Here is a 56214-nt window from a genome sequence, read left to right on the forward strand (position 1 = left end):
GCCGCGGAACACCAGCGGCAAAGTGTTGATCACGATGCGCTGGTAGAGCTTCGGGCGCACCGGCACGCCGCCGATGCGGTCGATGGCCTTGCCGAACATCAGCATGTGCCGGGTCTCGTCACCGAGCTCGGTCAGCTTGTAGTGGGTGGAGCGGGCGGTGGGATTCTGATGCATCATGTCGCGCAGCAGCGCCTGGTTGAGGATGTTCTCGAACCAGATCCCCGCGGAGAGCAGGTTGACCAACTCCTGGCGGGACATGTCGATCTGCTGCTCGCGGCTCATCGACTCCCACAGGTCGGTGCCGTAGAGGGTGCACATCCGCGGCGGCAGGAAGAACTTGTCGTCTTCCAGCGGCGCGTCCCAGTCGATGTCGACGATCGGGGCGTAGGACTTCTTGACCGAACCCTTGAGCAGGCGCTCGGCGACCTGCTCGCGCGGAGTGGCTGCCGACTTGACGACGGTGGTCATCGCTGCCGTTCCTTTCCTTGTCGCGACCGGTGAGGCCATTAAGGAACACGACACCGCAAGATGTCAATACCCACGGTACCGGATACCTTCGCGTACGGCTGGCTACCCTGCGGGGATGCGTGTTCTGCGGGTCATCGGCATCGGCGTAGGCGACCCCGCCCACCTCACCGTGCAGGCGGTGACCGCCCTCAACGAGACACAGGTGTTCTTCGTCGTCGACAAGGGCGAGACCAAACGCGAACTCGCCGACCTGCGCCGCCGCATCTGCGCCCGCTACATCGAGCGGCCCGGCTACCGGTTCGTCGAACTGGCCGAGCCGGCGCGTGCCGACGGCGGCGACTACCGGCGGGCCGTCGCCGACTGGCACGCCGCGCGCGCCGCGATCTGGGCGGAGGCGATCGCCACCGAACTCGGCCCGCACGACGTCGGCGCCTTCCTGGCCTGGGGCGACCCCGCGCTCTACGACAGCACCCTGCGCATCCTCGACGCCGTCGCCACCCGCGTCGAGCTGCGCTACGAGGTGATCCCGGGCATCACCGCGGTGCAGGCGCTGACCGCCGCGCACGGCATCCCGCTCAACGAGGTCGGCGAGCCGGTGCTGATCACCACCGGCAGGCAACTGCGCACCCACGGGCTGACCGGCACCGCGGTGGTCATGCTCGACGGCGACTGTTCGTTCACCCACTGCCCGCCGCAGACCCGCATCTGGTGGGGCGCCTACCTGGGCAGTGCGGACCAGCTGCTGATCGCCGGCACGGTCGGGGAGGTCGGCGAACAGATCCGCGCGGTGCGTGCGCAGGCCCGGGCCCGGCACGGCTGGCTCATGGACACCTATCTCTTGCGGCCCGCGGCGGCGCACGACGTGGCATGATCGGCGGCCATGGGACCGTTCCTGCTGCGAGCCGCACTCACCGGCCTGGCGCTGTGGGTGGTGACCCTGCTGGTCGGCGGCATCGACTTCGTCGGCGGGCAGACCACCGCGCAGAAGGCCGGCATCGTCTTCGTCGTCGCGGTGATCTTCGGTCTGGTCAACGCCTTCATCAAACCGATCGTGCAGATCCTGTCGATCCCGCTCTACGTGCTGACGCTGGGACTGTTCCACGTCGTGGTCAACGCCTTCATGCTCTGGCTGACCGCCTGGATCACCGAGCACACCACCCATTGGGGACTGCGCATCGAGCACTTCTGGTGGACCGCGATCTGGGCGGCGATCGTGCTGTCGGTGGTCAGTTGGCTGCTGTCGCTGGTGGTGCGTGACGTCGGTCGTGTCACCCGCTGACCGCAGGTCGACGGTGGTCGCCGCCGCGTTGATCGCGGCCCTGGCGGCCGGTTTCGCCGCCCTGACCCTGGCGGTGGCCCGCACCCCGGCCGGTCCGGACGTGGACCGCCAGGTGATGGACTGGTTCGTCGCCCAACGCCGCGACTGGCTGACCCCGCTGCTGGTGGCGGCCACCCACGCCAGCGGCAGGCAGGCCGTCGCGGTCGCCGCGCTGGCCGCCGCAGCGCTGCTGTGGTGGCGGCGACGCCGGCTGCTTCCCGCCGTCGTGGTCGCCGGTACCTGCGCGGCGGCCGGGCTCATCGGCGTCGCGGTCAAACACCTGGCCGGTGTCGACCGGCCCCCACCCGCGGTGCACGTAGTGGCCAAGACCGGGCCGGCGTTCCCGTCCGGGCACGTCACCTACAGCCTGGCGCTACTCGGCATCCTCGCGGTGGTCCTCGGCGCCGGCCGCAGCACCCGGGTGCGGGCGGCGCTGGCGGCCGCGGTCGCGGCGATCACCGGGCTGATCGGGGTGGCACGGCTCTATCTCGGGGTGCACTGGTTCACCGACGTGGTCGGCGGGGTGCTGCTGGCGCTGGCCGTGATCGGAACGGGCGCGCTGGTGCTGCGGGCCGGGCAGACTGGAAGCCATGCCCGAACTGCCCGAGGTTGAGGCGCTCGCGGAGTTCCTGCGCCGCCACGCCGTCGGCCGGACCGTCGGCCGCGTCGACCTGGCCGCCTTCTCGGTGCTCAAGACCGTCGACCCGCCGATCGGGACGCTGACCGGTCGAGCGGTGACCGACGCCCGGCGCTGGGGCAAGTACCTCGGGGTGGTCGCAGGCGATCTGGTGCTGATCGTCCACCTGGCCCGGGCGGGCTGGCTGCGCTGGTCGGAGCGGTTGCCCGCGGCGCCGCCGCGACCCGGCCGCGGCCCGCTCGCGCTGCGGGTGCACCTCGGCGCCCCGGGGGAGGGCCCGGCTTCGACCTCACCGAGGCCGGCACCCAGAAACGGCTGGCGGTGTGGCTGGTCGCCGATCCCGCCGCCGTGCCGGGCATCGCCGCGCTGGGCCCCGACGCCCGCACGCTCGGCGAGACCGGCCTGGCCGAGATCCTGGCCGCCCACAACGGTCGGATCAAGACGGTGCTCACCGACCAGAAGGCCATCGCCGGAATCGGCAACGCCTACAGCGACGAGATCCTGCACACCGCGCGACTGTCCCCGTTCGCGACGGCCGCCACCCTGTCCGGCGCGCAGGTCGGCGCCCTGCACGCCGCGATGCGAGAGGTGCTCACCGACGCCACCTCCCGCTCGGTGGGCCTGCAGGCGGCCACCCTCAAGGGCGAGAAACGCTCCGGGATGCGGGTGCACGGGCGGACCGGGCTGCCCTGCCCGGTCTGCGGGGACACCGTGCGGGAGGTGTCGTTCAGTGAGCGGTCCTTCCAGTACTGCCCGACCTGCCAGACCGGCGGCAAGGTACTGGCCGACCGGCGGATGTCGCGGCTGCTGAAGTAGCCGGCCGGGCGGTTCCTTGACAGCTGTCGAGTCGGGCTATCCTGTCCGCGTGACTCGCCAGAAGATCCTCATCACCGGGGCCAGTTCGGGGCTCGGCGCCGGCATGGCCCGCGCCTTCGCCGCCAAGGGCCGCGACCTGGCGCTCTGCGCCCGCCGCCTCGACCGGCTCGAGGAGCTCAAGGCCGAACTGACCGGCCGGCACCCCGGGATCACGGTTGCGATCGGCGAACTCGACGTCAACGACCACGAGCAGGTGCCCGTGGTGTTCGCGGAGCTCGCCGCCGAGCTGGGCGGGCTGGACCGGGTGGTGGTCAACGCCGGCATCGGCAAGGGCTGGCCGCTGGGCGAGGGCAAACTGTGGGCCAACAAGGCCACCATCGAGACGAACCTGGTCTCCGCGCTGGTGCAGATCGAGACCGCGCTGGAGATGTTCAAGAAGTCCGGCAGCGGGCACCTGGTGCTGATCTCCTCGGTGCTGGGCAACAAAGGGGTGCCGGGGCTCAAGGCCGCCTACGCGGCCAGCAAGGCCGGCCTGACCTCGCTGGGGGAGTCGCTGCGCGCGGAGTACACCAGTGGCCCGATCAAGGTCACCGTCATCGAACCGGGCTACATCGAATCGGAGATGACCGCCAAGTCGAACTCGACGCTGCTGATGGTCGACAACGAGACCGGCGTCAAGGCGATGGTCAACGCGATGGAACGGGAGGCGGGCCGGGCGGTGGTCCCGGCCTGGCCGTGGCTGCCGCTGGTGACGCTAATGCGCCGGTTGCCGCCGCGGTTCACCAAGCGGTTCGCCTGAGCCGAGCGGCCTCTGCTCAACCGGCCCGGCCCCGCTCGGCGCGGTAGCGGCGCACCAGCGCGTCGGTGGAGCTGTCCGACTGGGCGGCCGGCGCCGCATCGGCGGTGAGCACCGGCTCCAGTTCCTTGGCCTGTTTCTTGCCGAGCTCCACACCCCACTGGTCGAACGAGTCGATGCCCCAGACCACGCCCTCGGTGAACACCTGGTGCTCGTAGAGGGCGATCAGTTGGCCCAGCACCGACGGGGTCAATCGGGTGGCCAGGATCGAGGTGCTGGGCCGGTTGCCGGGCATCACCTTGTGCGGCACCACCGCCGCCGGGGTGTCCTCGGCGGCGATCTCCTCGGCGGTCTTGCCGAACGCCAACACCTTGGTCTGAGCGAAGAAGTTGCTCATCAGCAGGTCATGCATGCTGCCGTCGCCGTCGGCGGTCGGCAGGTCGTCCACCGGCCGGGCGAACCCGATGAAATCTGCGGGCACCAGCCGGGTGCCCTGGTGCAGCAACTGGAAGAAGGCGTGCTGACCGTTGGTTCCCGGCTCGCCCCAGAAGATCTCGCCGGTGTCGGTGGTGACCGGGCTGCCGTCACGGCGCACCGACTTACCGTTCGACTCCATCGTCAGCTGCTGCAGATAGGCCGGGAAACGGGCCAGGTCGTCGGCGTAGGGCAACACCGCGCGGGACTGGGCACCGAAGAAGTTCGAGTACCACACCCCGATCAGCCCGAGCAGCGCCGGCGCGTTGGCCTCCAGCGGTGCGGTGCGGAAATGCTCGTCGACGAGATGGAACCCGGCGAGGAACTCCGCGAAGCGCTCCCGGCCGATCGTCGCCATCAACGACAGCCCGATCGCCGAGTCGACGGAGTAGCGGCCGCCCACCCAGTCCCAGAACCCGAACATGTTTTCCGGGTCGATCCCGAACCGCGTGACCCGGTCCCGGTTGGTGGAGACCGCGACGAAATGCTTCGCGACCGCATCCTCACCGAGGGCGTCGGTCAGCCAGCGCCGGGCCGCCGCCGCGTTGGTGAGGGTCTCCAGCGTGGAGAACGTCTTCGATGCGACCACGAACAGGGTGCTGGCCGGGTCGAGGTCGGCGAGGGTGGCCACCAGGTCGGTCGGGTCGATGTTGGAGACGAACCGCGCGCTGATCCCGGCGTCGGCGTAGTGCCGCAGCGCGCGATAGGCCATGGCCGGCCCCAGGTCCGACCCGCCGATGCCGATGTTGACCACGCAGCGGATCGGCGCGCCGGTGGCCCCGGTCCAGCTGCCGTCGCGCAGCCGGTCGGTGAACTCGCCCATCGCATCGAGCACGGCGTGCACGTCGGCGGTGACGTCGCGGCCGTCGACGGTCAACGTCGCGCCGCGGGGCAGCCGCAGCGCGGTGTGCAGCACCGCGCGGTCCTCGGAGGTGTTGATGTGCTCCCCGGCGAACATCGCGTCGCGGCGCTCCTCGAGCCCGGCGGCGCGGGCCAACTCGCACAGCAGGCGCACCGTCTCGGCGGTGATCCGGTGCTTGCTGTAGTCGATGTAGAGGTCGCCGACGCCGAGCGTGAACGTCCGGCCCCGGTCACCGTCGTCAGCGAACAGCTCGCGCAGGTGGGTGTCCCCGATGCGACGGTGGTGGTCGGTCAGCGCTTTCCAGGCCGCGCTGGCCGTGATGTCCGGAAGCTCAGCGGCGCTCATACTCCGAGGGTAACCGCCGGGTGCGGCGGGCTCAGCCCGCCGCGAGCACCCGCGGGTAGAGCACGTTGTTCTCCTTGTGCACGTGCATGTGCAGGTCGGTTTCGATCTCCTCGAGACCGGTCAGCATCGCCATGTAGGAGCCGCAGGCGTCGGCGGGCACCGTGTAGTCGGCGGTGAGGCGACGCAACTCGGCGAGCAGGCCACCGGCGTTGTCGTGCTCGACCATGTTCTCCTTGAGCAGGCTGCGCAGTTCCTCCGAGAGCGGGCCGTCCTCACCGGCGCGGGCGGTGATCTTCGGGAACAGGTCGGTCTCCTCCTCGCGCAGGTGCGGCTCGATGCCGCCGCGCAGCTTGCCGAAGACCTCGCGAACCTGGATCAGCTCGCTGTGGTTGGGGCCGTGCACCCGCGCCACCTTGTCCACCAGCGCGCCCACCCGGGGAAACTCCTCCCACAGGAACTGGTGGTGGGTGCCGACGATGTGCTCGACGAGGGCCGCGTCGTCGAGATCGGCCCAGGCCTCCTGCCGGCCGGGCGCCTCACTGGCCAGCGCCGCCAACACCTCGTCGACCGGGATCTGGGCTTCCTCGCAGGCCTCGCGCACCGGGCGCTGGCCGTGGCAGCAGTAGTCGATGCCGAAGCGGTCCAGGATCCGGGTGCGGGACGGGTCGGCGGTGACGATGTCGCCGAGGATCGTGTCGGGCGTGTAGGTGGTCATCGCGATCTCCTTCGAGGTCGGTGCGGTGTGGCCGAGCCTGCACGCCCGGTGATCGTGCCAACACCGGCGCCGTCGGCGGATATTCCACCGGCCGGCAAACCTACGCGGGAAACCTGTGCGGGAGGTCAGTGACCGAGGCGGCCGCGGCCCAGGCGCAGCAACAGCATCGCCAGGTCCTTGCCGTCGGGACCGAGTTCGCTGTAGCGCTCGATCACCTTCATCTCCCGGCTGTGCACCAGCCGGGTGCCGCCGGAGGCCATCCGGGCCTTGCCGATGGCCTGCGACACCTCGGTGCGCCGCTTGACCGCGGCGAGGATCTCGGCGTCGAGCCGGTCGATCTCGTGCCGCAGTTCGTCGATGGTGGGCGCCTCGGTGGCGGTCTCTGCGCTCATGGGGGTCGACTCCGTACTCTGAGTGTTCTCGGCGGGTTCTGGTCTCATCTGCACTCCGGCCTCACACAACAGGCGAACCCCGGATCTGCGTCGCGGACCACGGGGCTCAGAAGACAGCTACCCCACCGGTTCCGCGGTGGCGGACCGGTAGAAAAATCGAAGCTGCACGTCGAGCACGAATCGAGTGTGCCACCCGGGCTGTGCCAGCGCAAAACCTGTCCACCGGCGGCGGTAGGTTGGTCTGGACATGAGTGTGCACGCCGACCCAGGACTCCACCCGGCCTCCGGGCCCGCCGCCCTGCTGGAGGCGCTCAACCCGCAGCAACGGCGGGCGGTGCTGCACGAGGGCACCCCGCTGCTGATCGTCGCCGGTGCCGGGTCGGGCAAGACGGCGGTGCTGACCCGACGGATCGCCTACCTGCTGGCCGCCCGCGACGTCGGGGTCGGGCAGGTCCTGGCGATCACGTTCACCAACAAGGCCGCCGCCGAGATGCGCGAGCGGGTGGTGGACCTGATCGGGCCGCGGGCCCTGTCGATGTGGGTGTCGACCTTCCACTCCACCTGCGTGCGCATCCTGCGCAGCCAGGCCGCGCTCCTGCCGGGGCTGAACTCCAACTTCTCCATCTACGACGCCGACGACTCCCGGCGGCTGCTGCTGATGGTCGCCCGGGACATCGGCCTGGACGTCAAGCGGTACACCCCGCGGCTGCTGGCCAACGCCATCTCGAACCTGAAGAACGAGCTGATCGACCCGGACCGGGCGCTGAGCGATCTCACCGAGGACTCCGACGACCTGGCCCGCACCGTGGCCGGGGTCTACGCCGAGTACCAGCGGCGGCTGCGGGCGGCCAACGCGCTGGACTTCGACGACCTGATCGGCGAGACCGTCGGGCTGCTGCAGGCCTTCCCGCAGGTCGCCCAGCACTACCGGCGCCGGTTCCGCCACATCCTGGTCGACGAGTACCAGGACACCAACCACGCCCAGTACGTGCTGGTGCGCGAACTCACCGGGCACGGCGAACAGCAGGACATCCCGCCGGCCGAGCTGTGCGTGGTCGGCGACGCCGACCAGTCGATCTACGCCTTCCGCGGTGCCACGATCCGCAACATCGAGGACTTCGAACGCGACTACCCCGACGCCACCACGATCCTGCTGGAGCAGAACTACCGCTCCACCCAGACCATCCTGTCGGCGGCCAACGCGGTGATCGCCCGCAACGCGGGGCGTCGGGAGAAGCGGCTGTGGACCGACGCCGGCGAGGGCGAACCGATCGTCGGCTACGTCGCCGACAACGAGCACGACGAAGCCCGATTCGTGGCCGCCGAGATCGACGCGCTGGCCGACGGCGGGGACATCACCTACAACGACGTCGCGGTGTTCTACCGCACCAACAACGCCTCCCGCGCGTTGGAGGAGGTGTTCATCCGCACCGGCATCCCCTACAAGGTGGTCGGGGGGGTGCGGTTCTACGAGCGCAAGGAGATCCGCGACCTCGTCGCGTACCTGCGGGTGCTGGACAACCCGGCCGACACCGTCAGCCTGCGGCGCATCCTCAACACCCCGCGCCGCGGCATCGGGGAGCGCGCCGAGGCGTGCGTGGCGGTGCACGCGGAGAACACCGGTGTCGGCTTCGGTGAGGCGTTGCGGGCCGCCGCCGACGGCGCGGTGCCGCTGCTCAACACCCGTGCGGTGAAAGCGATCAGCGGCTTCGTCGAGTTGCTCGACGGGCTGCGATCCGGCCTCGATGAGGGGTTGGGTGAACTGGTGGAAGCGGTGCTGGAACGCACCGGCTACCGCGCGGAACTGGAGTCCTCCCACGATCCGCAGGACCTGGCCCGGCTGGACAACCTCAACGAACTGGTCAGTGTCGCACACGAATTCAGCACAGACCGGGAGAACCGGTCGGCGCTGGCCGACGAGGAGGGCGCCGCCGATGCCGAGGCCGGCGCCGAGGGCGACGTCCCGGAGACCGGGGAGCTCGCCGAGTTCCTGGAACGGGTCTCACTGGTCAGCGACACCGACGACATCCCGGAACACGACTCCGGAATGGTCACGCTGATGACGCTGCACACCGCCAAAGGCCTTGAGTTCCCGGTGGTATTCGTCACCGGCTGGGAGGACGGCATGTTCCCGCACATGCGGGCTCTGGGTGACGTCGCCGAACTCGCCGAGGAGCGACGGCTGGCCTACGTCGGGATCACCCGGGCCCGGCAGCGGCTGTATGTCAGCCGGGCCAAGATCCGCTCGTCCTGGGGCCAGCCGATGCTCAACCCCGAATCCCGGTTCCTGCAGGAGATCCCGGCCGACCTCATCGACTGGCGCCGCCTGGACACCGCACCGGCGTTCAGCGCGCCGGTCAGCGGCTTCGGCCACGAGCGCAGGGCGGCGCCGGCGCGGCCCGCCAACCGGCGCCCGCCGCTGGCATTGCAACCCGGCGACCGGGTCACCCACGACAAGTACGGGCTGGGCCGTGTCGAGGAGGTCTCCGGGGTGGGCGAGTCGGCGATGTCGCTGATCGACTTCGGCAGTGCCGGGCGGGTCAAGCTGATGCACAACCACGCCCCGATCACCAAGCTGTAGCCGCCGGCGCTCAGCGCCGCGAGAGGCTCGGGTGCAGCCAGGACCGGGTGGAGGGCATCAACGCCAGCACGGTGATCGTGGCGGGCACCACCAGCAGCGCCACGTCGCGGGAGCGCATCGGGTCGGCGAGCACCGCGAACACGCTCGCGGCGATCGCGACCACGTTGGCCCCCACGATGATCCACAGCCCGGTCGCATGCCGGCGCAGCAGCAGGATCCCGCCGACGAGCAGGCAGCAGGCCAGCGCGGAGGCGGCCAGCAGCACCAGCGCGCCGATCGGCAGGGGGCCGGCCGACTCGTTCATCGACACCGGCAGCAATATCCAGAGCAGTTGGAAGGCCAGCAGCAGAAGGCTGCTGAACAGAAGGAACGCACCCGTGAGGATGCTCAGCCAGCCGGCCAGCAGCGCGGTTCGGCTGCTGGCCGAGGGTGGGTCAGGGTCCATCTTGTTGACGCTAGCAGGAGGTGGGGGAGGGGCGTAGTCGCCGGATCGGTCCGCCGGGCGGCCGGGGCCGGGTCAGCCGGCGAAGTTGCCGATGTTGATGCCGCGCTGGGCCAGCCACGGCAGCGGGTCCACCCGGCTGGTGCCGTTGAGCAGCACCTCGAAGTGGCAGTGCGGCCCGGTGGAGAAACCCCGGTTGCCCATGGTGGCGATCTGGTCGCCGGCCATCACCCGCTCGCCGACGCTGACCGTCCAGGTGTTGACGTGGCCGTAGAGGGTGACGGTGCCGTCGCTGTGGCGCACCTTGACCAGGGCGCCGTACCCGGCGGCCGGCCCGGCCTCGATGACCACACCGTCGGAGGCAGCCAGAATCGGCGTGCCGATCGAGTTGGCGATGTCGATGCCGGCGTGCAGCGAACCCCACCGGTAGCCGAAGCTGGAGGTGAAGATCCCGGTGGTCGGCGCCACGAACAGTGGCCGCTGCAGCCGGGCTTCGCGTTCGGCGCGCTCCTGGGCGTAGGCGACACCCTTGGCGAACTCCTCGTCGTGCGCGGCGAAGCTGGCGGCCGGCTTGACGGTGATGACCTGCATGCCGCGCGGCGCGGGCGCGTCGGCGGTGCGGGCCAGCGGGGCCTGCTCGGCGACCAGCATCGGCTGCTGCGAGGTGGACTCGTCGGTCTGGCCGGTGGTGCTGTGCGCGGCGGCGGCCACCGCACCGATGGCCATGGCGCCGATGAGGACCCGGCCGCGCACCGCCCCGGCGGCGGCCTTGCGGTGCTGGGCCCGGCGGTGGTTCGCGGCGACGTCACCGACGGTCAGCTCCAGCGGGGACGGGTCTTCGGCGCTGTGCAGGTCGTCGAGTTCGGGGGCCTCGAGCACCTCGGTGGCGTCCGGGTCCTCGGCCGTGGCATCGCAGGCGGGAACGTCGGGTCGGGCTTCCGCCAGGACGGCGTCTTCGGGAACGGCGGCGTCCGCGGAGCGGAACTCACGTTCGGCGAGCGCCTCCAGGCCCTCAAGGAACTCGTCGATCGGGATGATGTCGGTCACATCGTTGCCGACGGGAGCGGAAAACCGGTCGCGCAACCGCCGCGAAGCCTCTGAAAAAGCAGACTGCTCGCTGCGATGCTGCGTCACCCGGAAACTTCCCTCTGGTCTGTAACCATACCGTTATCTCAAGCCCAGGAGAGAGTAGCGACGCGGATGTGACGCTGGCAAGCCCGGGCCGACACCCGCCGCCGAATGTGGCGGGTATCACGTTTGATTCCCGGGTGATGTTCACCACACGGTCGAGGTGAGATGCACCACAGCGCCGGGAGCCGACGCGGGAACCCGCCGGCCGGGTCGCTACAGTTCCCTGCGGGCGAGTTCCCTCGGGCCTGACCCTCTGGAGCCGTCGACGTCAGCCAGCCAGTACAAGAGTGAGGCCATGGATCTATTCGAGTACCAGGCGAAGGAACTGTTCGCCAAGCACAACGTGCCCACCACCCCGGGGCGGGTGACCGACTCGGCCGAGGACGCCAAGGCGATCGCCGAGGAGATCGGCCGCCCGGTGATGGTCAAGGCGCAGGTCAAGACCGGCGGCCGGGGTAAGGCCGGCGGCGTCAAATACGCCGCCACCCCCGAGGACGCCCTGACCCACGCGCAGAACATCCTCGGACTGGACATCAAGGGCCACGTCGTCAAGAAGCTCCTGGTCGCCGAGGCCAGCGACATCGCCGAGGAGTACTACATCTCCTTCCTGCTGGACCGGGCCAACCGGACCTACCTGGCGATGTGCTCGGTCGAGGGCGGCGTGGAGATCGAAGAGGTCGCCGCCACCAAGCCCGACCGGCTGGCCAAGGTGCCCGTCGACGCGGTCAAGGGTGTGGACCTGGCGTTCGCCCGCTCGATCGCCGAGCAGGGCCACCTGCCCGCCGAGGTGCTCGACGCGGCCGCGGTCACGATCCAGAAGCTGTGGGAGGTCTTCGTCGCCGAGGACGCCACCCTGGTGGAGGTCAACCCGCTGGTGCGCACCCCCGACGACCAGATCCTGGCGCTGGACGGCAAGGTCACCCTGGACGCCAACGCCGACTTCCGGCAGCCCGGCCACGCCGAGTTCGAGGACCGTGACGCCACCGACCCGCTGGAGCTCAAGGCCAAGGAGCACGACCTCAACTACGTCAAGCTCGACGGCGAGGTCGGCATCATCGGCAACGGCGCCGGGCTGGTCATGTCGACCCTCGACGTCACCGCCTACGCCGGGGAGAAGCACGGCGGGGTGAAGCCGGCCAACTTCCTCGACATCGGCGGGGGCGCCTCCGCGGAGGTGATGGCCGCCGGGCTCGACGTCATCCTCGGTGACCAGCAGGTCAAGAGCGTGTTCGTCAACGTGTTCGGCGGGATCACCGCCTGCGACGCGGTGGCGACCGGCATCGTCAAGGCGCTGGAGATCCTCGGCGACGCCGCCAGCAAGCCGCTGGTCGTCCGTCTCGACGGCAACAATGTCGACGAGGGCCGCCGGATCCTCACCGAGGCCAACCATCCGCTGGTGTCCCTGGTGGGCACGATGGACGAAGCCGCCGCCAAGGCCGCCGAACTGGCCTTCTCCGGAAAGGACGCGTAGTCGATGTCGATCTTCGTCAACAAGGACAGCAAGGTCATCGTTCAGGGCATCACCGGTAGCGAGGCCACCAAGCACACCGCCCGGATGCTGGCGGCGGGCACCCAGATCGTCGGCGGGGTCAACGCCCGCAAGGCCGGCACCACCGTGGCGCACAAGGACCGTGACGGCAAGGACATCGAACTGCCGGTGTTCGGCAGCGTCGCCGAGGCCATGGAGAAGACCGGCGCCGACGTCTCGATCGCGTTCGTGCCGCCGAAGTTCTCCAAGGACGCGATGATCGAGGCCATCGACGCCGAGATCCCGCTGCTGGTGGTCATCACCGAGGGCATCCCGGTGCAGGACACCGCTTACGCGTGGGCCTACAACACCGACAAGGGCAACAAGACCCGCATCGTCGGCCCCAACTGCCCGGGCATCATCACCCCCGGAGAGTGCCTGGTCGGCATCACCCCGGCCGACATCACCGGCTCCGGGCCGGTCGGGCTGGTCTCCAAGTCGGGCACCCTGACCTACCAGATGATGTACGAGCTGCGCGATTTCGGGTTCTCCACCGCGGTGGGTATCGGCGGTGACCCGGTCATCGGCACCACCCACATCGACGCGATCGAGGCCTTCGAGAAGGACCCCGCCACCAAGGTGATCGTGATGATCGGTGAGATCGGCGGGGACGCCGAGGAGCGCGCCGCCGACTACATCAAGGCCAACGTCTCCAAGCCGGTGGTCGGCTACGTCGCCGGCTTCACCGCACCGGAGGGCAAGACCATGGGTCACGCCGGGGCGATCGTGTCCGGCTCGTCGGGCACGGCGGCCGCCAAGCAGGAGGCGCTGGAGGCCGCCGGGGTGAAGGTCGGCAAGACCCCCTCGGAGACCGCCGAGTTGGCGCGGCAGATCCTGCAGAGCCTGTAACGCGTCGCGTCCGGTCATGAGCATCGACCCGCGCACGCCGCTCGTCGTCGGGGTGGGCCAGGCCGCCGAACGCATCGATGACCCGGGCTACCGGGCGATGTCACCGGTCGAGTTGGCCGCGGCCGCCGCCCGGGCGGCGACGGTCGACTGCGGTGGCGACCCCGCGGCGATCACGGCGGCGATCGACACCGTCGTCGCCACCCGGCAGTTCGAGAACTCGATCCCGCAGGCCCCGGCGCCGTTGGGGAAGTCGAACAACTTCCCCCGGTCGGTCACCCGCCGGCTGGGTGCCGACCCGGCGCGGGCGGTGCTGGACAAGGTCGGCGGGCAGGGACCTCAGCAACTGGTCAGTGAGTTCGCGGCGGGCATCGCCGCCGGCGCGGCCGACGTGGTGCTGCTCTGCGGATCCGACGCCACCTCCACCACCCGCCACTTCCGTGACGCCGAGGACAAGCCCGACTTCACCGAGAACGTCGACGGCCAGCTCGAGGACCGCGGGTTCGGCTTGGAGGAGTTCGTCGACCGCTACACGGTCAGCCACGGCCTGACCGGCGCGCCGGTGCAGTACGGGCTGCTGGAGAACGCCCGCCGGGCCCGGCTGGGGCTCAGCCCGGCCGCCTACCTGCAGTCGATGGGCGAGTTGTTCGCGCCGTTCACCGCGGTCGCCGCGGCCAACCCGCTGTCCGCGGCGCCGGTGCGGCGCAGCGTCGACGAGCTGACCACGATCAGCACCGACAACCGGATGATCTGCGACCCCTACCCACGCCTGCTGGTGGCCCGCGACCAGGTGAACCAGGGGGCGGCCACGCTGCTGATGTCGGTGGCGGCCGCCCGCCGGCTCGGCGTCCCCGAGGACCGGTGGGTGTTCCTGCACGGCCACGCCGACCTGCGCGAGCAGCAACTGCTGGCCCGACCCGACCTCAGCCGCAGCCCCGCGGCGATCACCGCGGTCACCGAGGCTCTCGCGATGGCCGGCATCGGGCTCGACGAGGTGGGCGGGCTCGACCTGTACAGCTGCTTCCCGGTCCCGGTCTTCAACATCACCGACGCCTTCGGCCTGGCCGCCGACGACCCGCGCGGGCTCACCCTGACCGGTGGGCTGCCGTTCTTCGGCGGGGCGGGCAACAACTACTCGATGCACGCGATCGCCGAGGCGGTCGCCGCGGCCCGCACCGACCCGGGACGGTTCCTGCTCGTCGGCGCCAACGGCGGCATGATGAGCAAGTACTCGGTGGGGGTCTACGCCACGACACCGACACCGTGGCGGCCCGGGCGCAGCGCCGAGTTGCAGCGCGCCGCCGACGCGGAGCCGACCGTTGCGGTCACCGAGACCGCCGCCGGACCGGCGACGATCGAGACCTACAGCGTCCGCTACGACTGGCCGACCCGCACCGGAATCGTCATCGGCCGACTGCCCGACGACAGCCGGTTCCTGGCCACCAGCGAAGACGACGACGCGGTGGCGCTGCTCTCCGACGGTGATCCGCTGGGCGCGCCGATCACCGTCCGCGCCCTGGACTACGGCAACCGGTTCAGCCTGGCCGGAGCGGGCTAGCCGGCGGCCAGCTTGCCGGCCAGCCGCTCCACGTAGCCGGCCACCTCCGCCGCGCTGCGATCCGGCAGTCCGAACAGCACCTCGGTGACCCCCAGGTCCTTCCAGCGGGCCAACTTCTCGGCGTCGGGCTTGAAGTCCAGCGCCACGATCTGCGGCGCCCCCTCGCGACCGCCGGCCGCCCAGGTGTCCTGCAGCAGCTTCACCGGGGCGTCGATGTCGAAGTCGCGCGGGGTGGTGATCCAGCCGTCGGCGCTGCGGGTGATCCACTTGAAGTTCTTCTCGGTCCCGGCCGCACCGACCAGCACCGGCACGTGCTGTTGCACCGGCTTCGGCCACGCCCAACTCGGGCCGAAGTTGACGAACTCGCCGGCGTATTCGGCTTCCTCCTGGGTCCACAGCGCCCGCATCGCCTCGAGGTACTCGCGCAACATGGTGCGCCGCCGGCCGGGCGGGACCCCGTGATCGGCGAGTTCGTCGGTGTTCCAGCCGAACCCGACGCCGACGCTGACCCGGCCGCCGGAGAGATGGTCGAGGGTGGCGATGGTTTTGGCCAGCGAGATCGGATCGTGCTCCACCGGCAGCGCCACCGCCGTCGACAGCCGGATCGTGGAGGTGACGGCCGACGCGGTGGCCAGGCTCACCCACGGGTCGAGGGTGCGCATGTAGCGGTCGTCGGGCAGCGACTCGTCCCCGGTGGTCGGGTGGGCGGCCTGCCGCTTGACCGGGATGTGAGTGTGCTCCGGCACGTAGAAGGTGGCGAAACCGTGGTCCTCGGCGAGTTTGGCCGCTGCCGCCGGGGTGATGCCGCGGTCACTGGTGAACAACACAAGCCCGTAATCCATGGCTCGAATTAGAACGTGTTCCTGTCGGCGTGGCAAGTGTGCACCGCGGCACCGGGATCGGCGGGACACCCCGGTTGCTGTGCCGCGGATGCCCCGGCGTGCGCTAGCGTGGGACACCGGATCGCGTCGCGGTGCTGCGGCGCCGTCACGGTACGTCAACCACAGGAGAGACCATGACTTACCCGCCCGGCAACCCCGGCTACCCGCCCGCGCAGCCTCCTGGCGCCTACGGAAGCCCGGCCCCGGCTTCCCCGTCCGCCGGCTTCGGTACCCCCGCCGCCGGTGAGACCAAGCTCCCGCTGATCCTCGGTGCCGCCGTCGCCGCGCTCGGCCTGCTGGCCTACCTGGCCAGCTTCGGTCCGCTGTTCAACATCGAGGGCCCGTACTCGGGCATCAGCATCACCTCCGGGGCCGGCCTGGAGATCCTGGTCGTGCTGGCAGCCGGGCTGCTGGCCGGTGTCGCGCTGCTGCCCAAGGCCAAGAACTACGCTGCGGTCGTGGCCGTGCTGTCGGTGGCCGGGTTGCTGATGATCGTCTCCGACGTCGTCAACAAGGCCGACGGCACCACCGTCGGCTGGGGCATGTGGCTGGTGCTCGTCCTGACGCTGCTGCAGGCGGCGGCCGCGGTGGCGGCGCTGCTGCTCGACGCCGGCGTGATCAGCGCCCCGGCGCCGCGCCCCAACTACGGGCAGTACGCGCCGTACGGCCAGTACGGGCCCGCGGTCGGCGGCTACTACGGTCAGCCGGGACAGCCCGGTCAGCCCGGTCAGCCGGGACAGCCCGGTCAGCCCGGCCCGTTCGGTCAGTCGCCGCAGCAGCAGGGCGGCCTTGCCGACCAGCACACCGTGGTGCACTCCTCCTACCCGTCGCAGTCCGGCGGCTACGGCGCGAGCGCGCAGCCGGGCCAGCACGCGTCGACCCCGCCGACCGGCTTCCCGAGCTACGGCTCCTCGTCCGGCAGCGGCGGCACCGGGAACGGCCCGGACAGCGGTGGTTCCGAGAGCCCCTCGTCGGGCTCCGGGCCGACCCCGTCCTGACCGGTAGCGTGCGCACCGCCGTGAGCTCCCCGCGCGCACGGTGAGGCCGGTGCCGCAGCGACCACCGGTCGGTGCCCGCCAGGCCCGTGACCTGGTGCGGGTGGCGTTCGGCCCGGCGCTGGTGGCGCTGGTCGTCATCGCCGCGATCACACTGCTTCAGCTGCTGATCGCCAACAGTGACATGACCGGCGCGCTGGGAGCGATCGCCAGCATGTGGCTCGGCGTGCACCTGGTGCCGATCACCATCGGCGGCAGCCAACTCGGTGTGCTTCCGCTGCTGCCGACGGCGCTGATGATCTGGGGGGTGGCGCGCACCACCGCACAGGCCACCTCCCCGCAGGCGTCGTGGCTGGTCACCCGCTGGATCGCGGCGTCGGCGGTGGGTGGCCCGCTGCTCATCGCCGCAATTGCGCTGGCGGTGATTCACGACGCCGCGTCGGTGATCACCGAACTGCAGACCCCCAACGCGCTGCGGGCCTTCGCCAGCGTGCTGGTGGTGCACACGATCGGCGCCGCGATCGGGATGGGCTCGCAGGTCGGCCGCCGAGTGCTCGACGCCGCCCGCCTGCCGGCCTGGGTGTCCGGCTCGGTGCGCGGCGCCACCGCCGGTGTGCTGACCCTGCTCGGGCTCTCCGGCGTCGTCACCACCATCTCGCTGGTCGTGCACTGGTCGACGATGCACGAGCTCTACGCCATCACCGATTCGCTGTTCGGTCAGCTCAGCCTCACCGCCCTCGCGGTGCTCTACGTCCCCAACGTGATCGTCGGGACCGCGGCGGTGGCGGTCGGCTCGAGCGCCCATGTGGGCTTCGCGACGTTCAGTTCCTTCACCGTGTTCGGCGGCGACATCCCGGCGCTGCCGATCCTGGCGGCCGCGCCCAGCCCGCCGCTCGGCCCCGTCTGGGTGGCGCTGCTGATCATCGGTGCCACCGCCGGGGTCGCGCTCGGGCAGCAGTGCGCCCGCCGAATCCTGCCGCCCGGTGCGGCGCTGGCGCAGCTGCTGGTCGCGGTGGTGCTGTCCGCCGCGACGATGATGCTGCTGGGCTACGCGGCGGGCGGTCAGCTGGGCAACTTCGGCGCCGTCGGCGTCGACGAGACCGCGATGGCGTTGGCGGTGCTGTTCTGGTTCGGCGTGGTCGGGCTGGCCACCGTCGTGGTGGCCGGCGGGATCCGGCTGCGGCCCAGGCCGCGACCGCAACCGGCCGCACCGGCACCCGAACCCGAACCCGACCCCGAGCACGCCGAACCCGCCGCCGGGTGGGACGCCGCACCCGAGCTGCCGGACGAGCCCGAGCAGCCCGCCCCGGTTGACCCGGAACCGGCCGACCCGCAGCCGGCCGACCCGCAACCAGCCGGCCCGCCGGTCGCCGCCGGCCCGCGGGAGGATTTCGGCGACCCCGAGGACGAGATGTTCACCGACGACATGTACCCCGACGGCACCCCCGCCGACCGGGGCGTCCCGCCGGATCCGGACCGCGACGGCCGACTAGGCTGAACCCGTGCAGCAGCCGATCCGTGTGCCTCCCAGCGCGCCGGCCCGGCTGGTGGTGCTGGCGTCGGGAACCGGATCGCTGCTGGAGGCGCTGCTGGCCGCCGCGGTCGACGACTACCCCGCCCGGGTGGTCGCGGTCGGCGTGGACCGCGACTGCCGGGCCGTGCAGGTCGCCGAAGCCGCCGGAATACCGACGTTCACAGTCCGGCTCGCCGACCACCCAGACCGGGCCGCCTGGGACGCGGCGATCACCGCGGCCACCGCCGCCCACCACCCCGACCTGGTGGTCTCGGCAGGATTCATGAAAATCCTTGGCCCGCACTTCCTCTCCGAATTCCTCGGCCGCACCGTCAACACCCACCCGGCGCTGCTGCCCGCCTTCGCGGGCGCTCACGCCGTCGCCGATGCGCTGACCCACGGGGTGAAGGTCACCGGCTGCACCGTGCACCTGGTCGACGCGGGCACCGACACCGGGCCGATCCTGGCCCAGCAACCCGTTACGGTGTTCGACGACGACGACGAGGACAGCCTGCACGAACGCATCAAGGTGGTGGAGCGGCGACTGCTGACCGAGGTGCTGGCCGCGCTGGCGACCGGCGGCGTGACCTGGACCGGACGAAAGGCGACGATGGGATGAGCGGGGAGACGGTGGAGAACGCGGCCTCGTCACGGACACCGATCCGGCGTGCACTGATCAGCGTCTACGACAAGACCGGGCTGGTGGACCTGGCCCAGGGCCTGCACGACGCGGGCGTGGAGATCGTCTCCACCGGTTCCACAGCGAAAACCATTGCCGAGAAAGGCATTCCCGTCACCCCGGTGGAGCGGATGACCGGCTTCCCCGAGGTGCTCGACGGCCGGGTCAAGACCCTGCATCCCCGGGTGCACGCCGGGCTGCTGGCCGACCTGCGCAAGCCCGACCACGTCGCCGCCCTCGCCGACCTGGGGATCGCCGCCTTCGAACTGGTCGTGGTCAACCTGTACCCGTTCGGCGAGACCGTCGACTCCGGAGCCGAGGTCGACGAGTGCGTCGAGCAGATCGACATCGGCGGCCCGTCGATGGTGCGGGCCGCCGCGAAGAACCACCCCAGCGTGGCGGTCGTGGTCTCCCCCCTCGGCTACGACGGGGTACTGAGCGCGGTCAACGCCGGCGGCTTCACCCTCACCGAACGGAAGCGGTTGGCGGCTCTGGCCTTCCGGCACACCGCCGAATACGACGTGGCGGTGGCCAGCTGGATGGAGTCCACCCTGAGCCCCGACCCGGACCGCGGCCTCATGCCCGACTGGGTGGCCGGGACGTGGCACCGCTCCGCGGTGCTGCGCTACGGGGAGAACCCGCACCAGCAGGCGGCGCTGTACGCCGACGCCGGCGCCTGGCCCGGCCTGGCCCAGGCCGACCAGCTGCACGGCAAGGAGATGTCCTACAACAACTACACCGACGCCGACGCCGCCTGGCGTGCCGCGTTCGACCATGAGCAGACCTGCGTGGCGATCATCAAGCACGCCAACCCGTGCGGGATCGCGGTCTCGTCGACCTCGGTGGCCGACGCCCACCGCAAAGCCCACGACTGCGACCCGCTGAGCGCCTTCGGCGGCGTCATCGCCGCCAACACCGCGGTCAGCGTCGAGATGGCGGAATACGTCTCGACCATCTTCACCGAGGTCATCGTCGCCCCGGCTTATGAGCCCGGTGCGGTGGAGGTGCTGGCCCGCAAGAAGAACATCCGCGTGCTGGTGGTCTCCGAGCCGCTGCGCGGCGGCGCCGAGTGGCGCCAGATCAGCGGCGGACTGCTGGTCCAGCAGCGCGACGACCTCACCGACGCCGGCGACGACCCGGCGAATTGGACGCTGGCCGCCGGCGCGGCCGCCGACGACACCACCCGCGCCGACCTGGTGTTCGCCTGGCGCACCTGCCGGTCGGTGAAGTCCAACGCGATCGTGATCGCCGCCGACGGCGCCACCGTCGGCGTGGGCATGGGACAGGTCAACCGGGTGGACGCGGCCCGGCTCGCCGTCGAGCGCGGCGGGCAGCGGGTGGCCGGCGCGGTCGCCGCCTCCGACGCGTTCTTCCCATTCCCCGACGGCCTGCAAACCCTCGCCGACGCCGGAGTCCGGGCTATCGTGCACCCGGGCGGCTCGGTCCGCGACGAGGAGGTGACCGCCGCCGCCGAGGCCGCGGGCGTCACCCTCTATCTGACCGGGGCGCGCCACTTCGCGCACTGAGGAAACCCGCCCGACCACGGGTGATCGACGCGGCACCGCATCCCGCCGTAGGTTGGTGTGGTGGCCGCACCTGATTTCGCTCCCCGCACCACCGTCGGCGAACTCCGCGCCGCCGGTCATCGCCAGCGCACCGTCAAAGAAGAGCTCCGCGAGAACCTGCTGACCGCCCTCGCCAACGGCGAGGAGATCTGGCCCGGCATCCTCGGCTTCGACGACACCGTGCTGCCGCAACTGGAACGGGCACTTATCGCCGGCCACGACTTCGTGTTGCTCGGCGAGCGCGGGCAGGGCAAGACCCGGCTGCTGCGCGCGGTGGCCGGGCTGCTCGACGAATGGACCCCGGTGATCGCCGACGCCGAACTCGACGAGCACCCCTACACACCGATCACCCCGGAGTCGATCCGCCGGGCCGAGGAACTCGGCGACGACCTGCCGGTCGCCTGGCGACACCGCAGCGAGCGCTATACCGAGAAGCTCGCCACCCCCGACACCAGCGTCGCCGACCTGGTCGGCGACATCGACCCGATCAAGGTCGCCGAGGGCCGCAGCCTCGGCGACCCCGAGACCATCGCCTACGGGTTGATCCCGCGCTCCCACCGCGGCATCGTCGCCGTCAACGAGCTGCCCGACCTGGCCGAACGCATCCAGGTGGCGATGCTCAACGTCATGGAGGAACGCGACATCCAGGTCCGCGGCTACACCCTGCGGCTGCCGCTGGACGTTCTCGTGGTGGCCAGCGCCAACCCGGAGGACTACACCAACCGGGGCCGGATCATCACCCCGCTCAAGGACCGGTTCGGCGCGGAGATCCGCACCCACTACCCGCTGGAACTCGACGCCGAGGTCGGCGTCATCGCCCAGGAGGCCCACCTCAGCGCCCCGGTCCCCGACCACCTGCTGGCGATCATCGCCCGGTTCACCCGCAGCCTGCGCGACTCGCGCGCCATCGACCAGCGCTCCGGGGTCTCCGCGCGGTTCTCCATCGCCGCCGCCGAGACCGTCGCCGCGGCCGCGCGGCACCGCGGCGCGCTGCTGGGCGAGACCGATCCGGTGGCCCGGGTGGTCGACCTGGGCACCGTCATCGACGTGCTGCGCGGAAAGCTGGAATTCGAAACCGGCGAGGAGGGCCGCGAACTCGCGGTGCTCGAGCACCTGCTGCGCCGGGCCACCGCCGACGCGGCCGCCGCCGCGCTCGGCGGCATCGACGTGGCGCCGCTGGTCACCGCCGTCGAGGAGGGATCGGTGGTGACCACCGGGGAGCGGGTGTCGGCCAAGGCGGTGCTGGCCGCGCTGCCGCAACTGCCGGTGCTCGACGCCATCGCCGAGCGGCTCGGCGCCGAGTCCGAAGGTGAGCGCGCCGCCGCGGTGGAATTGGCGCTGGAGGCGCTGTACCTGGCCAAACGCATCGACAAGCAGTCCGGGGACGGCGAAACCGTCTATGGCTGAACCGGGTCGCGCCCACTCGCTGCGCTACTCCGCCTACACCGGCGGGCCGGACCCGCTGGCGCCGCCGCTGGACCTGCGCGACGCCCTGGAACAGATCGGCCAGGACGTGATGGCCGGCGCGTCGCCGCGGCGCGCGCTCGCCGAACTGCTGCGGCGCGGCACCTCGAGCATGGCCGGCACCGACAGCCTGGCCGCCGAGGCGCACCGGCGGCGCCGCGACCTGCTGCGCCACAACAACCTCGACGGCACCCTGGCCGAGATCAAGAAGCTGCTCGACGAGGCGGTGCTGGCCGAGCGCAAGGAACTGGCCCGCGCCCTCGACGACGACGCCCGCTTCCAGGAGATGCAGATCTCGGCGCTCTCGCCGTCCCCGGCCAAGGCGGTGCAGGAACTCGCCGACTACTCCTGGCGGTCGGCGGAGGCCCGGGAGAAATACCAGCAGATCAGCGATCTGCTGGGCCGGGAGATGCTCGACCAGCGGTTCGCCGGGATGAAAGAGGCGCTGCAGGGCGCCACCGACGCCGACCGGCAGCGGGTCGCCGAGATGCTCGACGACCTCAACGACCTGCTGGACAAACACGCCCGCGGCGAGGACACCGCCGACGACTTCGACGACTTCATGGCCCGCCACGGCGAGTTCTTCCCGGAGAACCCGCGCAACATCGATGAGCTGCTGGACTCGCTGGCCAAACGCGCCGCCGCGGCGCAACGCTTCCGCAACAGCCTCTCCGCCGAGCAGCGCGCCGAACTGGACGCGCTGGCGATGCAGGCGTTCGGCTCCCCGGCGCTGCAGCAGTCGCTGGCCCGCCTGGACGCCCACCTGCAATCCGCGCGTCCCGGCGAGGACTGGCAGGGCAGCGCGGAGTTCTCCGGGGACAACCCGCTGGGCATGGGGGAGGGGGCGCAGGCGCTGGCCGACATCGGTGAGCTCGAGCAACTCGCCGAGCAACTGTCCCAGGCCTACCCGGGCGCCAGCATGGACGACGTCGACCTGGAGGCACTGGCCCGCCAGCTCGGCGACCAGGCCGCCGTGGACGCGGCCACCCTGGCCGAACTGGAACGCGCCCTGGTCAACCAGGGCTTCTTCGACCGCACCCCGGACGGGCAGTGGCGGCTGTCCCCGAAGGCGATGCGCCGGCTGGGCCAGACCGCCCTGCAGGACGTGGCCCGGCAGCTGACCGGACGCCGCGGCGAGCGTGACCACCGCCGCGCCGGGGCGGCCGGCGAGTTGACCGGCGCGACCCGCCCCTGGCAGTTCGGCGACACCGAGCCGTGGAACGTGGCGCGCACCCTGACCAACGCGGTGCTGCGCCAGGCCGGCACCCCCGGGGGGAGCGGGCCGGGTGTGCGGATCAGCGTCGACGACGTGGAGATCTCCGAGACCGAGACCCGCACCCAGGCGGCGGTGGCGCTGCTGGTGGACACGTCGTTCTCGATGGTGATGGAGAACCGGTGGGTGCCGATGAAACGCACCGCGCTGGCGCTGAACCACCTCATCTCCACCCGGTTCCGGTCGGACGCGTTGCAGATCATCGCGTTCGGCCGTTACGCGCGCACCGTCACCCCGGCCGAACTGATGGGCCTGGAGGGCATCTACGAGCAGGGCACCAACCTGCACCACGCGCTGGCATTGGCCGGGCGGCACCTGCGCAGGCATCCGGCCGCCCAGCCGGTGGTGCTGGTGGTCACCGACGGCGAGCCCACCGCGCACCTGGAGGGCCCGGTCGGGCCCGGCGGCGACGGGGCGGAGTCGGCGGTGTTCTTCGACTACCCGCCGCACCCGCGCACGGTCGGGCTGACGGTGCGCGGCTTCGACGAGATCGCCCGGCTGGGCACCCAGGTGACGATCTTCCGGCTCGGCGACGACCCCGGCCTGGCCCGCTTCATCGACCAGGTCGCCCGTCGGGTGCACGGGCGGGTGGTGGTGCCCGACGAGGACGGGCTGGGCGCGGCCGTCGTCGGCGACTATCTGCGGGCGAGGCGGCGGGGATAGCGCCGGCCTGCGAGCCCCGGCCGCGTCGGCCGGCCCCGGCGGTTAGCCCCGTCCGCTCCCCCCGGCGCTCACCGAGCGTGTACAGGCTGCGAAAAACCGCGCCGGATTTCGCAGTGGGTGCACGTTGGGCGAGGGGGCTAGGCGAGGGGGCTAGGGGATGTCGCCGCTGCGGCCACGCTTCTTGCGCTTGACGCCGACCTGGCCCCACAGCGCGACACCCTTGATCTTCACCGTCGGCGCGCCGGGGGTGCCCGCGCCGGCCGCGCCGTGCTCGAAGTTCCCCATCACGCCGTGACCGGTGATCTCGACGTTGACCTCCGGCGGCACCAGGATCGTCTGGCCGCCCATGATCGAGTACGCGTTGATCTCCACCTCCGCGGAGGTGAAGTCGGCATAGCGCAGGTCGACGACCCCGCCGCCCCACAGGGCCAGCGTGGTGAGCCGGTGCGGCACGTTCCAGCGGCCGCGCCGCTGGAACCCGCTGAAGATCGCCAGCAGCAGCGTCGACGGCGCTGGTCTGGCCTCTCCGCACGGCCGGTGCGAGCCCAGCGTCCCGGGCAGATCGGAGCTGACCCGGTCGAGCTCGTCGTAGGTCTGCGCTGCATAGGCTTTCGACAACCGGTCGCGGTACTCGTTTTCCGGCAGACGGCCCTGTGCGGCGGCCTCGGTGAGCAGCTGCGCGACGTGAAACCGGTCGGTGTCACCGGCGCGCGGGCGGGGCTGCTCTGACGTGCTCATCGGCCCACAGCCTACGACAAACCGGCGGCAGGCAGCCGCGGACCGGCGAAACCGGCCGGGTCAGTCGCCGGCGGGCGGCGCCCAGCGCGGCGGGCGCTTCTGCAGGAACGCCAGCATGCCCTCCTGGGCCTCCTCGGAGACGAACAGCCGGGCCGACTCCGCCGCGAGCCGGTCGGCGTCGGCGTCGAAACCGGCCAGGATCGCGGCGGTGGTCAGCGCCTTGGAGGCGGCCAGACCCTGCGGGGAGGCGCGGCGCAGCGCCGCGGTCAGCTCGGCGACCGCGGCGTCCACCCCGCCCGCCCCGTCGGCGGTCAGAGTCACCAGCCCGATCCGGGTGGCCTCGGCCGCGTCGAAGGTCTCCCCGGTCAGGTAGTAGCGCCCCGCCGACCGGGCCGACATCTTCGGCAGCAGGGTCAGCGAGATGATTGCCGGGGCCACCCCGATCCGTGCCTCGGTCAGCCCGAACGTGCTGGCCGGCCCGGCCACCGCGATGTCGCACGCGCCGACCAGCCCCATCCCGCCGGCGCGGACGTGGCCGTCGACGGCGGCGATCACCGGCAGCGGCGCCGTCACGATCGCCCGCAGCAGCGCCGCGAGCTCGCGGGCCCGCTCGGCGGCTAGTTCGGCCGGATCGCCGCCGGCGGCCTGCGCGAGGTCCGCGCCGGCGCAGAACGTGTTGCCGGTGTGGGCCAGCACCACCGCACGGACGTCGTCGTCGGCGGCAGCGTCACGCAGGCCGCGGTGCAGGGCCTCGACCAACCCGGTGGACAGCGCGTTGCGGTTGTGCGGGGAGTTCAGGGTCAGCCGGGCGACCCCGTCGGCCACCGCGTAATCGACGGGGCTGTCCATCAGTACGACCGGGGCAGGCCCAGCGAGGTCTGCGCGACGAAGTTGAGGATCATCTCCCGGCTCACCGGCGCGATCCGCGCCAGCCGGGAGGAGGTGACCGCGGCCGCGATCCCGTACTCCTTGGTCAACCCGTTGCCGCCGAGGGACTGCACGGCCTGGTCCACCGCGCGGGTCGAGGCCTCACCGGCGGCGTACTTGGCCATGTTGGCGGCCTCGGCGGCGCCCACGTCGTCACCGCTGTCATAGAGGGCGGCGGCCTTCTGCATCATCACCTTCGCCAGCTCGATCTCGATGTGGTTGGCGGCCAGCGGGTGCGACAGCCCTTGGTGCGAGCCGATCGGCGTCTTCCACACCTGGCGGGTCTTGACGTAGTCGACGGCCTTGTTGATCGCGAAGCGGCCCATCCCCACCGCGCTGGCCGCGCCCATGATGCGCTCCGGGTTCAGCCCGGCGAACAGTTGCGCGATCGCGGCGTCCTCGGAGCCGACCAGCGCGTCACCGGGCAGCCGCACCTCGTCGAGGAAGACCTGGAACTGCCGCTCCGGGCTGACCAGTTCCATCTCGATCGGGGTGTAGGTCAGCCCCGGCGTGTCGGTGGGGACGACGAACAGCGCCGGCTTGAGGTTGCCGGTCTTGGCCTCCTCGGTGCGGCCCACCACCAGCACGGCCTGCGCCTGGTCGATCCCGGAGATGAACACCTTCTGCCCGGACAGGATCCAGTCGGCGCCGTCGCGGCGCGCGGTGGTGGTGATGCGGTGCGAGTTGGAGCCGGCATCGGGCTCGGTGATCGCGAACGCCATCGTCAGCGAGCCGTCGGCGATGCCGGGCAGCCAGCGCTGCTTCTGCTCGTCGGTGCCGAACTTGGCGATGATGGTGCCGTTGATCGCCGGGGAGACGACCATCATCAGCAACGCGCAGCCGTTCGCGGCCATCTCCTCCATCACCAACGACAGCTCGTACATGCCGGCGCCGCCACCGCCGTACTCCTCGGGCAGGTTCACCCCGAGGAAGCCGAGCTTGCCCGCCTCGTCCCACAACTCGTCGGTGTGCTGGCCGGCGCGGGCCTTGCCCAGGTAGTAATCCTGTCCGTAGTTGGCCGCCATCGCCGCGACGGCCTCGCGCAGCGCGCGACGCTCCTCGTTCTCGATGAAGCTGGTGTCGACGCTCATTGGGGGTCTCCTTCTGTTTCGGGGGTCTCTACCCGGGCCAGGACGGTCCCGACGTCCACTTGGGTGCCTGGCCCGACGTGCAATTCGGCGAGCACACCGTCGCTCGGCGCGGTGATGGTGTGCTCCATTTTCATCGCCTCCAGCCACACCAGTGGCTGGCCGGCTGTCACGGTGTCGCCGACGTCCGCGCCGACGCGCAGCACGCTGCCGGGCATCGGCGCGACCAGCGATCCCGGCTCGACCTCGGTGCCCGGCTCGGGTAGCCGCGGCACCACCGTGAACGCAGCCGCGCCAAGCGGAGAGTCGACGTACACCCGGGTTCCGTTGCGCACCACCGCGAAACCGCGTGCCACCCCGGCGTCGTCGGCAAGCACGACCCGCTGCGGGTCGGCCGACACCACGGTGATCGTGTCGTCGTCGGGCAGGTGCACCCCGTCGGGCAGGTGCCGGTACTCGACGCGGTGCTCGGTGTCGGCGGCGTCGCGGTAGATCTTGACCTGGTTGCCTGCGGCGAGGTTGCGCCAACCGCTGGGGATGCCGGCGAACACGGTGGCGTTGGCCCGGTTGTGCTCCGCGTCGGCCAGCGCGGCGGCCACCGCGGACAGGCGCACCGCGGCGTCATCGGCCAACGGGGCGGCCAGTCCGGCCAGACCGTGGGTCGCGAAGAACGCGGTGTCGGTGTCGCCGGCCAAGAAGGCGGGGTGGCGCAGCACATTGACCAGCAGGTCGCGGTTGGTGTGCACGCCGTGGATCCGGGTGCGCGCCAACGCGTCCGCGAGCACCAGCGCCGCGCGGCGCCGCTGCGGCGCGTAGACGATCACCTTCGCCAGCATCGGGTCGTAGTGGATCGAGACCACCGACCCGGCGGTGAAGCCGGCGTCGAGCCGGATCCCGGTCCGCTGGTGCAGTGAGCCGAACCGGGCGGCCACACCGGGCACGTCGAAGGCGTGGATGAGGCCGGCCTGCGGCTGCCAGTCCCGGGCAGGGTCTTCGGCGTAGATGCGGGCCTCGATCGAATGGCCCCGCGCGGGTGGCGGTTCGGGGTCCAGCCGGGCGCCGTCGGCGACGGCCAGCTGCCACTCCACCAGGTCGACGCCGGTGGTCTCCTCGGTGACGGGGTGCTCGACCTGCAGCCGGGTGTTCATCTCCAGGAAGAAGAACTCACCGTTCTCGTCGGCGAGGAACTCCACCGTGCCCGCGCCGGTGTAGCCGATTGCGGTCGCGGCCAGGCGCGCCGCGGTGAACAGCCGCTCGCGCATCCCGGTGATCCGCTCCACCAGCGGCGACGGGGCTTCCTCGATGATCTTCTGGTGCCTGCGCTGGATCGAGCACTCCCGTTCGCCGACGGCCCATACGGTGCCGTGCTCGTCGGCGAGGATCTGCACCTCGATGTGCCTGCCGGTGGGCAGGTAGCGCTCGCAGAAGACCGTCGGGTCGCCGAACGCGGCGCCGGCCTCCCGGCTCGCGGCCGCCACCTCGCCGGCCAGGTCGGACAGGTCGTGCACCACCCGCATGCCGCGGCCCCCGCCACCGGCGGAGGCCTTGACCAGCACCGGGAGTTCTGCCTGGGTGACCGAGTCCGGGTCGAGTTCCTCGAGCACCGGCACCCCGGCGTCGGCCATCATCTTCTTGGCCTCGATCTTCGAGCCCATGGCCCGCACCGCCGCGACGGGCGGTCCGATCCAGGTCAGGCCGGCATCGATCACCGCCGCCGCGAATTCGGGGTTCTCCGAGAGGAATCCGTAGCCGGGGTGGATGGCGTCGGCGCCGGCGGAGCGGGCCGCGGCGATGATCTCCTCGATCGACAGGTAGCTGGTGACGGCGGAGAGCCGCACCGCGGCATCGGCTTCGGCGACGTGCGGGGCGTCGGCGTCGGGGTCGGTGTAGACCGCGACGGTCCCCACACCGAGCCGGCGGCAGGTGGCGAAGACCCGGCGGGCGATCTCACCGCGGTTGGCGACCAGGACAGTGGAAATCATGTTCGCGCTCACATCCGGAAGACGCCGAAGTTCGACGTCCCCTCGATCGGGCCATTGGCGATGGCGGACAGGCACATTCCCAACACGGTGCGGGTGTCGCGGGGGTCGATCACCCCGTCGTCGTAGAGCCGGCCGGACAGGAACATCGGCAGCGACTCGGCTTCGATCTGCGCCTCGATCGCGGCGCGCAGGGCCGCGTCGGCGTCCTCGTCGACCTCCTGCCCGCGGGCGGCCGCGGCGGCGCGGCTGACGATCGAGATCACCCCGGCCAGCTGCGCCCCGCCCATCACCGCGGCCTTCGCCGACGGCCAGGCGAACAGGAACCGCGGGTCATAGGCCCGTCCGCACATGCCGTAGTGCCCGGCCCCGTAGGAGGCGCCGATCAGCAGCGACAGATGCGGGACCGTCGAGTTGGACACGGCGTTGATCATCATCGAGCCGTGCTTGATCATCCCGCCTTCCTCATAGGCGCGACCCACCATGTAGCCGGTTGTGTTGTGCAGGAACAGCAGTGGCGTGTCGGCGCGGTTGGCCAACTGGATGAACTGGGTCGCCTTCTGCGACTCCTCGGAGAACAGCACACCGCGCGCGTTCGCCAGGATCCCCAGCGGATAACCGTGCAGGGTCGCCCAGCCGGTGACCAGCGACGAACCGTACATCGGTTTGAACTCGTCGAACTCCGAGCCGTCGACGATGCGGGCGATGACCTCCCGCGGGTCGAACGGGGTGCGCAGGTCGGCGGGCACGATCCCGAGCAACTCGGCCGGGTCGGCCAGCGGCGGGACCACCGGACGCGGGGCCGGACCCAGTTTGCGCCAGTTCAGCCGGGCCACGATCCGCCGGCCGATCCGCAGGGCGTCGGGCTCGTCGACGGCGAAATAGTCGGCCAGACCGGAGGTCCGGGCGTGCATCTCCGCACCGCCCAGCGACTCGTCGTCGGACTCCTCGCCGGTGGCCATCTTCACCAGCGGCGGACCGGCGAGGAACACCTTGGAGCGTTCCTTGATCATCACGACGTGGTCGGACATGCCGGGCACGTAGGCGCCGCCCGCGGTGGAGTTGCCGAACACCAGCGCGATGGTGGGGATGCCGGCGGCCGACAGCCGGGTGAGGTCCCGGAACATCTGTCCGCCGGGGATGAAGACTTCTTTCTGAGTGGGCAGATCCGCGCCGCCGGACTCCACCAGCGAGATCACCGGCAGCCGATTCTCCAGCGCGATCTTGTTGGCCCGCAGGATCTTCCGCAACGTCCACGGGTTGGAGGTGCCGCCTTTGACGGTCGGGTCGTTGGCGACGATCATGCACTCCACGCCGGAGACGGCGCCGATCCCGGTGACCAGGCTGGCACCGACCTGGAAGTCGCTGCCCCACGCGGCGAGCGGGGAGAGTTCCAGGAACGGCGAGTCCGGGTCGATGAGGAGCTCGATGCGCTCGCGGGCGGTGAGCTTGCCGCGGGAGTGGTGCCGCTCCACGTATTTGGCGCCGCCACCGCCCAGCGCCTTGGCGTGCTCGTCGGCGAGCCCGACGAGCTTGGCGGTCATCGCCTCGGCGGCCTCGGTGTAGGCGGGCCCGGCGGTGTCGACGGCGGACTGCAACACGGTCATGACTGGAACCCCAGGGTCTTGGCGGCCAGCGAGGTCAGGATCTCGGTGGTGCCGCCGCCGATGCCGATGATGCGCATGTCGCGGTACTGGCGCTCGACCTCGCACTCGGTCATGTAGCCCATCCCGCCGAACAGCTGCACGGCCTGGTGGGCCACCCACTCCCCGGCCTCCACGGCGGTGTTCTTGGCGAAGCAGACCTCGGCGATCAGGTTCTGCTCCCCGGCGAGCTGGCGTTCCACCACGTGGCGGGCGTAGACCCGGGCGACGTCGATGCGCCGGGCCATCTCCGCGAGCGTGTTCTGCACGGCCTGCCGGGAGATCAGCGGGCGGCCGAAGGTCTCCCGGTCGCGGCACCAGGCCGCGGTGAGGTCCAGGCAGCGTTGCGCGCTGGAGTAGGCCTGCGCGGCCAGGCCGATGCGTTCGGCGACGAACGCCGCCGCGATCTGCAGGAAACCGCTGTTCTCGGCGCCGACCAGGTTGGTTCTGGGCACCACCGCGTCGGTGTAGGACAGCTCGGCGGTGTCCGACGACCGCCAGCCCATCTTGTCCAGTTTGCGGGTGACCTCGAAGCCCGGCGTGCCCTTCTCCACCACCAGCAGCGACACCCCGGACGCGCCGGGCAACTCGGCGCCGCCGGTGCGCACCGCGGTCACCACGTAGTCGGCGCGCACCCCGGAGGTGATGTAGGTCTTGGCGCCGTTGACCACGTAGCGGTCGCCGTCCGCGACCGCGGTGGTGCGCAGGTGGCCGACGTCGGAGCCGCCACCTGGCTCGGTGATGGCCAGCGATCCGATCAGTTCGCCGCGCAGGGTGGGGCGCACGAACCGGTCGATGAGCCCGGCGTCGCCGGAGGCGATCATGTGCGGTACCGAGATCCCGCAGGTGAACAGCGAGGCGAACACGCCGCCGGGCGCGCCTGCGGTGTGCATCTCCTCGCAGATGACCACCGCGTCGGCGCCGTCGCCCCCGCCGCCGCCGACCTCCTCGGGGAAACCGGCGCCGAGCAGCCCGGCCTCGCCGGCCTTGCGGTGCAGGTCGCGCGGCAGTTCGCCGGTGCGTTCCCACTCGTCGGCGTGCGGCAGGATCTCGCGTTCGACGAAGCCGCGCACCGTTTTGCGCAACGCCGCGCGTTCGGGAGTGGTCCAGATGCTCACGACAGCAGTTCCTCCGGGATGTCGATGTGGCGGCTGCGCAGCCATTCGCCGAGGCCCTTGGCCTGCGGGTCGAAGCGGGCCTGGTAGGCCACGCCCTGGCCGAGGATGCCGTCGACGACGAAGTTGACGGCGCGCAGATTGGGCAGCAGGTGGCGGGTGACGGGCAGGTCGGCGGTCTCGGGCAGCAACCCGCGCAGCGCCGCCTCGGTGAGGGTGTGGGCCAGCCAGCGGTACTGGTCGTCGGTGCGCACCCAGACCCCGATATTGGCCGAGCCGCCCTTGTCGCCGCTGCGGGCGCCGGCGATGCGGCCCAGCGGGACCCGCCGGGTCGGTCCGGCCGGCAACGGCTCGGGCAGTGCCGGGGGATCGGCCGGCCCGAGTTCGAGGGTGTCGGTGGCCGCGGCGATGTCGGTGCGGGTGCCGTCCGGGCCGACGGCGACGTGCGGGACTTCGCTCGCCGCGACGTAGCCGGGCGTGTAGACCCCGAAGATCTGGCCGGCGGCCGGGGGAGCGGTGACGTGGAAGCCGGGGTAGCTGGCCAGGGCCAACTCGATCCCCGCGCCGGAGAAGGCGCGACCGACCTTGTCCGGGTCGGTGTCGCGGGCCACACAGTGCAGCAGCGCGCTGGCGGCCTCCTCGGTGTCGGCGTCGGGGTGGTCGGTGCGGGCCAGGGTCCACTCCAGTTCGGCGGGCCGCACCGACAGCCCGGCCTCCAACTGGCGGCGCAGCAGGTCGGCCTTGGCCTCGATGTCCAGCCCGGTGAGCACGAAGGTCATCGCGTTCCGGAACCCACCGATGCTGTTCAGCGAGACCTTCAGCGTGGGCGGCGGCGGCTCCCCGGTGACCCCGCTGATACGGACCCGGTCGGGGCCGTCGTCGGTCAACGCGATGCTGTCCATCCGGGCGGTGACGTCGGGGTTGGCGTAGCGCGCCCCGGTGACCTCGTAGAGCAGTTGGGCGGTGACGGTGTCGACGCTGACCAGCCCACCGGTGCCGGGGTGTTTGGTGATGACCGAGGAGCCGTCGGCGTGGATCTCGGCGAGCGGGAAGCCGATGTGCATCAGGTCGGGCACCTCGGTGAAGAACGCGTAGTTGCCGCCGGTGGCCTGCGCGCCGCACTCGATGACGTGACCGGCCACCACCGCACCGGCCAACCGGTCGTAATCGGTGCGGGCCCAGCCGAAGTGGGCGGCGGCCGGCCCGACGATGACCGAGGCGTCGGTGACGCGGCCGGTGACGACCACGTCGGCGCCGGAGTGCAGGCAGTCGGCGATCCCCCACCCGCCCAGGTAGGCGTTGGCGGTCAGCGGGGTGCCCAGGTCCAGTTCGGCGGCGCGGTCCAGCAGGTCGTCACCCTCGACGTGGGCCACCCGGGCGGGGACACCGAGCCGCTCGGCGAGCGCGCGCACCGCCTCGGCCAGCCCGGCCGGGTTCAGCCCGCCGGCGTTGGCGACGATCTTCACCCCGCGGTCGTGGGCGAGACCCAGGCACTCCTCCAGCTGGGTCAAAAACGTCTTGGCGTAGCCGCGTTCGGGGTGTTTGGCCCGGTCGCGGCCGAGGATCAACATGGTCAGTTCGGCCAGGTAGTCGCCGGTCAGGTAGTCCAACTCGCCGCCGGTGAGCATCTCGCGCATGGCCGAGTGCCGGTCGCCGTAGAAACCCGAGCAGTTCCCGATGCGAACCGCAGCCGTCATTCCCCGCCTCCCTCAAGGCTCGATCAACCAACCGGTAGGTTAGCGCGGACCGCCGGTACCGAGTCAAGCCGTGTCGCGGAGCCGGTGCGCTTCGGTGTCGGTTGGGCCGATGCTGCCACGATTCCGGCCGGTTCTGGCGTTTTCGGCCGGGTTGACGTGCTGGTATCCCGAGGTTCGGGTGGGCTCGACCCGGCCGGGCCCACCGCCGGCGGTGGGGGATTTTGGAGCGAGTGGCGCCCACCCGTTACCCTGGAAGCAATCGTCGCCGCCGGTCACCTGCGCGGTACACCCCCGATAGGAGAGCTCGACCATGGCTGTGCCCAAGCGCAGAATGTCGCGTGCGAACACCCGCCATCGCCGCGCGCAGTGGAAGGCCGAGGCCACCGGCCTGGTCAACGTGTCCGTCGCCGGCCAGCAGCACAAGGTGCCGCGCCGGCTGCTCAAGGCCGCTCGGCTGGGTTTGATCGACCTCGACCGTCGCTGACGCCGTATCCGCCGCCGGCGCGGTAGGTTCATTGCAGGCAGCTCAAATGATGGGATGACAGCAGTGGCCTTGCGGATACTTGTCGTTGATGATGACCGAGCGGTCCGTGAGTCGCTGCGCAGATCTCTCGCGTTCAACGGATATGCGGTGACGCTGGCCACCGACGGCATCGAGGCGCAGGAGGCGATCCTGGCCGACCGCCCCGACGCGATGGTGCTCGACGTCATGATGCCGCGGCTGGACGGCCTCGAGGTCTGCCGCCAACTGCGCAGCACCGGCGACAGCATGCCGATCCTGGTGCTCACCGCCCGGGATTCGGTTTCCGAACGGGTGGCCGGGCTGGACGCGGGCGCCGACGATTACCTGGCCAAGCCGTTCGCGCTCGAAGAACTGCTCGCCCGGCTACGGGCGCTGCTGCGGCGCACCATCGCCGAAGACGTCGACGAACCCGGACTGTTGACGTTCGCGGACCTCACCCTCGACCCGGTGACCCGCGAGGTCACCCGCGGCGGACGCCAGATCACGTTGACCCGCACCGAATTCGCACTGCTGGAATTGCTGATCTCCAATCCGCGGGTGGTGCTCAGCCGCAGTCGGATCCTCGAAGAGGTGTGGGGCTACGACTTTCCGACCTCGGGCAATGCCCTGGAGGTCTACGTCGGCTATCTGCGGCGCAAGACCGAGGCCGAAGGTGAGCCGCGGCTGATCTACACCGTGCGCGGGGTGGGATACGTGCTGCGGGAGTCGCCGAACTGATGCCGGCCCGGCGTGCGCGCCGCCGGAGCGCCACGACGGTGTCGCTGCGCTCGCGGGTCATGTTGCTCGCGATGGCCATGGTGGAGTTGGTCGTCGTACTGGTGGCCGTCGCCGTCTACCACGTGATCTCGGCTGCGCTCTATGAGGACATCGACCGCCAACTCGAACAGCAGGCCCAACTGCTGAGTACCAGTGGTCTGCTCGAGACCGATCCCGAAACGGCCATCGCGGGCACCACCTATTCCGACATCGACGTGATGTTGGTGTTGCCCAACGGCGCTCGGTATCCGGCCGACGGCAGCGAACTGCCGGTGCCGGTCAGGGCACCCGAACAGGCGGTCATCCACGGTCAGTCGCTGTGGTCCTGGAACACCATCGACGACCAGCGGGTCTTCGCGATCCGGCGGCTCGACGGCAGCGCGCTGCTGCTGTCAAAGAGCCTGGATTCCACCGACGCGGTGATCGGCCGGCTGCGCTGGCTGCTGCTGGCGGTGGGCGCGCTCGGCGTGGCCGTCGCCGCCGTGGCGGGGTGGCTGGTGATGCGGGCCGGGCTGCGACCGGTCGGGCGGCTCACCGAGGCCGCCGAACGCGTCGCCCGCACCGACGACCTGCGTCCCATCCCGGTCAGCGGCGACGACGAATTGTCCAGGCTCACCGAGGCGTTCAACATGATGCTGCGCGCGCTGGCCGAATCCCGGGACCGGCAGGCCCGGCTGGTCGCCGACGCCGGCCACGAGCTGCGCACCCCGCTGACCTCGCTGCGCACCAACGTCGAGTTGCTGATGGCGTCGATGAAGCCGGGGGCGCCCACCCTGCCCGAACACGAGATCGCCGACCTGCGCCACGACGCGGTCGCCCAGATCGAGGAGCTGTCCACGCTGATCGGCGACCTGATCGACCTCAGCCGCGATGACAGCACCGGGCCGGTTCGCGAACCGGTCGACCTCGCCGAGGTGGTCGAACGCTGCCTGGAGCGGGTTCGCCGGCGCCGCACCGACATCACCTTCGACGTCGACGTCGAAGGCTGGCGACTCGACGGGGACCCGGCGGGCCTGTCCCGTGCGGTGTTGAACCTGCTGGACAACGCTGCCAAGTGGAGCCCCCCGGACGGCGGGGTGCAGGTGCGTCTCGCCCCGGTCGACGCCGGGTTCGCCGAGTTGCTGGTCGCCGACCGCGGCCCCGGTATACCGGAGGCGGAGCGGGCGCTGGTCTTCGAGCGGTTTTACCGCGCCACCGCCGCCCGGGCCATGCCCGGGTCGGGGCTGGGGTTGGCGATCGTCGAGCAGGTCGTGCTGCGCCACGGCGGCAGCCTGCGGGTCGAGGACACCGTTCCCGGCGGTCAACCGCCCGGCACCGCGATCCACCTGCGGTTACCCGGCCGGCCGCCATCCGCCGGGGACGGGGCGGGGAACTCGGCCGACGGTTCGGACGTTGACCCGACGCTACCGTCGTCCACGGGGGGCGGGCAGTAGCGCACCACTGATCCGTTCGGTGTGTTCGAGCGCTCCGAGGAAGGGCACTGAAGCGACATGACGACTGACCCCAGGTTCTCGCCGCCGCACCGGCCGCCGTATCCCGCGCCTCAGCCGCCCGCCGCCGGACACACCCAGCCCCACCCGCGCCTGCACCAGACCGGCCCGCATCAAACCGGGCAGCACAGCGGTTGGAACCCCTACTCGGTGCCGCCGCCGCAGAAGCCACCGCGGCGCAAATCGCGGGCGGGTGCGCTGACCGTCGGTGCGGTGACCATCGCGGTGGTGTCCGCGGCGATCGGCGGGGGCGTGGCCACCCTGGCCCACCAGGACCACACTCGGATCGGCAGTTCCACCACCACCGTCGTCGGCGCCAACCCCGATGCCGTCCCGGCCGCCGAATTGCCGCTCGGCTCGGTCGAGCAGGTGGCGGCCAAGGTGGTGCCCAGCGTGGTCACCCTGGAGACCTTCCTGGGCCGGCAGTTCCAGGAGGGCTCCGGCATCATCTACTCCTCCGACGGCCTCATCCTGACCAACAGCCACGTAGTCTCCGCCGCCGCCGACGCCGGTGACGGCAGGGCCGCCCCGGAGACCCTGGTGACCTTCGCCGACGGCCGCACCGCCGAGTTCAGCGTGGTGGGCACCGACCCGGCCAGCGACATCGCCGTGGTCCGGGTACGCGGCGAGACCGATTTCAACCCGATCACCATCGGCTCCTCGTCGAACCTGCGGGTAGGCCAGCAGGTGGTGGCGGTCGGCTCGCCGCTGGGGCTGCAAGGCACCGTGACCAGCGGGATCGTCAGCTCGTTGAACCGGCCGGTCTCCAGCGCCGGGGACGCCCGCAACCAGAACACCGTCTTGGACGCCATCCAGACCGACGCCGCGATCAACCCGGGCAACTCCGGTGGGGCGCTGGTGAACATGAACGGGGAGTTGGTCGGGATCAACTCGGCGATCGCCACCCTCGGCGGCGACACCTCCGACGCCCAGAGCGGATCGATCGGGTTGGGCTTCGCGATCCCGATCGACCAGGCCAAACGCATCGCCGACGAGCTGATCGCCACCGGAAAGGCCTCGCACGCCTCCCTCGGGGTGCTGCTGGCCGCCGACAGCACGCTGCACGGCGCGCGGGTGGTGGAGGTGGTGGAGAACGGCCCGGCGGCGATGGCCGGCCTGCCCAGCGACGTCATCGTCACCCGGTTCGACGAGCGTCCCATCCCCGGCGCGAACGCGTTGATCGCGGCGGTGCGGTCCAAGGCCCCGGGTGATCAAGCGACCCTGACCTACCTGGATTCGGCCGGGGACAGCCAAACCGTGCACGTCACACTCGGAAAGGCAGACGATTGAGCGAACTGGAAGCGGTGCGCGCACTGCGCGGGGATACGGTGTCACTCATGGAACAGGTAGAGGAGCGGGTCGGCCGGGCGCTGGTCGTGGTGGTCGACGACCGCACCGCACACGGCGACGAGGACCAGAACGGTCCGTTGGTCACCGAGTTGCTCACCGAGGGCGGCTTCGTCGTCGACGGGGTGGTGGCGGTCGAAGCCGACCAGGTGGAGATCCGCAACGCGCTGAACACCGCGGTGATCGGGGGCGTGGACCTGGTGGTCTCGGTCGGCGGTACCGGCGTCACCCCGCGCGACGTCACGCCGGAGGCCACCCGCGACATCCTGGATCGGGAACTGCTGGGCATCGCTGAAGCGCTGCGCGCCTCGGCGCTGTCGGCCGGGATCACCGACGCCGGACTCTCGCGCGGGCTGGCCGGGATATCGGGCAGCACGCTGGTGGTCAACATGGCGCCGTCGCGCTATGCGGTGCGCGACGGTCTCGCCACCCTGATTCCGTTGGCAGCGCACATCATCGGGCAGTTGTCGAGCCTGGAACTCTGAACGACCATGCGGCCCACCCGCGACGAGATGTTCGGCAACGAATTCCCTCAGGAGTCGAGCGACGAACGTGACCCCGACGCGGGCCGCGACGACGCCGATCACGAGCGGTGGCTGCGTGATAACGTGCCTCCGCACCATCGTTGAGCCCAGGGCATGCCCGTCGATTCGCGCGCGGGCGCAGTCTGTCCGAAAGCACCCAGCGCTGCGTGCGGCCGCTTAAAATGCGGCTAGACGGGGTCGCCCCGTCGAATCCGTATGGAGGAAAGGGACGACTCTCGTGATCAAAGGCTTCAAGAATTTCGTGATGCGCGACGACGTCATCACCGTCGCCGTCGGTCTGGTGGTCGCACTGGCGTTCTCGAACCTGGTCGAGGCGTTCACCACGAGTGTGATCAACCCGCTGGTCGCCCGCGCTCAGGGCGAGCACGGCCTGGGGCTGGGTGTGCAACTGGGCGCCGCGGGCAACGAGGCGACCTTCCTCGACTTCGGCGCACTGATCTCCGCGATCATCTACTTCATCGTCTTCATGGCGGTCGTCTACTTCCTGATCGTGATGCCCTACAAGCACATTCAGGCCCGTCGCGGCGTCACCGTGTTCGGCGACGCGCCGCCCACCAAGGTGTGCCCGGAATGCCTCTCCGACGACCTGCCGGAGGCTGCCCGTAAGTGCAAGCACTGCGGCAGCCTGCAGACCACGGTCTAGCGCTCCCCGGCGCGATCCGCGCGACCGACCCGCCCAGGGCAGGGGGCTCAATGCAAGGTGAGCGTCACCTGCTCGGTGAGGGTGGCGGCGGCCACGGCCGTCGCCGCCGGGGCGGGCAGCGCCAGCAGCACCACCCGGTCACCGTCGGAGGTGGGGGAGGTGCCGGTCGCCGAGACCGACACCACCACCGCGTCGGCGGCGACGACCCGGGGGTGCGCCTCGGACTCGGCGGCCGCGAGGACGTCGACGGTGTCACCGGTCCGCACCAGGTCCGCCACCGCCGGATCGGCCGGGTGCACCGCCACCAGTCGGGCGTTGGGCCCGGCCGTCGCCGCGGTCAGCCGCGGCCCCAGCACCCGGACGTCGGTGAGGATCTCACCGCGGCGCGCCGGGCCGGCCAGGGTGGCGCCGGCGACCGACGCCGGGTCCGATTGCGCACCGTCGGGAACCGTTGCGGCCGGGCGCTTCTCCAGCTGTAGGTCGGTAGCGGTCAGGGGCGTGCCGGGAGCCAGATCGTGGGTGGCCACGACGACGTCGGTGCGGGCGGTGGCCGGGTCGGGGCGAACGGCGACGAGAGCGGCCAGAAGCACCAGGATGCCGGCGGCGAAGCGCCGCGCCGCGACGGTGCGCGACCAGTCGGGCCGCAGCAGCCGGCGTAACCGGCTCAGCAGGGTGGGATCGAGCGATTCGCGCATGCCGGCACGCTAATCAGTGCGGGAGCCACCGGCCCGTCGTGCCGTCGCCGGGCTGTGGATAACTCGGCGGTGTCAGCCGGCGGTCGACGAGGTGGCCGCGGAGCTGGTCGACTTCGTCGACGAGTCGGCGGAACCGGACTTCTCGCCCGAGGACTTCTCCGACGAGGACGTCTCGCTGCCGTTGGATTTGCCGTCGGACTTCTTGCCGCCGGGGATGCTGGAGTCGTTGCCGGCCCGGCTGTCGGTGCGGTAGAAGCCGCTGCCCTTGAAGACGACGCCGACCGAGCCGAACAGCTTGCGCAACCGGCCGGAGCACTTCGCGCAGGTGGTGAGGGTGTCGTCGGTGAAGGCCTGCACGACGTCGAATCGATCGCCGCACTCGGTGCACTGATAGCTGTACGTCGGCACAGAAACCTCCGAAATGTGATGCGCGTGCGTTAGCACTCTACAATTTCAAGTGCTAAAACCGCTAATCGGCGCGTGTGATTCCCGTCGGCTCCGCGGTGAGACCGATCAGACCGCGCCCCGGGGTCAGCGCGTGGGTCATCGGCACGTCGTGCTCCTCGGCGGGCACCGACTCGAGCAACTCGTCGTCGCGCACCACCGCGACCAGCGCGGCATGCGGGTCACGCAGCGGCAGTGACCGGTCGTAGTAGCCTCCCCCGCGCCCGAGCCGCACCCCGCGCCGGTCGACCGCCAAAGCCGGCACCAGCACCAGGTGCGCCTCGGCCAGGGCGGCCGGTTCCAGTCCCGGCCCGGGCGGCTCCCGCAGCCCGAACGGCCCGGCGACCAGGTCCGCGCGCCGGTACTCCGCCCAGCGCAGTGGCGCGTCGAGCGCGCCGACCACCGGCAGCAACACCCGCGCCCCACGCGCCACCAGCGCATCGAGCATCGCCGCCGAGCCCGGCTCGGCCCCCACCGGCACGTAGGCGCAGACCGTCTCGCCGTCGACCGGCAGCGCCGCGGCAAGCCCGGCGAGCACGTCGGCCTCGGCGGCGCGCACCGCCGGCGCCACCTCGCGTCGGGCGGCCAGCAACCGCCTGCGCAACTCGGCCTTTCCATCGGCCACCATCACCCGTCCTCCCGGCTCGTCGCTGTCCAGCGAGCGGCTCCGGCCCGCCCGGGCGCCGCCTGCCTCCACTTTTGCACCGCCGCACCGGCTGGGCGCGAGGGCGGCGGTTATCGTGTGAACAATGTCCTCCGTGTCCACTGCGCAGGTCCGGATTCCGCGAACGGCGATCGTGCCCGCGGCCGGATTGGGCACCCGATTTCTGCCCGCCACCAAGACGGTGCCCAAAGAGCTGTTGCCGGTGGTCGACACCCCGGGCATCGAGCTGGTCGCCGCCGAGGCGGCCGAGGCCGGCGCCGAACGGCTGGTGATCATCACCTCCGAGGGCAAGGACGGGGTCGTCGCGCACTTCGTCGAGGACCTGGTCCTGGAGGGCACGCTGGAGGCCCGCGGGAAGAAGGCCATGCTGGCCAAGGTGCGCCGCGCCCCGGCGTTGATCAAAGTCGAGTCGGTGGTTCAGGCCGAGCCGCTGGGCCTCGGCCACGCCATCGGCTGCGTGGAATCGGCGCTGGCCGACGACGAGGACGCGGTCGCGGTGTTGCTGCCCGACGACCTGGTGTTGCCCACCGGCGTGCTGGAGACCATGTCGGCGGTGCGGGCCCGCTACGGCGGCACGGTGCTGTGCGCCATCGAGGTCACCCGCGAGGAGGTCAGTTCCTACGGGGTGTTCGACGTCGCCGCCGTCCCCGACGCGGGCAACCCCGACGTGCTCCGGGTGCGCGGCATGGTGGAGAAGCCGGCCGCCGAGGACGCGCCGTCGCTGTACGCCGCGGCCGGGCGCTACGTGCTCGACCGGGCGGTGTTCGACGCGCTGCGGCGCACTCCGCGTGGCGCGGGCGGCGAGGTGCAGCTCACCGACGCGATCGCCCTGCTGATCGAGGAGGGTCACCCGGTGCACGTCGTGGTGCACCGCGGGTCGCGTCACGACCTGGGCAACCCGGGCGGCTACCTTAAGGCTGCGGTCGATTTCGCCCTGGCCCGCGACGACTACGGGCCCGACCTGCGTCGCTGGCTGGTCGCGCGGCTGGGGCTGGCCGAACAGTAACCCGGGGCGACCCGACGGCAGAAAGGCGCACAGTGCGTTCGGTGGAAGAGCAGCAGGCGCGGGTGACGGCGGCCGCCATGGCTCCGCGGCCGATCCGGGTTGCCATCGCCGAGGCGCAGGGCCTGATGTGCGCCGAGGAAGTCGTCACCGAGCGCCCGATGCCCGGCTTCGACCAGGCCGCGATCGACGGCTACGCGGTCCGCAGCGTCGACGTGCTGGGCATCGGCGGTATCGGCGCCGACCCGGAGGAGACCAGTGCGCCGGCCGCCGGCGAGGTCACGCTGCCGGTGATCGGCTCCATCGAGGCCGGCACCCGCACCCCGGCCCGGCTGCAGCCGCGGCAGGCCGCCCGGGTGCAGACCGGCGCGCCGATGCCCACCCTGGCCGACGCGGTGCTGCCGCTGCGCTGGACCGACGGCGGCGAAAGCCGGGTCCGGGTGCTGCGCGGCGTGCGGTCGGGCGCCTATGTGCGGCGGGCCGGCGACGACGTGCAGCCCGGCGACGTGGCGGTGCGCGCCGGCACGATCATCGGCGCCGCGCAGGTCGGGCTGCTGGCCGCGGTCGGCCGCGAGCGGGTGCTGGTGCATCCGCGGCCCCGGATTGCGGTGCTCTCGGTGGGTGGGGAACTGGTCGACATCAGCCGCACGCCGGGCAACGGGCAGGTCTACGACGTCAACTCCTATGCGCTGGCGGCGGCGGCCCGCGACGCCGGCGCCGAGGTCAACCGGGTCGGCATCGTCGACAGCGAGCCGACCAAACTGCGCGAGGTCGTCGAGAGCCAGCTCGGCCGCTCGGAGATCGTCGTGATCGCCGGGGCGGTGGGTGGCGCGGCCGCCGAAGCGGTGCGCGCGGTGCTGTCCGAGCTCGGCGAGATGGAGGTGGCGCGGATCGCGATGCACCCGGGCTCCGTGCAGGGCTTCGGTCAGCTCGGCGAGGAGGGGGTTCCGACGTTCCTGCTGCCTGCCAACCCGGTCAGCGCGCTGGTGGTCTTCGAGGTGATGGTCCGGCCGCTGATCCGGTTGTCGCTGGGCAAGCGGCAGCCGATGCGCCGGGTGGTGCAGGCCCGGGCGCTGTCGCCGATCAGTTCGGTGGCCGGACGAACCGGTTACCTGCGCGGCCAGCTGATGCGCGACCAGGACACCGACGAGTACCTGGTGCAGGCGCTGGGCGGGATGCCCGGTGAGTCCTCGCACCTGCTGGCGACCCTGGCTGAGGCCAACTGTCTGGTCGTGGTGCCCAGCGATGTGGAGCAGGTGCGGACGGGGGAGACCGTCGACGTGGCGTTCCTCGCCCAGCGCGGCTGAACGGTCCCGGCCCGGTGAATTTCTTCTGGTCGAACTCTCTGCATCCGGGCTGGCCGATGCCGGTGGGTCCGCTGCGGGTGCCAGCCGGGGTGATCCGGTTGCGCCCGGTGCGGCTGCGCGACGGGGTGCAGTGGAGCCGGATCCGGCTGGCCGAACGTGACCACCTCGAACCCTGGGAGCCCAGCTCGGGGGCCGAGTGGCGGCCCCGCCATGCCCCGGCGGCCTGGCCGGCACTGTGCTCGAGTCTGCGCTCGGAGGCCAAGGCGGGGCGGATGTTGCCCTACGTCATCGAGGTGGACGGCCGGTTCTGCGGCCAGTTGACGATCGGCAACGTGACCCGCGGCGCGTTGCGGTCGGCCTGGATCGGCTACTGGGTGTCCAGGACCGTCGTCGGCGGCGGGGTGGCCACCGGCGCGGTGGCGCTCGGGGTGGATCATTGCTTCGGGCCGGTCAAGTTGCACCGGGTGGAGGCCACCGTGCGTCCGGAGAACGCCGCCAGCCGTGCGGTGCTGGCCAAGGTCGGGTTCCGTGAGGAAGGGCTGCTGCGGCGCTACCTCGACGTCGACGGCGCCTGGCGCGACCACCTGCTGCTCGGGCTGACCATCGAGGAGGTCGAGGGGTCGGCGGCCGCCGGTCTGGTGGCCGCGGGCCGGGCGGAGTGGGCATGACACGCCTGTGTTACTGAAGTGAAATCTGAGACAGATGATATTGGTGCTGCTAAATTACAGACATGTAATTGCGTCGGCGCGCCTGTCCGTACGGCGCTGACCGCCCGCATAGCCTGAGAGGGGAAAGGAGCAGGTCACCATGCCAAGCATCCCCCAGTCGTTGTTGTGGATCTCGCTCGTCGTGCTCTGGCTGTTCGTGCTGGTGCCGATGCTGATCAGCAAACGCGACGCGGTGCGCCGAACCAGTGACGTGGCCCTGGCGACTCGGGTGCTCACCAGTGGTTCGAGCGCGCGCCTGCTCAAGCGCAGCGGACCGGCCACCGGGCACAACAGCGACCCGCACTGGCGGCACGACGACGTCGAAGAGGTCGACCTCGACGAGGACGACATCGAGACCGGCGCCATCGCCACCATGACCGCCACCGCGGAGGCCGAGAAGGACTACCTCGACGTCGACGTCGTCGGCGACGATCCGGAACTGCCGGTCGGCGCGGCCACCGCGGCGGACGGTGAGCCCGAGGCCGCGGCTGACGAGCCGGCCGACGTGTTCGAGACCGAGGCCGCCGACGACGACGGCGTCGACGGTATCGACGGGGTGGGCGCGGCCGAGGACCACGATGATGAACCCGCCACCGTCGCCTTCACCGCGGTGAGCCCGTCGGCGCGGCGCCGCCGCCACGACAGCAGCACCGCGGCCGCGGTCAGTGCCCGCAAGTACGAGTTCCGCAAGCGGGTGCTGCTGGCGATGCTGGGGATCCTGATGATCTCGGCCCTGCTGGCGTTCACGGTGGCCTCGGCCGCCTGGTGGATGTTCGGAGCCACCGCGACCACCGCGGTGCTCTACCTGGGCTACCTGCGGCGCCAGACTCGCATCGAGGAGCAGGTGCGCCGGCGTCGGGCCCGGCGGATGGCGCGCTCCCGGCTGGGGGTGGAGAACACCGCCGACCGCGATATGGACATCGTGCCGGCTCGGCTGCGTCGGCCCGGCGCCGCGGTGCTGGAGATCGACGACGAGGACCCGGTCTTCGAGCACCTCGAGCGGGTCGCGTTCGCCCGTGAGCAGGACTGGGCCAGCTCCCTGCCGAAGGCCGCCGGCCAGTAGGGATCGCGGTTTCGGCCGGATCGCCGGCGGCTGATACCCTGCTTATCGGTTCACGGGGCTATGGCGCAGTTGGTAGCGCGACTCGTTCGCAACGAGTAGGTCAGGGGTTCGATTCCCCTTAGCTCCACAGGCGAGAAAACCCAGATATCCTGGTGTTTTTCATTCGATTCGGGTTTGTTGTGAGTCCCTCGTCGTCGCCCCTCTTCGGCGGGCCCAGTGCGTGACCGGGCCCTGCGACGGTCATGTTCGGCGGCAACCCATGCCGACAGATACCCGAAGCCGCGCTCGACTGATCAGGGTCCCTTCGACGCCGCCGTTAGGGTGCAGGGGATGAACACCCACCGGGACACCGCGGGAGACGGCTCAGTACTGGACTCCGCCGACGCAACACCGGAGATCCCGCGTGAGGACCAGACCTTCGACCGCACCGTCGAGGAGGGCAAGCAACGGATCAGCCGGGGCTGGTTGCCGCTGATCATCACCGGGTTCATCGGCGGGTTCGACGTGAGCGTCGGCATCCTGGCGTTCCTGCTGGTGCAGCACTACACCGGCAACCCGGTGCTGAGCGGGCTGGCGTTCGCCACCGGGTTCATCACGCTGTCGATCGGGCACAGCGAACTGTTCACCGAGAACTTCCTGGTGCCGGTGGCCGCCGTGGTGGCCAAGGCGGGCACCTTCTGGCAGCTCGGTCGGCTGTGGACGGTGTCACTGGTGACCAACATGGCGGGCGGTTGGCTATTGGCGGCGCTGATGATGCTGGGCCTGCCCGCGGTCCGCGGCACCGCGGTCGAATTCTCCACCAAATACATCGATCTCGGCGTCACCTGGACGGCGCTGGCGCTGGCGGTCATCGGCGGCATGCTGATGACCTTGATGACCCACCTGCAGAAGGCCAGCGACTCCGAAGGAGTCCAGCTGGTGCCCGCGGTGATCACCGGTTTCATCCTCAGCATCGGCCACATCAACCACGCCGTCGTCGCGTCGCTGATGTGCTTCGCCGGACTGATCGCCGGCGCGCCGTTCGGCTACCTTGCCTGGCTGCAGCTGCTGGCGATCGCCACCGCGGGCAACCTCATCGGCGGGCTGGCGCTGGTCACCTTGTTCCGGCTGCTGCAGGTGCCGCACAAGGTCCAGGAGGCCCGCGCCAACTCCGATTGAGGGCAGTTGAGCGCCCCCGAGTGCCCTCGGGTGCCCCGGCCGCCGTCGACTCTGCGGTCACCACGGAAAAGTGCGAGTGGGGTGTCTACTCAGCGCAGACTGGATGCGGCTCTCCCCCAGCCGGCGTCGACTCTGCGGTCACCACGGAGAAGTGCGAGTGGGGTGTCTACTCAGCGCAGAGTCGACGCGGGAGACGAGCAGAGTCGACGGAGCCAAGCGAGCCCAGCAAGCCCAAACGCTCAGATCAACCCCTGGGCCAGCATCGCGTCGGCGACCTGGATGAACCCCGCGATGTTGGCGCCGACCACGTAGTTGCCCGGCGCGCCGTACTCGTCGGCGGTGCTCAGGCAGCGGTCGTGGATGCCGTTCATGATGGCCGCCAGCCGCTGCTCGGTGTAGCCGAACGTCCAGGAGTCCCGCGAGGCGTTCTGCTGCATCTCCAGCGCGCTGGTCGCCACGCCGCCGGCGTTGGCCGCCTTGCCGGGGGCGAACTTCACCTGCGCCTCGGTGAACAGCTTCACCGCCTCCGGGGTGCACGGCATGTTGGCGCCCTCGGCGACGATCTTGCAGCCGTTCTTGATCAGCCGCGCTGCGTCGTCGCCGTCCAGTTCGTTCTGGGTGGCGCTGGGCACCGCGATGTCGCACGGCACATCCCAGGTCAGCCGGCCGTTCACCAGCTCGGCCGCACCGCCGCGGCCCTCGATGTAGGCGTCCAGGCGCTCCCGGCGGTCCTGCTTGACCTCCTTGAGCAGCTCCAGGTCGATGCCCTTCTCGTCGACGACGTAGCCCGACGAGTCCGAGCAGGCCACCACGATGCCGCCCAGCTGGTGGATCTTCTCGATCGCGTAGATCGCGACGTTGCCCGAGCCGGACACCACCACTCGCTTGCCGTCGAAGGTGTCGTTGGCGGCCTTGAGGATCTCGTCGATGAAGAACACCGCGCCGTACCCGGTGGCCTCGGTGCGCACCTGCGACCCGCCCCAGGTCAGGCCCTTGCCGGTCAGCACGCCCGACTCATAGCGGTTGGTGATGCGCTTGTACTGGCCGAACAGGTAGCCGATCTCCCGGCCACCGACCCCGATGTCCCCGGCCGGGACGTCGGTGTACTCGCCGATGTGGCGGTACAGCTCGGTCATGAACGACTGGCAGAACCGCATGATCTCGTTGTCGCTGCGGCCCTTGGGGTCGAAGTCCGAGCCGCCCTTACCGCCGCCGATCGGCAGCCCGGTCAGGGAGTTCTTGAAGATCTGCTCGAACCCGAGGAACTTGATGATCCCCAGGTAGACCGACGGGTGGAAGCGCAGCCCGCCCTTGTAGGGCCCCAGCGCGGAGTTGAACTCCACCCGGAAACCGCGGTTGATCTGCACCGTTCCGGAGTCGTCGTGCCAGGGCACCCGGAAGATGATCTGCCGCTCGGGCTCGCACATCCGGTGGATGACGGCCGCGTCGGCGTACTGCGGGTGTTTGGCGATCACCGGTTCGAGGCTGCTGAGCACCTCGTAGACGGCCTGGTGGAACTCGGTCTCACCGGGGTTGCGGTGCAACACCTCGTCGTAGATGTCGTGCAGCGTCTGATCCAGCGCAGTCATGTTCGGGATTACTTCCTTGAGCTGTGGGATGGACGTGACCGGGGCCGCCAGCAGGGCGGCGGCGTTGACGTCACCGGCAGACAGATTAGTGCGCCGAACCGCCCCGGCGCGAATCGGGCGCGGATCGAACCAACTGTTGGCGCACCCCCGACAGCGGCCATAGCCTAGGGCCAGGCGGTGGTCGGGACGACCGGCGAACGGGAGTAGAGCCACGATGCAGCGGAACGCGCGAGGGTGACACGGTGATCGATCACGCCGCCCGGCTGGCCGAGCTCAGCGCCATGGAGATCTTCCGCGGCTGCCCCACCGAGGCTTTGGCGCCGCTGGCCGCCACCCTGCAACGGCTGGAGGCCCCGCCCGGCGAACTGCTGATGAAACAGGGCGAGGAAGCGGTGTCGTTCCTGCTCATCTCGTCCGGGGCCGCCGAAGTCATCCACCTCGACGAGGATGAGGCCACCGTCGTCGACACCGTCGCCGCCGGGATGATCGTCGGCGAGATGGCGCTGCTGCGCCACACCCCGCGCACCGCCACCGTCATCACCGTCGAACCCACCACCGGCTGGATCGGCGACGACCGCGCGATCGAGGAGTTGATGCGGCTGCCCGAGGTGAAGTCGCGGCTGGTGCGCACCGTGCGCCGCCGGCTGGCGGCCCTGGTCACCCCGGTCCCGGTCGAGGTGCGCGGCGGGGCGGATCTGCTGCTGCGCCCGGTGCTGCCCGGCGACAGCGAACGCACCCTGCAGGGTCACGTCCGGTTCTCCACCGAGACCCTCTACCGGCGGTTCATGACCGCCCAGGTGCCCAGCCGCTCACTGATGGACTACCTGGCCGAGGTCGACTACGTCGACCACTTCGTCTGGGTGGTCGCCGACGCCGCCGACGACTCTCCGGTCGGCGACGCCCGCTACGTGCGCAACGCCGACGACCCGACCCTGGCCGAGATCGCCTTCACCGTCGCCGACGCCTACCAGCACCGCGGGATCGGCACGTTCCTGATCGGGGCGCTGGCGGTGGCCGCCCGGGTCGCCGGGGTGCAGCGGTTCTCCGGCCGCATCCTGTCGGACAACCTGGCGATGCGCACGATCATGGAGCGCCACGGCGCGGTCTGGCAGCGCGACGAGGACTTCGGCGTGGTGACCACCGTGATCGACGTGCCCGACGCCGACCACCTGCCGTTCGACGCGGCGCAGGCCGACCGGATCCGGGACACCGCCCGGCAGGTGATCCGGGCGATGGGGTGAACCGGGCCGGCGCCGGGATCGCGGCGGTGGCGGCGCTGACGATCGGGTGCACGACGGGACCGCCGCCGCCGGCCGTCGACGCGGGGACGACGCCGGTGACCGAGCCCGGCCCGGTCGACCCGGCCGCGATCCGACGGGTGCTGGGCCTGCTACCCGCCGACTACGAACACACCGACACCGTCGACCTGGCCTCCCCGGCAGGCATCTGGGGGCTCGGCCCCGACGCCACCGCCGACCCGCCGGAGTGCGCCGCCCTGGCCGACCCGGCCGGCGCACGCGACCCCGCGGCGCGCGGCGTGTCCGGCTCCGGTGGCGGCGGCATCGTCTACGCGGTGGTCGCCCCGGCGCCCGAACCCGACCCGGCCCTGTCCGACCGGTGCCCGACGTGGCGGATGACGTTCGCGCGCAGCACCATCGACGTCGACCTCATCGACGCGCCGCACATCGACGGTGTCCCGACCCTCGGGATGACCAGCCGAGGCGCCACCATGGTCGAAGGCGGCGGTGAAATCGACTCGCTCGCCTACACATTCAGCGCCTACCTGGACGGTTACCGGGCGGTGACCGCCGTCGTCGTCGACCCCGGCTCACCGCACCCGCAACTGGACGCGGGGTTCGCCGCCGACCTGCTGGTCAGCGCGGTCGCCGAATTGCGGGGCGCGGCGCAACCGGTTGGGTAGATTGACACGGTGCTCACCCGCTCGGCACTGCTGATCCTCATCGCCGCCTGCTGGCTCGGCGGCTGCTCCTGGCGCAGCGACCCGGAGATCACCTCCGCCGACATCGCCAAGATCACCGAAATCAAAGACGGATTCGGTCCCGGCTACGAGGTCAAGGACATCGCCAAGACCGGTATCGATCCCAAGCTGCTTGCCGAACGAAAACTCCCCGAGGGGCTGAAGTTCGAGCCGGAGCCCTGCGAGGAGTTCGCGGCGGGCCAGAAGGTGCCCGACGGCACCGAGGGCAACATGGCCGCGGTCACCGCCGAAGGCCACGGCAACCGGTTCATCGTCATCGCCCTGGAGACCTCGCAGCCGGTGCCGTTTCGTGAGCCCGGGCACGGCTGCAAGAAGGTCGGTTTCGCCGGCAAGGGACTGCGCGGTGTCATCGAGGCCGTCGACGCCCCCCGCATCAAGGGCACCGAGACCCTCGGGGTGCGGCGCATCCTGCAGGCCTCCATGCGCGGCAAGACCCGCACCGGCGAGCTCTACGACTACTCCGCGCACTTCGGCAACTACCAGGTGATCGTCACCGCCAACCCGCTGGTGATCCCCAACCAGCCGGTCGCCGAGATCGACACCGAGCGGGCCAAGGAACTGTTGGTCAACGCCGTCGCCGCGGTCACCGGCTGAGTCAGCGGACCCCGCGCGGCCGGAACTGCACGCTGATCCGCGGGCCGGTGCGCGCGCTGGTCTTGGGCACCGCGTGCTCCCAGGTGCGCTGACAGGACCCGCCCATCACCAGCAGGTCGCCGTGCCGCTGCGGCAGCCGCAGCGACGCGCCCCCGCCCCGGGGCCGCAGCGCGAACGTGCGGGTGGCGCCCAGGCTCAGGATCGCCACCATGGTGTCCTCGGTGCGGCCGCGGCCCAGGGTGTCGCCGTGCCAGGCCACGCTGTCGTCCCCGTCGCGGTACAGGCACAGCCCGGCGGTGGTGAACGGCTCGCCCAGTTCTCCGGCGTAGATGTCGTTGAGTCGACGGCGCAGCCGCGCCAGCGCCGGATGCGGGGGATCCTCGACCGCCAGGTCGTAGAAGCCGACCAGCCGCGGGACGTCGAGCACCCGGTCGTACATCCGGCGTCGTTCGGCGCGCCACGGCACCCCGGTGCGCAGCGCCGCGAACAGCGCGTCCGCCTCGTCGGTCCAGCCGGAGCGCACGTCGATCCAGGCGCCGCCGCCGAGGGCGCGGCGCTCGTGGTGCTCGAACAGCGAGTCCTGTACCGCTACCGCCACATCCACCAGGTTATCGCACAAACATTCGATTTCGGGGTGTCGGGGGCGCCCCGCCGCTACCGTGACGACTGTGAGCGTCACCGAATTGGGTTCGGATTCCGAGGTGGGCGCGCTGCGCGCGGCGATCGTGCACCGCCCGGGCCCCGAGCTGGGCCGGCTGACCCCGCGCAACAGCGACTCCCTGCTCTTCGACGGCCTGCCCTGGGTGGCGCGCGCCCAGCAGGAACACGACGCGTTCGCCGCCCTGCTGCGCTCCCGCGGCGTCGAGGTGCTGCTGCTGGCCGATCTGCTCACCGAAGCGCTGGCCAGCGGCGCCGCCCGGGTACAGGGCGTGGCCGCCGCCGTCGACCCGCGCCGGCTGGGCCGCCCGCTGGCCGACGAACTCACCGCCCACCTGCGCGGCCTGCCCCCGGCCGAACTGGCCCGGATCCTGATGGCCGGGATGACGTTCACCGAACTGCCGTCGGGCACCGACACTTCGCTGGTGCGGCGGATGCACCACGGCGGCGACTTCGCGATCGCGCCGCTGCCCAACCTGGTCTTCACCCGCGACTCCTCGATCTGGATCGGCCCGCGGGTGGTCATCCCGTCGCTGGCGTTGCCCGCCCGGGCCCGGGAGGCCGCGCTGACCGACCTGATCTACACCCACCACCCGCGGTTCACCCGGGTGCGCCGGGCCTACCAGTCGCGCTCGGCGCCGGTCGAGGGCGGCGACGTGCTGCTTCTGGCGCCGACGGTGGTGGCGATCGGGGTGGGGGAGCGCACCACCCCGGCCGGCGCGGAGGCGCTGGCCCGTAGCCTGCTCGACGACGGCCTCGCCGAGACGGTGCTGGCCGTGCCGATCGCGCAGCGGCGTGCCCAGATGCACCTGGACACCGTGTGCACCATGGTCGACCGCGACGCGGTCGTGATGTACCCGAACATCGCGGACACCTTGTCCGCCTACCCGATCCGACGCTCCGCGGCCGGGGTCCGCATCGACGACGCGGTGCCGTTCGTCGAGGCCGCTGCCGCCGCGATGGGCATCGACCGGCTGCGCGTCATCGACACCGGCCTGGACCCGGTCACCGCTGAACGCGAGCAGTGGGACGACGGCAACAACACCCTGGCGCTGGCCCCGGGCGTCGTCGTCGCCTACGAGCGCAACACCGAAACCAATGCCCGCCTACAGGATTCGGGGATCGAGGTGCTACCCATCGCCGCCGCCGAGCTGGGCACCGGACGCGGCGGCCCGCGCTGCATGTGCTCGCCGATCGTCCGCGACCCGCTGTGAGCCGTCAGCGCCAACTGGGCAGCCAGATCTCCATGTTCCAGGTGGTCTGCGAGATCGGCGTCCCGGTCAGGACCGGGAACAGCCACGCGAAGTTGGTCAACACCACCGCGACGTAACAGGACACCACCAGCATCCCGAGGGTGTGGCGCTCCCGGCTGCGCCGCGGCCGGTACAGGATGTCGCCGCAGATGAGCGCGATCGTCATCACCAGGAACGGCGCCATGACCACCGCGTAGAAGAAGTACATCTGCCGGTCGATGTCGACGAACCACGGCAGCCAGCCGGCGCAGTAGCCCACCAGCACCGCGGCGTAACGCCAGTCGCGGCGCACCAGCATCCGCCACGTCGCGTAGAGCAGCACCGGCACCGACAGCCACCACATCGCCGGGGTGCCGACCAGCAGCACCGCCTTGACACACGACTGGGCGCCGCAGCCCGGCACGTCGTTCTGGTCAATGGCGTAGAGCACCGGCCGCAACGACATCGGCCAGGCCCACGGCTTGGACTCCCACGGGTGGTGATTGCCCGCCGCGTTGGTCAGGCCGGAGTGGAACTTGTAGGCCTTGAACGTGTAGTGCCACAGCGACCGCAGCGCATCCGGAACCACCCCGAAGCCGCCGCTCAACCCGATGCCGCGGCCCTCCTCGTGGCGGCTGATCGCGGTCTCGGAGGCGAACCACGGCGCGTAGGACGCCAGGTACACCGCGATCGGGATGAGCCCCAGCGCGTAGCCGGTCGGGCCCAGATCGCGGCGCAGCACCCCCAGCCACGGCCGCGGCACCCGGTAGGCGCGGCGCGCGGCCACGTCGAACCCCAGCGACAGCACCGCGAAGCACACCACGAAGTACAGCCCCGACCATTTGGTCGCGCAGGCCAGCCCGAGCAGCACCCCGGCCCCGAACCGCCACCACCGCACGCCCAGCCGCGGGCCCCACCGGGTTTCGGCGATCCGGCCCTCGACGAAGGCGACGTGCATGCGCTCGCGCATCTGGTCGCGGTCGACGATGATCGCCGCGAACGCCGCCACCACGAAGAAGGTCAGGAACCCGTCGAGCAGCGCGGTACGCGCCCCCACAAAACTCACGCTGTCCCCGATGAGCAGCAGCCCGGCGATCCCACCGACCAGCGTGGACCGGCTGATCCGGCGGACGGTGCGCGCCACGATCGCCACCATCACCACCCCGAGCAGCGCCCCGGTGAACCGCCACCCCAGCCCGGTGTAGCCGAACAGCGCCTCGCCGAGCGCGATCAGCTGTTTGCCGACCGGCGGGTGCACCACCAGCCCGTAGCCGGGGTTGTCCTCCACCCCGTGGTTGCCCAGCATCTGCCACGCCTGCGGCGCGTAGTGCTTCTCGTCGAAGATCGGGGTGCCCGCGTCGGTCGGCGACCCCAGGTTGAGGAACCGGGTCAGCGCGGCCAGCGCGGTCACCACCGCGGTCATCAGCCAGCCGCCGGCCCGGTCGAGCGGGCCGAAATCGGCCGGCGGCAGCAGCGGCGCGGGGCTGATCACCGGGACCGCCGGCGCGGCGGAAGCGGCATGCTGGCCGGTGTCGGGCGGGGCGGTCATCATCGTCGATCGTAGGCTGTCGGCCATGACCGCTGGGCGACTGTTGCTAGCGGCCACGCCGCTCGGGCAACCCGCCGACGCCTCGGCGCGGCTGGTCGCCGCGCTCGGCGCCACCGAGGTGGTCGCCGCGGAGGACACCCGCCGGGTCGGCACCCTGGCCAAAGCCCTCGACATCACCATCACCGGCCGGCTGGTCAGCCTGTTCGACGCCAACGAGGCCGCCCGGGTGCCCGCGCTGGTCGCCGAGATGGCCGCAGGCGCCACCGTGCTGGTGGTCAGCGACGCCGGCATGCCGCTGATCTCCGACCCCGGCTACCGCCTGGTGCGCGCCTGCGTCGACGCCGGGATCGACGTCAGCTGCCTGCCCGGGCCGTCCGCGGTCACCACCGCGCTGGCGGTCTCCGGTCTGCCCGCCGCACGGTTCTGCTTCGAGGGCTTCGCGCCACGCAAACCGGCGGCCCGCCGCGCCTGGCTCGCCACGCTCGCGACCGAGCCGCGCACCGTGGTGTTCTTCGAGTCGCCGCGGCGGCTGGCGGCCTGCCTGGCCGACGCCGCGGCACTCTTCGGTGCCCGCGCCGCGGTGGTCTGCCGCGAACTGACCAAGGTGCACGAGGAGGTGGTGCGCGGCAGCGTCGCCGAGCTGGCCGCCTGGGCCGCCGACGGGGTGCTCGGCGAGATCACCGTCGTACTCGACGGTGCCACCGCGAGCGCCGACCTCACCGACCTGGTCGCCGAGGTCGAGGAGCTGACCCGCGGCGGGGACGGACTCAAGGACGCCTGCGCGCGGGTGGCCGGCGAGCACCCGGGGGCGGTGTCGCGCCGGGAACTCTACGACGCGGTGCTGCGCGCCCGCGCTAACGGCTGATCCGGCGCGCGGTGGCCAGCGCGGCAAGCTTGTCGGGATTGCGCATCGCGTAGAAGTTGGTGATCAGCCCATCGGTGATCTCGACGGTGAACGCCCCCTCGAGCCGGCCGGCGCTGGAGAACAGCATCGCCGGCGCCGCATTGCACACCACCATCTCCACTCGCACGTCGGGCAACCGCATGCCCTGGCGCAGCAGCCCGATGACGGCCCTGGCTACCTTGTCGGCGCCGACCACCGGCCTGCGGGCCGCGCTGGCCTTGCCACCGCCGTCGGCGGTGTAGGCCACCCCGGGCGCCAGCATCGACAGCACCGTGGTCAGGTCCCCACCGGCCGCCGCCGTCATGAACTCCGCGGTCAGCCGCTCGGTCTCCGCCGGGTCGACCGGGGTGAACCGCGGCCGCCGCGCCGAGACGTGCTCCTTGGCGCGGTGTGCGACCTGGCGCGTCGCAGGCACGGATTTGCCGACGACGGCGGCGATCTCGTCGTAGCCGAAGCCGAACACCTCCCGCAGCACGAACACGGCGCGCTCGTCGGGCCCGAGGGTCTCCAGCACCACCAGCATCGCCATCGAGACCGATTCGGCCAGCACCACGTCGTCGGAGGGGTCCTGGTCGTCGAGCAGCAGCGGCTCGGGCAGCCACGGCCCGACGTAGTCCTCCCGGCGGCGGCGCCCGGCCCGCAGCGCGTTGAGCGCCTGGCGGGTCACCAGCCGGGTCAGGTACGCCTTGGTGTCGCGCACCTCGGCCAGCGCCACCGCGACCCAGCGCAGGTAGCTGTCCTGCAGCACGTCATCGGCCTCGGTGGCCGAACCCAGGATCTGGTAGGCGACGGTGAACAGCAGCGGGCGCAGCGCGGTGAAACGGTCGGTGTGCTCGTCGGTGGCTCTCACGCGTGGACTCCCTGCTGCGGCGCGGGGTCGGCGAGCCGGCGGTCGCCGCCCCTGAGCCAACGGTAGGTGCCGGGCTTGGCCGCTTCGCGGCGAATCGCCCGCACGGTGGTCTTGCAGATCGTCTCCTTGACCGCCGCGGCCAGCCGGCCGCCGAGAAACATCGCGGTCGGGGTGTCATCGAAGCGGGAGAGCTGGATGGTGCCGCGCTTGCGACCCAGGCTGATGCACTGGCCGACGAACGCCTGATCGAGGGCGGCCGGCGGTGTCCCGCCGATCCGCGCGAGCACGGTCTCGGCGGCTTGGGCGCCCATCGGCAGGGCGGCCTGACAGCTCATCCGCAGCGGCGCTCCCGACGGGGCGGCGGCGTCGCCGGCGGCCACGATCCGCGGGTCGGCGATGCAGGTGAGCGTCTCGTCGGTGCGCAGCCGGCCGAGCGGGTCGGTGGGCAGCCCGCTGGCGGCGGCCAGCCCGGCGACACCGAACCCGGCGGTCCACACCGTCACCGCGCTGGTCAGCACGATGCGGTCGGCCAGCACCACCGCGTCGGGGCGCACCTGCGCGACCACGGCGGTGTCCAGCACGCTGACCCCGAGCCGGTGGAGTGCCTTGGTCACCGAGCGGCGGCCCGGTTCGCTGAGCGACGGGCCGATCCGCCCGCCGCCGAGCAGCCGCACCCGGTGGCCGGTCTCGGCCAGTTCGGTGGCCGCTTCGATCCCGGTCAGCCCGCCGCCCACCACGGTCACCGTCGCCCCGTCGGGCAGGGCGCGCAACCGGTGCCGCAGCCGCTCCGCCTGCTCGAATTCGTCGAGGGAGTAGGCGAATTCGGCGGTGCCGGGCACCTGCGGCGGCATCGGACCGGTACTTCCCGCGGTGTAGATCAGATAGTCGTAGCCGACCGTGGCGCCGGAGGCCAGCGTCACCCGGCGGCCGGCGGCGTCGATGGCCTCGGCGGTGTCGACGACCACGGTGACGTGCGCACCGAGCAACTCGGCGTAGTCGGCGGTCGCCGCGCCGGTGCCGGCGACGTGCTGGTGCAACCGGATCCGTTCGACGAACACCGGGCGCGGGTTGATCAGCGTGACGTCGATGTCGGGCCGGACGCCCAGTCGGTTGGCGGCCAGCGTGCCGGCATAACCTCCGCCGATGACGACGACGTGGGTGCGGCTCATGGGAATCTCCTCTGTCGGTTCGGGCTTCTGCCCTCAAGACACCGACGGGCCGCCGAACGTGACAGTGAGGTGCCTCACGTCAGGCGGTCGATCAGCCGACCGCGGGCATCGCGGTGTCGACGCCGATCACCGGTGCGGCCTTGTGCAGGCATTCCTGCCACTCGGCTTCCGGGTTGGAGTCGGCGGTGATCCCGCCT

General features: G+C 71.2%; 53 protein-coding genes, 1 tRNA gene and 1 pseudogene (2 of these 55 cut by a window edge). 32 read left to right on the plus strand and 23 right to left on the minus strand.

Annotated elements, in window-relative coordinates; genetic code table 11:
• On the minus strand, nucleotides 1–468 hold the 5' portion of the coding sequence (locus AWC30_RS07340; protein ID WP_085109543.1) for an AurF N-oxygenase family protein. 435 nt of this gene lie to the left of the window's left edge; 468 of the gene's 903 nt are visible here — the first part of the coding sequence; its start codon is at nucleotides 466–468; its stop codon lies beyond the left edge, outside the window.
• 115 nt (nucleotides 469–583) lie between these two features.
• On the opposite strand from AWC30_RS07340, the gene cobF reads away from it, so the two are divergent.
• From cobF to AWC30_RS07365, 5 genes and pseudogenes are all read left to right on the plus strand, one after another.
• Nucleotides 584–1339, plus strand: a complete 756-nt coding sequence (cobF, locus tag AWC30_RS07345) for a precorrin-6A synthase (deacetylating) (RefSeq protein ID WP_085109544.1) — start codon at nucleotides 584–586, stop codon at nucleotides 1337–1339.
• A gap of 9 nt (nucleotides 1340–1348) precedes the next feature.
• Complete coding sequence (locus tag AWC30_RS07350) at nucleotides 1349–1747, plus strand: phage holin family protein (RefSeq protein ID WP_085109545.1); 399 nt, start codon at nucleotides 1349–1351, stop codon at nucleotides 1745–1747.
• Nucleotides 1734–2399: a phosphatase PAP2 family protein gene (locus AWC30_RS07355; protein WP_133053671.1), complete on the plus strand. Its 666-nt coding sequence runs from the start codon at nucleotides 1734–1736 to the stop codon at nucleotides 2397–2399. The genes AWC30_RS07350 and AWC30_RS07355 overlap by 14 nt, the downstream gene beginning before the upstream one ends.
• Nucleotides 2377–3239 (plus strand): annotated as a pseudogene (locus AWC30_RS07360) (Fpg/Nei family DNA glycosylase). The gene AWC30_RS07355 and the pseudogene AWC30_RS07360 overlap by 23 nt, the downstream one beginning before the upstream one ends.
• Before the next feature lie 49 nt (nucleotides 3240–3288).
• Nucleotides 3289–4038, plus strand: a complete 750-nt coding sequence (locus AWC30_RS07365; RefSeq protein ID WP_085109547.1) for an SDR family oxidoreductase — start codon at nucleotides 3289–3291, stop codon at nucleotides 4036–4038.
• 16 nt (nucleotides 4039–4054) lie between these two features.
• Here AWC30_RS07365 and pgi read toward each other — a convergent pair whose 3' ends face one another.
• The 3 genes from pgi to AWC30_RS07380 form a co-directional block, all read right to left on the minus strand.
• The gene (gene pgi, locus AWC30_RS07370) at nucleotides 4055–5716 is read right to left on the minus strand and encodes a glucose-6-phosphate isomerase (protein WP_085109548.1); all 1662 of its coding nucleotides are present in this window, start codon (nucleotides 5714–5716) and stop codon (nucleotides 4055–4057) included.
• Nucleotides 5717–5747: 31 nt separating this feature from the next.
• Nucleotides 5748–6431 (minus strand): iron-sulfur cluster repair di-iron protein, encoded by a 684-nt coding sequence (gene ric / locus AWC30_RS07375; RefSeq protein ID WP_085109549.1) that lies wholly within the window; start codon nucleotides 6429–6431, stop codon nucleotides 5748–5750.
• A gap of 125 nt (nucleotides 6432–6556) precedes the next feature.
• The gene (locus AWC30_RS07380; protein WP_085109705.1) at nucleotides 6557–6871 is read right to left on the minus strand and encodes a chorismate mutase; all 315 of its coding nucleotides are present in this window, start codon (nucleotides 6869–6871) and stop codon (nucleotides 6557–6559) included.
• Nucleotides 6872–7070: 199 nt separating this feature from the next.
• On the opposite strand from AWC30_RS07380, the gene pcrA reads away from it, so the two are divergent.
• The gene (pcrA, locus tag AWC30_RS07385) at nucleotides 7071–9404 is read left to right on the plus strand and encodes a DNA helicase PcrA (protein WP_085109550.1); all 2334 of its coding nucleotides are present in this window, start codon (nucleotides 7071–7073) and stop codon (nucleotides 9402–9404) included.
• A gap of 10 nt (nucleotides 9405–9414) precedes the next feature.
• Here the strand turns inward: pcrA and AWC30_RS07390 are convergent, their stop codons facing one another.
• Complete coding sequence (locus AWC30_RS07390) at nucleotides 9415–9849, minus strand: hypothetical protein (protein WP_085109551.1); 435 nt, start codon at nucleotides 9847–9849, stop codon at nucleotides 9415–9417.
• 72 nt (nucleotides 9850–9921) lie between these two features.
• Entirely contained in the window at nucleotides 9922–10980 is a 1059-nt protein-coding gene (locus AWC30_RS07395; RefSeq protein WP_085109552.1) for a M23 family metallopeptidase, read from the minus strand.
• 292 nt (nucleotides 10981–11272) lie between these two features.
• On the opposite strand from AWC30_RS07395, the gene sucC reads away from it, so the two are divergent.
• Genes sucC through AWC30_RS07410 form a run of 3 tightly spaced genes read left to right on the plus strand, consistent with a single transcriptional unit; the run spans nucleotide 11273 to nucleotide 14909 of the window.
• Nucleotides 11273–12448, plus strand: a complete 1176-nt coding sequence (sucC, locus tag AWC30_RS07400) for an ADP-forming succinate--CoA ligase subunit beta (RefSeq protein ID WP_085109553.1) — start codon at nucleotides 11273–11275, stop codon at nucleotides 12446–12448.
• Nucleotides 12449–12451: 3 nt separating this feature from the next.
• Nucleotides 12452–13354: a succinate--CoA ligase subunit alpha gene (gene sucD, locus AWC30_RS07405; RefSeq protein WP_085109554.1), complete on the plus strand. Its 903-nt coding sequence runs from the start codon at nucleotides 12452–12454 to the stop codon at nucleotides 13352–13354.
• Nucleotides 13355–13370: 16 nt separating this feature from the next.
• A complete protein-coding gene (locus tag AWC30_RS07410) occupies nucleotides 13371–14909 on the plus strand; it encodes an acetyl-CoA acetyltransferase (protein WP_085109555.1) in 1539 nt (512 codons plus the stop codon).
• Here the strand turns inward: AWC30_RS07410 and AWC30_RS07415 are convergent.
• Nucleotides 14906–15751: an LLM class F420-dependent oxidoreductase gene (locus tag AWC30_RS07415; protein ID WP_085109556.1), complete on the minus strand. Its 846-nt coding sequence runs from the start codon at nucleotides 15749–15751 to the stop codon at nucleotides 14906–14908. The genes AWC30_RS07410 and AWC30_RS07415 overlap by 4 nt on opposite strands.
• Nucleotides 15752–15924: 173 nt before the next feature.
• Here AWC30_RS07415 and AWC30_RS07420 point away from each other — a divergent pair, with 173 nt between their 5' ends.
• Genes AWC30_RS07420 through AWC30_RS07445 form a run of 6 tightly spaced genes read left to right on the plus strand, consistent with a single transcriptional unit; the run spans nucleotide 15925 to nucleotide 23942 of the window.
• Nucleotides 15925–16788, plus strand: coding sequence for a DUF5336 domain-containing protein (locus tag AWC30_RS07420; RefSeq protein ID WP_085109557.1), 864 nt, complete (start codon nucleotides 15925–15927; stop codon nucleotides 16786–16788).
• A gap of 49 nt (nucleotides 16789–16837) precedes the next feature.
• Nucleotides 16838–18283: a cell division protein PerM gene (locus tag AWC30_RS07425; RefSeq protein ID WP_085109558.1), complete on the plus strand. Its 1446-nt coding sequence runs from the start codon at nucleotides 16838–16840 to the stop codon at nucleotides 18281–18283.
• Nucleotides 18284–18287: 4 nt separating this feature from the next.
• Complete coding sequence (gene purN / locus AWC30_RS07430) at nucleotides 18288–18917, plus strand: phosphoribosylglycinamide formyltransferase (RefSeq protein WP_085109559.1); 630 nt, start codon at nucleotides 18288–18290, stop codon at nucleotides 18915–18917.
• A complete protein-coding gene (gene purH / locus AWC30_RS07435; RefSeq protein WP_085109560.1) occupies nucleotides 18914–20503 on the plus strand; it encodes a bifunctional phosphoribosylaminoimidazolecarboxamide formyltransferase/IMP cyclohydrolase in 1590 nt (529 codons plus the stop codon). The genes purN and purH overlap by 4 nt, the downstream gene beginning before the upstream one ends.
• Nucleotides 20504–20563: 60 nt before the next feature.
• On the plus strand, nucleotides 20564–21949 hold the full coding sequence (locus AWC30_RS07440) for a sigma 54-interacting transcriptional regulator (RefSeq protein ID WP_372507289.1): 1386 nt from the start codon (nucleotides 20564–20566) through the stop codon (nucleotides 21947–21949).
• Entirely contained in the window at nucleotides 21942–23942 is a 2001-nt protein-coding gene (locus tag AWC30_RS07445; protein ID WP_085109562.1) for a vWA domain-containing protein, read from the plus strand. Before AWC30_RS07440 ends, AWC30_RS07445 begins: the two co-directional genes overlap by 8 nt.
• A gap of 150 nt (nucleotides 23943–24092) precedes the next feature.
• Here the strand turns inward: AWC30_RS07445 and AWC30_RS07450 are convergent, their stop codons facing one another.
• From AWC30_RS07450 to AWC30_RS07480, 7 genes are read right to left on the minus strand one after another with little or no spacing between them, the layout of a single operon-like run.
• Nucleotides 24093–24680 carry a DUF1707 SHOCT-like domain-containing protein gene (locus tag AWC30_RS07450; RefSeq protein ID WP_085109563.1) on the minus strand — a complete coding sequence of 196 codons (588 nt, stop codon included), beginning with the start codon at nucleotides 24678–24680 and terminating at the stop codon, nucleotides 24093–24095.
• A gap of 60 nt (nucleotides 24681–24740) precedes the next feature.
• Nucleotides 24741–25529 carry an enoyl-CoA hydratase family protein gene (locus AWC30_RS07455; protein WP_085109564.1) on the minus strand — a complete coding sequence of 263 codons (789 nt, stop codon included), beginning with the start codon at nucleotides 25527–25529 and terminating at the stop codon, nucleotides 24741–24743.
• The gene (locus tag AWC30_RS07460) at nucleotides 25529–26698 is read right to left on the minus strand and encodes an acyl-CoA dehydrogenase family protein (protein WP_085109565.1); all 1170 of its coding nucleotides are present in this window, start codon (nucleotides 26696–26698) and stop codon (nucleotides 25529–25531) included. Before AWC30_RS07460 ends, AWC30_RS07455 begins: the two co-directional genes overlap by 1 nt.
• Nucleotides 26695–28677, minus strand: coding sequence for an ATP-binding protein (locus tag AWC30_RS07465; protein WP_085109706.1), 1983 nt, complete (start codon nucleotides 28675–28677; stop codon nucleotides 26695–26697). The genes AWC30_RS07460 and AWC30_RS07465 overlap by 4 nt, the downstream gene beginning before the upstream one ends.
• Before the next feature lie 8 nt (nucleotides 28678–28685).
• Nucleotides 28686–30281 (minus strand): acyl-CoA carboxylase subunit beta, encoded by a 1596-nt coding sequence (locus AWC30_RS07470; RefSeq protein WP_085109566.1) that lies wholly within the window; start codon nucleotides 30279–30281, stop codon nucleotides 28686–28688.
• Complete coding sequence (locus AWC30_RS07475) at nucleotides 30278–31435, minus strand: acyl-CoA dehydrogenase family protein (protein ID WP_085109567.1); 1158 nt, start codon at nucleotides 31433–31435, stop codon at nucleotides 30278–30280. The genes AWC30_RS07470 and AWC30_RS07475 overlap by 4 nt, the downstream gene beginning before the upstream one ends.
• Nucleotides 31432–33129: an acyclic terpene utilization AtuA family protein gene (locus AWC30_RS07480; RefSeq protein ID WP_085109568.1), complete on the minus strand. Its 1698-nt coding sequence runs from the start codon at nucleotides 33127–33129 to the stop codon at nucleotides 31432–31434. Before AWC30_RS07480 ends, AWC30_RS07475 begins: the two co-directional genes overlap by 4 nt.
• Before the next feature lie 310 nt (nucleotides 33130–33439).
• On the opposite strand from AWC30_RS07480, the gene rpmF reads away from it, so the two are divergent.
• From rpmF to AWC30_RS07510, 6 genes are all read left to right on the plus strand, one after another.
• Entirely contained in the window at nucleotides 33440–33613 is a 174-nt protein-coding gene (gene rpmF, locus AWC30_RS07485) for a 50S ribosomal protein L32 (RefSeq protein WP_085109569.1), read from the plus strand.
• 69 nt (nucleotides 33614–33682) lie between these two features.
• Nucleotides 33683–34369, plus strand: a complete 687-nt coding sequence (locus AWC30_RS07490) for a response regulator transcription factor (RefSeq protein WP_085109707.1) — start codon at nucleotides 33683–33685, stop codon at nucleotides 34367–34369.
• Complete coding sequence (locus AWC30_RS07495) at nucleotides 34369–35841, plus strand: HAMP domain-containing sensor histidine kinase (RefSeq protein ID WP_085109570.1); 1473 nt, start codon at nucleotides 34369–34371, stop codon at nucleotides 35839–35841. The genes AWC30_RS07490 and AWC30_RS07495 overlap by 1 nt, the downstream gene beginning before the upstream one ends.
• Nucleotides 35842–35898: 57 nt before the next feature.
• Complete coding sequence (locus AWC30_RS07500) at nucleotides 35899–37188, plus strand: S1C family serine protease (protein WP_085109571.1); 1290 nt, start codon at nucleotides 35899–35901, stop codon at nucleotides 37186–37188.
• A 47-nt stretch (nucleotides 37189–37235) separates the two neighbouring features.
• Nucleotides 37236–37730 (plus strand): MogA/MoaB family molybdenum cofactor biosynthesis protein, encoded by a 495-nt coding sequence (locus AWC30_RS07505; RefSeq protein WP_085109572.1) that lies wholly within the window; start codon nucleotides 37236–37238, stop codon nucleotides 37728–37730.
• Nucleotides 37731–38007: 277 nt separating this feature from the next.
• A complete protein-coding gene (locus AWC30_RS07510) occupies nucleotides 38008–38433 on the plus strand; it encodes an MscL family protein (RefSeq protein WP_085109573.1) in 426 nt (141 codons plus the stop codon).
• Nucleotides 38434–38480: 47 nt separating this feature from the next.
• On the opposite strand, the gene AWC30_RS07515 is transcribed toward AWC30_RS07510, so the two are convergent.
• From AWC30_RS07515 to AWC30_RS07525, 3 genes are all read right to left on the minus strand, one after another.
• Nucleotides 38481–39128: an SAF domain-containing protein gene (locus tag AWC30_RS07515; protein ID WP_085109574.1), complete on the minus strand. Its 648-nt coding sequence runs from the start codon at nucleotides 39126–39128 to the stop codon at nucleotides 38481–38483.
• A 72-nt stretch (nucleotides 39129–39200) separates the two neighbouring features.
• Nucleotides 39201–39536 carry an FmdB family zinc ribbon protein gene (locus tag AWC30_RS07520; protein WP_085109575.1) on the minus strand — a complete coding sequence of 112 codons (336 nt, stop codon included), beginning with the start codon at nucleotides 39534–39536 and terminating at the stop codon, nucleotides 39201–39203.
• Nucleotides 39537–39597: 61 nt separating this feature from the next.
• On the minus strand, nucleotides 39598–40200 hold the full coding sequence (locus AWC30_RS07525; protein WP_085109708.1) for a 5-formyltetrahydrofolate cyclo-ligase: 603 nt from the start codon (nucleotides 40198–40200) through the stop codon (nucleotides 39598–39600).
• A 130-nt stretch (nucleotides 40201–40330) separates the two neighbouring features.
• On the opposite strand from AWC30_RS07525, the gene AWC30_RS07530 reads away from it, so the two are divergent.
• The 6 genes from AWC30_RS07530 (at nucleotide 40331) to AWC30_RS07555 (ending at nucleotide 45474) form a co-directional block, all read left to right on the plus strand.
• Nucleotides 40331–41242 (plus strand): UTP--glucose-1-phosphate uridylyltransferase, encoded by a 912-nt coding sequence (locus AWC30_RS07530; RefSeq protein ID WP_085109709.1) that lies wholly within the window; start codon nucleotides 40331–40333, stop codon nucleotides 41240–41242.
• A gap of 32 nt (nucleotides 41243–41274) precedes the next feature.
• Complete coding sequence (gene glp, locus AWC30_RS07535; RefSeq protein WP_085109576.1) at nucleotides 41275–42546, plus strand: molybdotransferase-like divisome protein Glp; 1272 nt, start codon at nucleotides 41275–41277, stop codon at nucleotides 42544–42546.
• 56 nt (nucleotides 42547–42602) lie between these two features.
• The gene (locus AWC30_RS07540; RefSeq protein WP_275993753.1) at nucleotides 42603–43214 is read left to right on the plus strand and encodes a GNAT family N-acetyltransferase; all 612 of its coding nucleotides are present in this window, start codon (nucleotides 42603–42605) and stop codon (nucleotides 43212–43214) included.
• 139 nt (nucleotides 43215–43353) lie between these two features.
• Nucleotides 43354–44316, plus strand: coding sequence for a divisome protein SepX/GlpR (gene sepX, locus AWC30_RS07545; protein WP_085109578.1), 963 nt, complete (start codon nucleotides 43354–43356; stop codon nucleotides 44314–44316).
• A 54-nt stretch (nucleotides 44317–44370) separates the two neighbouring features.
• Nucleotides 44371–44443 (plus strand) — tRNA-Ala (locus tag AWC30_RS07550).
• A gap of 203 nt (nucleotides 44444–44646) precedes the next feature.
• The gene (locus AWC30_RS07555) at nucleotides 44647–45474 is read left to right on the plus strand and encodes a formate/nitrite transporter family protein (protein WP_085109579.1); all 828 of its coding nucleotides are present in this window, start codon (nucleotides 44647–44649) and stop codon (nucleotides 45472–45474) included.
• A gap of 239 nt (nucleotides 45475–45713) precedes the next feature.
• On the opposite strand, the gene gdhA is transcribed toward AWC30_RS07555, so the two are convergent.
• Nucleotides 45714–47063: an NADP-specific glutamate dehydrogenase gene (gene gdhA / locus AWC30_RS07560; protein ID WP_085109580.1), complete on the minus strand. Its 1350-nt coding sequence runs from the start codon at nucleotides 47061–47063 to the stop codon at nucleotides 45714–45716.
• A gap of 281 nt (nucleotides 47064–47344) precedes the next feature.
• On the opposite strand from gdhA, the gene AWC30_RS07565 reads away from it, so the two are divergent.
• From AWC30_RS07565 to AWC30_RS07575, 3 genes are read left to right on the plus strand one after another with little or no spacing between them, the layout of a single operon-like run.
• Nucleotides 47345–48304 (plus strand): acetyltransferase Pat, encoded by a 960-nt coding sequence (locus AWC30_RS07565; RefSeq protein ID WP_085109710.1) that lies wholly within the window; start codon nucleotides 47345–47347, stop codon nucleotides 48302–48304.
• Nucleotides 48301–48984, plus strand: coding sequence for a DUF5642 family protein (locus AWC30_RS07570; RefSeq protein ID WP_109561970.1), 684 nt, complete (start codon nucleotides 48301–48303; stop codon nucleotides 48982–48984). Before AWC30_RS07565 ends, AWC30_RS07570 begins: the two co-directional genes overlap by 4 nt.
• Nucleotides 48985–48993: 9 nt before the next feature.
• Nucleotides 48994–49656, plus strand: coding sequence for a DUF5642 family protein (locus AWC30_RS07575; RefSeq protein WP_085109581.1), 663 nt, complete (start codon nucleotides 48994–48996; stop codon nucleotides 49654–49656).
• A 1-nt stretch (nucleotide 49657) separates the two neighbouring features.
• Here the strand turns inward: AWC30_RS07575 and AWC30_RS07580 are convergent, their stop codons facing one another.
• On the minus strand, nucleotides 49658–50254 hold the full coding sequence (locus AWC30_RS07580) for an alpha-ketoglutarate-dependent dioxygenase AlkB (RefSeq protein WP_207568409.1): 597 nt from the start codon (nucleotides 50252–50254) through the stop codon (nucleotides 49658–49660).
• A 70-nt stretch (nucleotides 50255–50324) separates the two neighbouring features.
• On the opposite strand from AWC30_RS07580, the gene AWC30_RS07585 reads away from it, so the two are divergent.
• Nucleotides 50325–51527: an arginine deiminase gene (locus tag AWC30_RS07585; RefSeq protein ID WP_085109583.1), complete on the plus strand. Its 1203-nt coding sequence runs from the start codon at nucleotides 50325–50327 to the stop codon at nucleotides 51525–51527.
• 4 nt (nucleotides 51528–51531) lie between these two features.
• On the opposite strand, the gene AWC30_RS07590 is transcribed toward AWC30_RS07585, so the two are convergent.
• The gene (locus AWC30_RS07590; protein ID WP_085109712.1) at nucleotides 51532–53094 is read right to left on the minus strand and encodes a dolichyl-phosphate-mannose--protein mannosyltransferase; all 1563 of its coding nucleotides are present in this window, start codon (nucleotides 53092–53094) and stop codon (nucleotides 51532–51534) included.
• 25 nt (nucleotides 53095–53119) lie between these two features.
• On the opposite strand from AWC30_RS07590, the gene rsmI reads away from it, so the two are divergent.
• On the plus strand, nucleotides 53120–53959 hold the full coding sequence (rsmI, locus tag AWC30_RS07595) for a 16S rRNA (cytidine(1402)-2'-O)-methyltransferase (protein WP_085109584.1): 840 nt from the start codon (nucleotides 53120–53122) through the stop codon (nucleotides 53957–53959).
• Here rsmI and AWC30_RS07600 read toward each other — a convergent pair.
• The 3 genes from AWC30_RS07600 to AWC30_RS07610 all read right to left on the minus strand — a co-directional run.
• Nucleotides 53949–54848: an RNA polymerase sigma-70 factor gene (locus AWC30_RS07600; protein ID WP_085109585.1), complete on the minus strand. Its 900-nt coding sequence runs from the start codon at nucleotides 54846–54848 to the stop codon at nucleotides 53949–53951. The genes rsmI and AWC30_RS07600 overlap by 11 nt on opposite strands.
• Complete coding sequence (locus AWC30_RS07605) at nucleotides 54845–56017, minus strand: NAD(P)/FAD-dependent oxidoreductase (RefSeq protein ID WP_085109586.1); 1173 nt, start codon at nucleotides 56015–56017, stop codon at nucleotides 54845–54847. Before AWC30_RS07605 ends, AWC30_RS07600 begins: the two co-directional genes overlap by 4 nt.
• Before the next feature lie 91 nt (nucleotides 56018–56108).
• A protein-coding gene (locus tag AWC30_RS07610; RefSeq protein WP_085109587.1) for an aminodeoxychorismate synthase component I crosses the window boundary here: on the minus strand, nucleotides 56109–56214 show its 3' portion. It continues 1130 nt past the right edge of the window; only the last 106 of its 1236 coding nucleotides appear in the window; its start codon lies off the right edge, out of view; its stop codon occupies nucleotides 56109–56111.

The sequence above is a fragment of the Mycolicibacillus trivialis genome (assembly GCF_002102395.1).
Lineage (GTDB): Bacteria > Actinomycetota > Actinomycetes > Mycobacteriales > Mycobacteriaceae > Mycobacterium > Mycobacterium triviale.

Coding starts and splice junctions, on each gene's coding strand:
- sepX (WP_085109578.1), top strand. CDS start 43,354: ATGCCAAGCATCCCCCAGTCGTTGTTGTGGATCTCGCTCGTCGTGCTC.
- AWC30_RS07445 (WP_085109562.1), top strand. CDS start 21,942: ATGGCTGAACCGGGTCGCGCCCACTCGCTGCGCTACTCCGCCTACACC.
- AWC30_RS07380 (WP_085109705.1), bottom strand. CDS start 6,871: ATGAGACCAGAACCCGCCGAGAACACTCAGAGTACGGAGTCGACCCCC.
- pcrA (WP_085109550.1), top strand. CDS start 7,071: ATGAGTGTGCACGCCGACCCAGGACTCCACCCGGCCTCCGGGCCCGCC.
- AWC30_RS07465 (WP_085109706.1), bottom strand. CDS start 28,677: ATGATTTCCACTGTCCTGGTCGCCAACCGCGGTGAGATCGCCCGCCGG.
- AWC30_RS07590 (WP_085109712.1), bottom strand. CDS start 53,094: ATGACCGCCCCGCCCGACACCGGCCAGCATGCCGCTTCCGCCGCGCCG.
- sucD (WP_085109554.1), top strand. CDS start 12,452: ATGTCGATCTTCGTCAACAAGGACAGCAAGGTCATCGTTCAGGGCATC.
- sucC (WP_085109553.1), top strand. CDS start 11,273: ATGGATCTATTCGAGTACCAGGCGAAGGAACTGTTCGCCAAGCACAAC.
- AWC30_RS07480 (WP_085109568.1), bottom strand. CDS start 33,129: ATGACGGCTGCGGTTCGCATCGGGAACTGCTCGGGTTTCTACGGCGAC.
- AWC30_RS07470 (WP_085109566.1), bottom strand. CDS start 30,281: ATGACCGTGTTGCAGTCCGCCGTCGACACCGCCGGGCCCGCCTACACC.
- AWC30_RS07525 (WP_085109708.1), bottom strand. CDS start 40,200: ATGGTGGCCGATGGAAAGGCCGAGTTGCGCAGGCGGTTGCTGGCCGCC.
- AWC30_RS07350 (WP_085109545.1), top strand. CDS start 1,349: ATGGGACCGTTCCTGCTGCGAGCCGCACTCACCGGCCTGGCGCTGTGG.
- AWC30_RS07540 (WP_275993753.1), top strand. CDS start 42,603: ATGCCGGTGGGTCCGCTGCGGGTGCCAGCCGGGGTGATCCGGTTGCGC.
- AWC30_RS07450 (WP_085109563.1), bottom strand. CDS start 24,680: ATGAGCACGTCAGAGCAGCCCCGCCCGCGCGCCGGTGACACCGACCGG.
- AWC30_RS07415 (WP_085109556.1), bottom strand. CDS start 15,751: ATGGATTACGGGCTTGTGTTGTTCACCAGTGACCGCGGCATCACCCCG.
- AWC30_RS07390 (WP_085109551.1), bottom strand. CDS start 9,849: ATGGACCCTGACCCACCCTCGGCCAGCAGCCGAACCGCGCTGCTGGCC.
- gdhA (WP_085109580.1), bottom strand. CDS start 47,063: ATGACTGCGCTGGATCAGACGCTGCACGACATCTACGACGAGGTGTTG.
- cobF (WP_085109544.1), top strand. CDS start 584: ATGCGTGTTCTGCGGGTCATCGGCATCGGCGTAGGCGACCCCGCCCAC.
- pgi (WP_085109548.1), bottom strand. CDS start 5,716: ATGAGCGCCGCTGAGCTTCCGGACATCACGGCCAGCGCGGCCTGGAAA.
- AWC30_RS07410 (WP_085109555.1), top strand. CDS start 13,371: ATGAGCATCGACCCGCGCACGCCGCTCGTCGTCGGGGTGGGCCAGGCC.
- AWC30_RS07505 (WP_085109572.1), top strand. CDS start 37,236: ATGGAACAGGTAGAGGAGCGGGTCGGCCGGGCGCTGGTCGTGGTGGTC.
- AWC30_RS07565 (WP_085109710.1), top strand. CDS start 47,345: ATGGAGATCTTCCGCGGCTGCCCCACCGAGGCTTTGGCGCCGCTGGCC.
- rsmI (WP_085109584.1), top strand. CDS start 53,120: ATGACCGCTGGGCGACTGTTGCTAGCGGCCACGCCGCTCGGGCAACCC.
- AWC30_RS07500 (WP_085109571.1), top strand. CDS start 35,899: ATGACGACTGACCCCAGGTTCTCGCCGCCGCACCGGCCGCCGTATCCC.
- purH (WP_085109560.1), top strand. CDS start 18,914: ATGAGCGGGGAGACGGTGGAGAACGCGGCCTCGTCACGGACACCGATC.
- AWC30_RS07555 (WP_085109579.1), top strand. CDS start 44,647: ATGAACACCCACCGGGACACCGCGGGAGACGGCTCAGTACTGGACTCC.
- AWC30_RS07605 (WP_085109586.1), bottom strand. CDS start 56,017: ATGAGCCGCACCCACGTCGTCGTCATCGGCGGAGGTTATGCCGGCACG.
- AWC30_RS07495 (WP_085109570.1), top strand. CDS start 34,369: ATGCCGGCCCGGCGTGCGCGCCGCCGGAGCGCCACGACGGTGTCGCTG.
- ric (WP_085109549.1), bottom strand. CDS start 6,431: ATGACCACCTACACGCCCGACACGATCCTCGGCGACATCGTCACCGCC.
- rpmF (WP_085109569.1), top strand. CDS start 33,440: ATGGCTGTGCCCAAGCGCAGAATGTCGCGTGCGAACACCCGCCATCGC.
- AWC30_RS07515 (WP_085109574.1), bottom strand. CDS start 39,128: ATGCGCGAATCGCTCGATCCCACCCTGCTGAGCCGGTTACGCCGGCTG.
- AWC30_RS07420 (WP_085109557.1), top strand. CDS start 15,925: ATGACTTACCCGCCCGGCAACCCCGGCTACCCGCCCGCGCAGCCTCCT.
- AWC30_RS07455 (WP_085109564.1), bottom strand. CDS start 25,529: ATGGACAGCCCCGTCGATTACGCGGTGGCCGACGGGGTCGCCCGGCTG.
- AWC30_RS07460 (WP_085109565.1), bottom strand. CDS start 26,698: ATGAGCGTCGACACCAGCTTCATCGAGAACGAGGAGCGTCGCGCGCTG.